The sequence below is a fragment of the Draconibacterium sp. genome, from assembly GCF_041583095.1.
GTDB lineage: Bacteria > Bacteroidota > Bacteroidia > Bacteroidales > Prolixibacteraceae > Draconibacterium.
Map to the genome: position 1 here is coordinate 1 of NZ_JBFHGM010000003.1, position 49030 is coordinate 49030.

Here is a 49030-nt window from a genome sequence, read left to right on the forward strand (position 1 = left end):
TACCATACCTGTAACTGTTAAAGCTACCGGTAAAACTGAAAAACATATTATGCTGGCTTACGACGATATTTTTTCCGTTGAATATTTCGGTAAGCGACTGGAAGGATATTGGAAAAAGAAATTCAAAAATATGGATCAACTTCTTATGACTGCAGAACTAGAGTACACTGCCATAAAAAAGCGTTGTGATGCATATGACCTGAAATTAAATGCTGAAGCTGAAAGTGTAGGCGGAAAAGAATACGCCACTATTTGTGCACTAGCTTATAGACAGAGTGTGGCAGCACATAAAGTTGTAAAAGATGAAAACGAAGAGCCATTATGTTTTTCAAAAGAGAATTTCAGTAACGGTTCAATGGGAACAGTTGATGTATTTTATCCGGCAGCCCCAATCTTCTTATACCTCAATCCTGATTTAATTAAGGCACAAACAACACCAATATTTGAATATGCTGAATCTGGACGCTGGCCCTGGCCATACGCCCCTCATGATATAGGTAAATACCCATTGGGTAACGGACAAAAATATGGTGGTGGCGAGAAAACTGAAGATCGTCAGATGCCTGTGGAGGAATGTGGTAATATGCTGATTTTAACAGCTGCTATTTCTAAAACAGAAAACGACGCAAGTTATGCAAAAAAATATTGGGATACCATTACCAAGTGGGCCGAATACCTCAGTGAGAAAGGATTCGACCCGGATAATCAGCTTTGTACAGATGATTTCGCCGGTCATCTGGCACATAATGCGAATCTTTCGGTTAAAGCTATTATGGGACTCGCATCCTATTCTTTGCTTTGTGAAATGCAGGGAATGAAAATTGAGGCTGACAATTATATGAAACAAGCACAGGAAATGGTTCAGAAATGGATGAAAGCAGCCGATGATGGAGATCACTACCGTTTGGCATTTGATGCAGAAGGAAGTTGGTCGCAAAAATATAATATGGTGTGGGACGATATGCTGGGGTTTCACATTTTTCCTGAGGAAGTAGAAAACAAAGAGATTGCCTATTATCTTAAAGTTCAGAACCGTTATGGATTACCCCTTGATAACCGCGATAGTTACACCAAACTTGACTGGATATTGTGGACTGCCTCACTGGCTAATTCTCAAGAAGAATTCAAACAACTGGTGAAACCGGTTTATCGTTTTCTGAACGAAACTCCCGAACGGGTCCCCATGACTGATTGGTACTATACCAAAACCGGTGAATGGCGTGGTTTTATTGCCAGATCAGTAGTGGGAGGAGTATATATGGAATTACTGAAAGAGAAATTGAAATAAGTGGATGCTTTGTCTTAATTGATTAATTGTCAACTAATAAGGAAGCATATAACCTATTAAAAATTGTAAAAATATGAATAATGTAAGAAAAGCTCTAACCATTTTTCTGTTGATTGCAGTTTGGGGCTGCAACAAACCTAAGCAAACTTTCGAATACCAAAATCCCATTTCAAATGGAATTGACGAAAATGGATTGCGAGATTGCCAGGTGATACGCGATGGGGAATGGTGGTATTTAACCGGAACATCGTATCCACACTGGAGTCGCCAGGAAATAGATGGTAACCTAAACAAAGGTGTGGTTCTGTATAAATCGAGAGACCTGTTAAACTGGCAGTTTGTTGATTATGTGGTAAAACGCCCTGAAATAGACAAGTGGTATCACCGCCGATTCTGGGCACCTGAGATTCAGAAAATTGGTGGAAAATATTTTGCTCTGTTCAATTGCATAAATGATTCTTTGGGTTACATTGGCCAGCACCCTGGGTACGCGGTGGCCGATAATATTGAAGGACCGTATTCTGTGGTAACCAAAGAAAAGCCACTTTGCAATGGCAACGATCTTACTTTTTTTGAAGATGACGATGGCAAAGTTTGGGCATTCTGGAACCGTGGCCGCGAATTTGGAATTGGCTTTGCCCAAATCGATTTGGAAAAAGCAACTTTTTTAACCGAACCACAATCGGCGATTCAACCGGCTAAAGTTGATTACGAATACGATGATAATGGAGAAGTAGTAAAAACTCCAGGGTACGATGGGCGACCGATACCCAAAGTTGCAAAATATCACGACTGGGATGCTATTGGAATTGAGGGGGCTTATGTAATTAAGAACAATAAAACCTATTACCTTTTCTATTCAAGCTGGACTCGTGGTTACGAAATTGGATACGCCACTGCACCACAAATTACCGGGCCATGGACAAAACACCCCGGTAATCCGTTTTATGGAGCAATGAGTAAGCAGGCATGCAAAAAGAATGGTTTTGAATGGGAGGGAAATCCTGACAATCCGTTTAACCAGGTTGGGCATAACGAAATATTTAAGGGACCTGACGGTCGTTATTGGCTCTCGTGCCATGGAATTGGAGAAGATGGAATTCCTAAGTTGGTAATTGATCCGTTAGAGTTTGATATGGATGGTAACATATTCTCTAACGGACCAACTTACACTAAACAGGTGATATCTTATTAGTGCGAAAATAAGGGATGAGGATATTTTGATTATATTTTTTTAGTTCGAATATCCTGTGTTCAAGATAAACTTAAATAAAATGAACTAAGATGAAAGAATTCTCAAGAAGAAGATTTATTCAAAGCTCTTTGGTTGGAGTAGCAGGATTGACACTTCAACCATGGAGTAAAGCATTGGCTATGGGAGCCAACGATACTATTCGAATTGGATTTATTGGGCTTGGTCAACAAGCAATGAATCTGCTAAACGGTTTCAGTAAAATTCGAGGGGTTGAAATTGTTGCAGGTGCCGATGTATACGGAATTAAAAGAGATCGTTTTGAATTAAAAGTCAACGAATTTTATAAATCGAGAAATGAAAAGGTTGATGTAAAAACGTATAAAGATTATCGGGAAATATTAGACCGTAAGGATATCGATGCGGTTGTAATTGCAACACCCGATCATTGGCATGCACTAATTGCAATAGATGCCTGTAATGCCGGTAAGGATATTTATCAGGAGAAACCAATTACATATACGATAAAAGAGAGTATTTTGGTGGCAGCAGCTGTTCGCCGAAACAATATTATTTTTGCTACAGGTAGTCAGCAACGTTCCGATAGCAATTATCAGCATGCTGTAAATATGGTTCACCGCGAGGAAATTGGAAAATTGAAGAAAGTGAATGCATTCGTTGGGCCGGGACCAGCTGTTTACGATTTGCCTGAAGAGCAAATTCCTGCCGATTTGGATTGGAAACAATGGTTGGGACCAATGCCTTACGTGCATTACAACTCAAAACTAAATCCTCCTATTACAATCAACCCTCCAACAAAGGAAACTTTCTGGGCGAGATGGCGATACTACAAAGGACTTGGTGGTGGTTTTACTTGTGACTGGGGAGCACACAATTTCGACATTGGCCAGTGGGGACTAAAGAAAGATCATAGTGGCCCTGTTGAAGTTATCCCTCCTGGATATAAAGACACAAAATTCCTTACGTATGTGTATGATAGGGGAATTACAATGACCAACGAAGCTTATGATGAAAAAAATACCAGGGGTGTAAAATTTTGGGGAGAAGATGGTTGGATCGAAGTTAGTCGCGGAAGTATAGCTGCCTCAGATCCTTCGTTATTACCAGAAAAAGATGAAGTAGAAGCCGGCCTGTATGAAAAAAGCTCAGGACACTTAGAAAATTTCATTAATGCTGTAAGGGCCAGAATTGATCCAATCGTTCCGGTGGAGGTTGGACAAAGAACTGCCGCCTGCAGTATTCTCGGAAATGTTGCTTATGAATTAAATCGGCCAGTTGCCTGGTCGCCTGAAGAACAGTATTTCATTAATGATTCGGAAGCCGAGAAATTCTATCATCGTGAGTATGAGAATGGATATAAATTATAGAATCTATTTTGATTCTTTGGAAACTCAACTTTATAACAACTAAATTTAATATAATGAAATCTTTGTCGAGAAGATATTTTGTAAAATCAACAATGGCAGCCGCAACTGGACTGTTGTTAATGCCTAATGAAGTTTTTGCAAGATCAAAAGAGTTGCTTACACCAAGTTTAAAAGGGAAAAAAGTACTTTATGTGTATGGTGGATGGAAAGGACATGAGCCTGCCCAATCGGTCGATTTATTTGTGCCCTGGCTAAAGTCGGAAGGTGCAGAAGTGACTGTTTCTGACACACTTGACTCATATTTGAATGAGGAGCTTATGAACTCACTCGATTTAATCATTCAAATATGGACGATGGGAACCATTACAAAAGAACAGGAAAAGGCATTGTTAGCTGCTGTTAAAAGAGGAGTTGGTTTAGCAGGCTGGCACGGTGGAATTGGAGATTCATTCCGAAATAATGTGGCATACCAGTTTATGGTTGGTGGGCAATGGGTAGCTCATCCCGGAGGTGTAATCGACTATTCGGTTCAGATCACAAATCATAAAGATCCGATTACTAAAGGGATGAAAGATTTTTCCATGCACTCCGAACAATATTATATGCATGTTGATCCAAATGTAAAAGTACTTGCCACTACTGAATTTACAGGCGAGCATGCATCCTGGATTGATAAATGTGTTATGCCGGTGGTTTGGAAAAAATATTATGGAGAAGGTCGTGTATTTTATTCATCATTAGGTCACGTAATGTCTGACTTTAAAGAAGAGCCACTGGCAATACAAAAACGAGGAATACGTTGGGCAGCAGAAAGTAAACATCATCCAAAAGAAGAGTGGAAAAGTCCTGTTTACAAATAGAATTGGGAACATCTATAATTTACGACCAAATAATATTATCGAAATTTTCTTGGGAGTCGAAATTTTCTTATAATATGGAGGTGGATTTTATAGGACTAGCGTAGCAATTGGATGTATAAAAGTGCCCCTTGCTCAATTTCCTGTTATTGAAAAGCAATTGAAATAAATTTGTAATTATAATTTGCTGATTGTACAATAAGAATAATCTTTTGTACAATCAGCAAAAGCTGTTTTTGATTTGGTCGGTACTTTTAAGTTGTAAAACTGAAACATTATGCGACTAAACCAATTAAGTTCATTAATTCTACTGTTGGTAACCCTGGTTTTTTATAAGGCAAGCGCACAGACTGATAACCGGACTCAGCAGGTATTTTCAGAAAAACAACCTATTGCCGATCAAGGCAACGGTTACTACCTTAATCCTATAATTCCAGGGAACTATGGCGATCCGTCATTGGTAAGGATCAAAGACGATTATTATTTGGCATTTAGTCGCGGAGATGGTTTTATTATTTGGCACTCGCGCGATATGGTAAACTGGGAACCGATTTGCAGACATACTCTTCCAAAAGGTTTTAATAGGGTTTGGGCAGTCGATCTGCAATATTTTGATGATCGGTTTCATTTGTACATGCCTGTTCAGAATTTTCCGGGAAAAGAAATAAGAGGCTTTGGTAATTTTGTAGTTAGTGCAGAAAATGCCGAAGGCCCCTGGAGCGAACCAATCGATATCGAAATTCCGGTACCTGACGATGAGGCCTGGAGTGGGATTGACCCCGGATTTATTCAAACACCTGAAGGTGAAAAGTATCTATATGTTAATCATGGTTATGTAGTGAAATTAAACGATGAAGGCAATAAAGCTGTTTCTTCTCCTGAACTTGTTTACGACGGATGGCAATATCCGGAAGACTGGAACGTAGAATGCATGTGCCTCGAAAGTCCGAAATTGTTTCGAAAGGACAAGTTTTACTATTTAGTATCAGCGGAAGGTGGAACATCTGGTCCATCGACGGCACATATGACAGTTGTCGCACGTTCAGAGTCACCTACCGGTCCTTGGGTAAATTCACCATACAATCCTTTGGTTCACACGTATAGACAAGATGAAAAGTGGTGGCACCAGGGACACGGGACAATTTTTGAAGCCACTGACGGCTCTTGGTGGACAGTTTATCATGGGCGATTAAATGGTTATACCGAGTTAGGTCGAAGTTGTTTGCTACTTCCCGTTGAATGGACAGACGATGGATGGCCTATGGTTAAAAATAGTTTGAATGCTGCCGATCTGCTTCCATTGCCTAAGGGCGAAAATGTTGGACATGGCTTGGCTTTATCAGACGATTTTAATTCTGAAATTCCGGGGATACAATGGAGTATTGGACATGATGTGGCTGAGCATTTACAATTTGGAAATGGAAAACTAATCATGAACGCAACCGGTAATTCAATTCGCGAAGGAACCTCAATTACAGTTGGGGCAGTCAATGCATCCTTCGAGGTAACCGTTGAAGTAGATGTGAACGATGAGAATACACTGGCAGGCATTGCTCTTGGCTACGATGGAATACAAACTGACGGAAGTCAATCTACTTTCTCAGAAGCACCCGAATGGCGAAAACGCGATGCTGAAATTCCAGTGAAAAATGATGGTCGGGTATTCATGAAAATCAAAAATTTTAGAAAAGATCTTTCTTTCTACGTTAGTGACGATGGTAAAAACTGGCAATCGTTTGGCAAAGGTTTGCGCCAGCACGAAAGTTACAACATACGTTTATTTGCATTTGGTAATGGAACCGTTGTTTTTCAAAATTTTACCTACCGCGGACTGGAAGATTAACCAATTAAATTAATAATTGATGAATTCATTATTTCGATTAGTACTTGCTGTATTTTTTATCGGACAAACATTCTGTTCCATTGGTCAGAATCATCATGAATGGGCACCAAAACCTCCTATGGGATGGAATAGTTACGATGCCTACCATGGTGCAATTACCGAAAAGCAATTTAAACAATGCGTTGATGTTCTGGCTGAAAAATACCTGCCAAAAGGTTACGATCATGCTATAATAGATTTTTGCTGGTTTAATCCCGGACCTGAAGGTTGGGATCCCGATAATTGGAAAACTTTTCTTATTTCTCAGGAATGGAACGAGGATGGCACTTATTCACCAGAACTGACAATGGATGAATACGGGCGTTTGCTTCCTTCTCCAAATCGATTTCCTTCTGCAAAAGAGAATGGATTTAGAGCTATTGCCGATTATGTGCATTCAAAAGGGATGAAATTTGGAATTCATATTATCAGAGGCATACCGCGGCAAGCCGTTGCAGAGAACACTTCAATAATGGGAACGAATTATCATGCCAGCGATATTATACATTATGCACCTCGCTCCTGGACAAATACGATGCACATGGTTGATATTAATAAACCCGGGGCACAGGAATATTACAATTCAATCTTTAAAATGTATGCAGAATGGGGTGTCGATTATATCAAGGCAGATGATATGATGAAGCCATTTTATCATGCCGGTGAAATTGAGATGATGCACAAAGCGATACTCAACAGTGGTCGCTCTATGGTATTGAGTTTATCCTGGGGAGAAGCACAGCTTTCCTATGTCGATCATTTGGTGGAGAATGCCAACCTTTGGCGCATTTCAAAGGATTTTTGGGATCGCTGGGAGGATATAGAACGCATGTTTGATCTTACCTCACATTGGGTGCCTTTTATTGGCGGTGGAACCTGGCCAGATGCTGACATGCTTCCGATTGGTAATCTATGCTTGTCTGGCTACCCGAATGGAAACAAACCGGAACATTTGACCAACTTAACAGATCACGAAATCCGTTTGATGATGACGCTTTGGAGCATTGCACGTTCTCCACTGATGTGGGGTGGAGATCCGGTTTCGACACCAAAAGAATACGAGAAATTCCTGTTAAACGAAGAAATATTGGAAGTGAATCAAAACAGTGAAAACAATCACCAGGTTTTCATCGGAAAAGAATCGCGCGTATGGATCGCTGATGTACCAGGAACCAAAAACAAATATTTGGCATTATTTAATCTTAGTGCAGAAGAACAGGAGGTTGTGTTCGATTTCTTTTGGGAAAAATTGCAGGGAGAATATCAGCGAAGAGATTTATGGCTTAAAGAAGATATTGACAAGGTGAGCAATAAAATTACTCAACTATTGCCTCCACATAGTGCAAAAATTTATCGTTTAACTAAAATTGATTAATCTGAACTCAATGAAGTACTTATATTTTACGGTAATATTTCTTTTATACTTGAGCTTAAATACCATAGCACAGGAACCAAAGTTACTAATGGTAGTACCGCCGGACAAGTTTCATGATACCGAGTTTTCAGATCCAATGTTAGCTCTTGATTCGGCTCAAATTGATGTGATAATATCCAGTCTGAAAGTTGGTAATATTGGTGGTGTTATGGGAGACACCATTCAGGCTACTTTGTTATTAAATGAGGTGAAGGTCGACGAATTTGATGGAATTTGTATAATGGGAGGCAAAGGTACCGGGCAGTATCTTTGGGATAATGAATTAGTTAATAAACTCATTTATGAATTTGAGGAAAGAGACAAGCTTGTTACTGCAATTTGTGCAGGAGCAGTTTCACTGGCACGAGCTGGAGTTCTTAAAGGTGTAACCGCCACAACATACCCGGTAAAGGGCTTTGTTTGTCAGCTTGAAGAAAACGGTGCTATTTATTCTACCGACTCAGTTGTTGTTGACGAAAATATAATAACGGCAAACGGACCGGCCGGTGCACGTTCATTTGGTCGCGTTCTGGTATCGAAACTTAATAATGCGAAAATAGCGGGTTATTTATTTGCCCACATGACCAAAGAAGATTACGGCCATTTATATTATTCTATTTCGGAAGATGGTTTGAACTGGACTTTACTAAATGATGGGAAACGTATCGACGAGGCTTATCGCGGTCATCCGGATATTTGCAAGGGACACGATGGCCGGTACTATCAGATTGGTGTAGAAGAAAACACTGGTCGCCCTAAACTTTGGAGTTCGGATGATCTGCTGAAATGGAAAGAGGAGATGGATTTACCACGTGAGGTATTTGAGAAGAATCTTGGACACAAAGCTAATGCTTCATGGTATGGCGCCCCTAAAATGTTTTACGATGAAGCTTCATCAAAGTATATTATTACATGGCATTGTCCTAAAGAAGGAATTGCACGTGAAGATGCGGCAAATTACTGGTGCAGTATGCGAACTTTTTTTGTGACAACTTATGACTTCAAATCATTCAGCCCGGCAAAACGTCTGTTCGATTTCGAAATGGGGACGATTGATGTCATCATTCGAAAAGAGGGCGAATTGTATTATGCCATAATTAAAGATGAATGTGAAGCCACCGAGTTCTGGCCCACGGGCAAAAGTATCCGAATTTGTGTATCTGAAAAACTTGAAGGCCCTTATTCTTACCCGGGCGGAAAAGTATCGCCAAGTTACCGCGAAGCACCGACTGTAATTCACAAAAAGGATGGAGGTTGGCTGATGTATTTCGAGCAATACCCGGGCATACAATATGAAGCGGCGCAGGCACCTTCGCTGATGGGGCCGTGGTGCGATGTTTATACCATGAAAACTAAAATTCCGGTAGAGTGTCGGCATGGTTGTATGATTTCACTGGATAAAACACAGTTTGATGCAATTATGAAAAAATTTGTCATCCACACAAATATAAAATAGATCTTCTCTCTCAAAAAAGATCTATTGGTGCTTCTCTATAGGTTCCGATCATAAAATCGTAAAAGTACTGATTTCCAGAAAAGATGCATACCCAATTCTTTTTATGTATTCGGGAAGCTCCCTCAATATTATTCTTTCACGCTCGACGAATGAATCGGTATGTTACACAACATGATAATGTATAAAGTATATTGTATACAAAATATAGTATATTAGCAATCGTTATGATCTAATATCAATTCTAAAACGTAAACTTATGATGCAAAAGCTATTAACTTTATTAGGCTTTTTTGTACTGTTTGTTATGAGTGCTAATGCACAAAATCAAACGGTGAAAGGGATGGTGATGGGTGAAGACCAAATGCCACTCCCTGGGGTTTCTATAGTGATAGACGGTACAACAAAAGGGACTATTTCAAATGTGGATGGTAGTTACGAGCTCTCTGGTGTACAACCGGAAGACAAGTTGAAATTTACCTTTATTGGTATGTTATCTCAAACCATTCCGGTCGAAGGAAACAGTGTTCTCAACGTTACCTTAAAGCCGGATATTGTTGGTTTGGAAGAGGTGATGGTAGTGGGTTACGGCACCCAGAAGAAAGTTGATGTTACGGGATCGGTATCAACTGTAAAAACAGAGGAACTGACTACCGTGCCAACTCCAACTATTGCGCAATCAATTGCAGGAAGGGCGACTGGTGTTTTTGTGAAAACGAAAAATGCTCAACCTGGAGATTACAATGGGATTTCTTACAGTATTCGGGGCTTTGGAGATGCATTATTGATAATTGATGGTATGCCAGCTACGAATGAAGAATTTTTATTGCTCGATCCAAATGATATTGAAGAATTCAACGTTCTAAAGGATGCTGCCACTGCAGCTGTTTATGGTGCAAGGGCTGGTAACGGAGTAATCCTTGTAAAAACTAAGAGAGGTAAAATACAGGATGCTAAGTTTAGTTACACCGGCAACTATGGCGTGCAAAAACTTACCATGCTTCCACACGCCGTAAGTTCATGGGAAAATGCCCAGTTCGAAAATGTGGCTCGACAAAATGCAGGACTTGATCCTTTATGGACAATGGACGACATAAACAAATTTAAAGCAGGAAATGATCCTGCATATCCAAATACCGACTGGTGGGATCTGACATTAAGAAATTTTGCCCCACAAACACAACATAATATTAGTGTAAGAGGTGGCTCCGAAAAGGTGAAGTACTTTGTTTCCGGAGGTTATTACTATCAGGAGAGTCTTTATGAGTCGAATGATCTCAAAAACAAGAAATTAAATTTAAGATCGAATCTGGATATTTCACTGGCTAAAAATCTTGATTTGGGTATCGACATTGCGTTATTGGAAAACGATTATATTGGTCCCAGCTGGGATATGGAAAACCGGAATGGGCATCTGGGAATAATGATGTTACTATATAGGTCACGTCCTCAATATCCGGGAGAATATCCTGATCCAACCAAATACCCTGCAATGGGTAATGACGACCTCAACCCGGTTTCGGCTACAAAAATTGATCATGTTGGTTATTACAAATGGAACCAGTTAACGGCCGATACCAAATTTTCTCTTTCTTATAAGCTTCCATATGGTTTCTCCATTAAAGCCAATTATAATTACAAGAAATTATACCGTCGCGATAAACGAAAAGAAAATCTGGCACCTGCTTATTGGTTTGATTATGATGCAGAGGGTAATATCGTATATCATAATCACAGAAATTTCAATAAATACAATTGGTTGGATGAAAGAAGTACACAATCATCTGCTTTAAACCAGCAGTACATTCTAAATTGGAATAAGGAATTTGGTGATCATCGCATTAACGCTCTTGCTGTTTATGAACGTCTATCAAGCCAGGGTGATTGGTTTAATGCCAATAGAATTCGTTATGAATTTGATATTGATTACCTGTTCGCGGGGCCTGATTTGGATAAATCAAACGATGGCCGTGGATGGCAGGATGGCCGGATTGGTCAGATCTTTAGTTTAGATTACAGTTTAAAAGATAAATATCTGTTAGGATTTAATGTTCGTCGCGACGGTTCTCCTAAATTTCCTTCGGATACACGTTGGGGTATTTTCCCATCTGTTTCAGCAGGTTGGAGAATATCAGAAGAGGGATTCATAAAAGACAATATATCGGCACTTAGCAACTTAAAACTTCGTGCTTCGTGGGGTAAACTTGGTTACGACAATACGGGTAATTACCAATACCTGTCGACTTACTCAATCAAACCGGCCGAGGTTATGATCGGTGGTGTTGTTCGCTCCGGTATAAATGCTGATAATATCCCGAACTACAGTATTACCTGGGAGAAAATGACAACTTCAAATATTGGTATTGACTACGGATTTTTTGATAATCGACTGAGTGGTGCGATTGATGTATTTTACAGAAAAAGAACCGATGTACTGGGAGACAGACAAGTTTCTCTCCCCGATATTGTTGGTGCAACATTATCTCAGGAAAACATTGAGGAATACAGTGACCGCGGAATTGAGTTTTCTGCCGAGTACATTCAGAATTTTGGTGAATTGAAACTTACACTGGGTGGTAACATTTCCTATACCCGCGAGAAGGTTGAGTATGTCGACCAGCCGGTTTACGCTTCAGAAGAAGATTTTCGCAGAAATAACCGGATAGGTGAATGGTCCGACACCCGGTGGGGATATAAGGCTGATGGCGTATTTACTTCTCAGGAAGAGATTGACAACTGGGCTGTAATTGATGGCAGAAACAATGCTACAATAAATGTTGGTGATGTCAAGATTATCGATTACAACGAAGACGGTGTTATTAATTCGTACGACAACGTCATTATTGGTAGGGGAACTTCACCTGATATCATTTATGGTATCTACACAGCTGCGTCATGGAATGGCTTCGATTTTAATATGCTTTGGCAGGGAGCTGGTTTGTTTGATTTACACTACGGTGGAAGTAATGACCTTAGCCAACCTTTCAGAGGAGGAAACGCACCATTTAAAGAAATGTATGATGATTCCTATATACCCGAAAATGAGTGGGGAATGCCAAGCAATACCGTGTCAGACCCTATATTCCCTAATTTTTATTGGCCCGGTTACTCAACTCAAAATACCAATAAGAATACAAGTTTTTGGTATAAAAATGGATCATATATCCGCCTAAAATCTATCGAATTAGGATATAACCTGCCTAAGCCCTTATTGAGCAAGGTTGGTATTGATAACCTGAAAGTTTACGCATCCGGATACAACGTTTTGACTTTCTCAGCACTTGATTTCTTAGATCCGGAAACAGAAAAAAATAATGGGGGAGTAGATGCGGCATTAAATTATCCTTTAACGAAAACCTATAGTTTCGGTGTAATTCTGGACTTTTAATACTAAACGATACAACAATGAAAAATAAAATATTCAGAATATTAATTATAGTATTTGTACTCGGAGCATTTAGCTGCGAAGACGTGCTAGACCGCACTCCATTAGATAAAATTTCAGATAGTGACGTGTGGGAAGATGAGTCTTTAATGATGGGATATGTAATTGATTTATATAGCCGTTTCCCGTCTTTTGCCTATGTTGATTACTTCCAATATTGTGATGAAGCAACCGGAAGTAGCGGAAACAGCAATGCAATTACAAATGGTACAATGTCGAAAAGTAATGTGCCGAATGATTTGCAATACTGGGATTATGAATATATCAGAGACTTAAATGTATTTCTTGAAGAAGCACCGGCGTCACCAATCTCTGAGAATGCAAAACAGCAAATGCTGGGCGAGGTGACAGCCATGCGTGCTACCGCTTATTTTGAAATGGCCAAACGTTATGGCGGGGTTCCACTAATCACTGAGGTGATTGATCCCTACGGAGCTATCTCGGATGATCTTAAAAAAAGAAATACGGAAGAAGAGATCTACGATTTTGTCGATCAGGAATATACAAACGCTGTTAATTTGCTGGGAAATACAACAAGCCAGAATCCTACGGCAAGAATAAATAAATGGACCGCCCTGGCCTTGCAAGCTCGTGCTAATTTGTGGGCTGCATCAATTGCAAAATTTGGTTTGGTACAACTTGATGGTCTTGTAGGTGTTCCGGCCGGTAGAGCCAACGATTTTTATGGCAAAGCTTCAGCAGCTGCCACTCAGGTGATCAATTCAGAAGTATATTCGTTATACAAGGGCAAATCAGACAAAGCTCAAAATCATCAATACATTTTCCTGGATGAAGGCAATAGTGAAGTAATGTTTGCCAAAGAGTATAACGGAGTAGAAGTAAGCCAAAACTGGGATCACTGGAAAGCACCTGCCAGATTTGCAAGTGGCCAGGGATCAAGGTGTAATCCAACTCTTGACTTTATTCTAGCTTTTGAAAATGTAGATGGATCTCAAGTTGATTATACTCAGTTCTTTAATGAGAATTATCTTTACAATGACGGCTGGGATATCTTTAAAGACAAAGATCCTCGCTTGTATGCCACTGTTTTATTCCAGGGTGTACCATTTGTAAACGATGTTATGCAAACCTATGAGGGAATAGATGTAGGTGAGACACCAGATCCTGCTAATATTGTCAACAATCCTAGCTTAAGTTACAATGGCGTAAAACAAGTTGGTGTTGATTCCAGGTTAGTTGTTGGTGATGACAAAACAACTAACTCAGGATTCCTTGTACGCAAATGGTGTGATGAACCAAATCTTCCCGTGCCGGCCAACCAAAGCCAAGTGGATTGGACCATCATGCGCTTGGCAGAAATGTATCTGACCAAAGCGGAAGCAGAGTTCCAGCTAAATAATAAAGCGGCAGCTGCAACAGCACTAAATGCTACACGCGAAAGGGCAGGAATTAGTTTGGTTGATCAAAACTCTATTACCTGGGAAAAGATTAAAACGGAATGGATGGCAGAATTTGCGTTCGAAAACAAACGTTTCTGGGATTTAAGACGATGGAGAACAGCTGATCAGGTTCTTAATCACCAATTCAAGGGATTAAGAATAATATGGCACTACGACTCAAATAAATACTATTTTCTGCCACTTAATGCTGAACAGTTTAACAGGGTTTTTAGGCAAGAACATTATTATTTGCCAATAACCAATTCAATGCTTAATAATAATCCACTGTTGATTCAGAATCCTTTGTACTAATTGTAAAATCTGTAGATATGAAAATGAAAAATATAAAATTGTTAGTATTGGTCATGGTCACCTTTTTAATGATTAAGTGTGATTATGAGGTAACTGATTTCGGGCTAAACGGCGCGATCAAAGGAACCATTAAAGATGATAGTGGAACTCCTGTTTATGCTGATGCCAGCAGCAATAATTTGATAGTCAAATTGCTTGGTGAAGGAGATGCACAAGCCTTGGAAATTCGCGTAAATGGGGAAGGTGAATATCAGAATACAAAAGTATTTCCCAAAAAATATGAAGTATGGATGGAAGGTCCGATTGTTGAAAGTACACCCGTAACCATTGATTTTAGTAACGAGTCTGAAATAATGCAAGACTTTATAGTTTCTCCGTTTATTTCTCCAAAAATTAGTGGTGGTTCAGGAAGCGGTTCCAGTATTTCTGTAAATTATTCAATTGTACCAAATGCTGGAAATAGCATTAAAAAAATGGAAGTTTATTGCAGTACGGTTCCATATCCTACCGCAGCAATCGGATCTCGTACAAACGTGTATTTTACCAAGACTGTCGCGTTATCTATAGCTTCAGGAAGTATATCCATTGATGGATTGGAAACTGGTACTCATTACTACATTCGAATTGGTGCTCAGGCGGATGGAGCGTCCGTAATGAATTATAGCAATCAAATGGAGGTAGATCTTTAGTTAGTTTAGTTAACATCAATCTCTTCCGGGTTTTTACCCGGAGGAGGTTTTGTCTAATAAACATGTCCTTCCATCATGTTTCGGGAATGTGTTCTTTCAGTGAAATTTCAAGTTTGTTACAGCATGAATGTAATTTAAAATTGTAATTTTGATTTTTGTATACAAAAATTATTTTGAAAATGATAATAGAAACCAAAGACCTGAGTTACGAAGTTTATAAGAGACTGAAAGCAATGATTCTTGCTGATGAATTCAAACAAGGCGAGAAGTTGAAACAGGAAAAAATTGCCCAAATGTTTGGCGTAAGTCGAATGCCACTGCACAAGGCATTTCAGATGCTGGAGAATGAAATGTTGGTGGAGAGTCTTCCCCGGCGGGGCTTTTATGTTACCACAATTGATAAAGCAAAATTAATTGATGCGTTCGAATGCCGGGAAGCACTGGAAGGTGTCGCCGTTCGGAGAGCAACGGATAATGTGACCAAGGCTGACTTGAACTATTTGAGATCACTCTTTGAACCTTTTGTTGGACAGAATAATGTTGATGAAATGAAATACGTTGAATCCGATCACGAATTTCATCGTTTTATTCTGAAAGCCAGTGAGAATCAAATACTGGGTCGGATGGAAATCATAAATAACATCATCGCACAAACCCTTAGGAGTGGTTTGATTCGGGGACCCAAAGAGACACTCGACGAACACCTGGGGATTATCAAGGCAATGGAAAAACGCGATGGTATTGAAGCAGAACGACTGATGCGCGAACATTCACGTAAAAGTTGCGAAAAAGTTAAACAGTGGTTGAAAAAATAACTCATTTTACCTTTAAACTTATGAAAAAAACGCTGGTACCTCAACGATTTATTCTCGTTGCCTTTACCTTCCTTATTTCGGTTTTAATGTACGTCGATCGTGCTTGCATAGGTGCTGCCAAAGGTAGTGTAAGCGACGATTTTGGCCTTAGCAATATTCAGTGGGCTTGGGTAATGGCAGCCTTTACTTTAGGCTATGCACTCATGCAAACACCATCAGGAAAATTGGCTGATAAAAAGGGAGCTCGTATAGTAATGAGTGGAATTATAACGCTTTGGTCGATTTTAACAGCATTAACGGGGGCTGTCTGGAATTTTATATCAATGGTAGTTATTCGTTTCCTTTTTGGTGCTGGTGAAGCGGGTGCATTTCCAACGCTATCGAAAGTGGTTTATAAATGGTTTCCGGTAAAAGAGCGCGGTATTATTCAAGGGATTAACTTCTCAGGCTCGCGGATCGGTGGAGCTGTTGCTTATCCGATAGTTGTAGCTTTAATTGCTTTGCTGGGATGGAGAGGAAGCTTTTTTATTTTTGGTGCTGTAGGCCTCTTATTTGCTACTGCCTGGTGGTTTTATTTTCGAAACTCGCCCGAAGAATCAAGATTAGTTGGTGAAGAAGAAAAACAATATATTCTTAAAACCCGCCAACAAGATGAGTCGGTAAAAAAAGTGTCATTAAGCTTTGTTAAAACACTGCAATCGAAAAATATGTTGCTGGCCATGGTACAGTATATTGGCAGCAACTTCACTTTTTATTTTACGCTTACCTGGATGTTCCCTTATTTAAAGGAAGCCATGCAAAGTTCCGGCACTGCAGCCAGTTTCTGGGCAATGGCTCCTTTAATTGGTGGCGCAATCGGTAACTGGGTTTCAGGAATTTTGGTGGATAAGATTTACAAGTCGGGAAACCTGAAGCTATCGCGGAGATTACCTGCAATTATAGGTTTTGCGCTTGCCGCTATTGGCGTAATTTTGATGACAAATGCAACATCCGATATCTGTAAAGTGCTGTTTTTAACACTGGCGATTTTTGGCGCCGATATGACTTTAAGTCCGTCGTGGGCTTTCTGTATTGATATTGGTAAAGAAAATGCGGGTGCCGTATCAGGAACAATGAATATGGCCGGGAACCTTGGGGCTTTTACCTCGATTTTGGCATTTGGGTACCTGGCCGATGGATTGATCCGTTCGGGTGTCGATCCAAAAAATGCACTGGCGGGTAACGATATGTTTTTTTACATCTGTGCCGGTCTGAGCATACTTTCAATTATCGCATGGTTATTAATGAATCCGGAAAAAGAAATAGGAAATGAATAGAATTAATAAGTTCATAAAAATAACAATTGTTACTGCAATTGCATTCGTAACGGGTTGTACTCAAACACAAGAACAAGTTCATAAAACATCTGTATCCATTCAGGATAACATGTTTTTGATAAACGGTGAGCCTACCTATAAAGGTATTTACTGGAATGGGAATAAAATAGAAGGCCTTCTGATGAACTCCAGAATGGTGCAGGGAATTTTTGATGACGAAAACCCTGAAACCCGTTTGTTATGGAAATACCCTGATACGGAAGAGTGGAGCCCGGATAGAAATACCGACGAGTTTATAGCTGCCATGCCTGCCTGGAAAGAACATGGTTTGCTTGCCTTTACGCTAAACCTTCAGGGAGGAAGCCCGACGGGCTACGGTAATAAAGGATGGAAAAACACCGCATTCGATGAAAACGGAGAATTGAAACCTGCTTATTTTGCCCGACTCGAAAAAATTCTGAATAAAGCTGACGAACTTGGTATGGTGTGCATACTGGGTTACTTCTATTTTGGGCAAGACGAGTTTCTTAACGACGAAGCAGCTATAATTAATGCTACCAACCTGACAACCGACTGGCTCCTGGATAAGGGGTACAGAAATGTACTGGTAGAGGTAAATAATGAATGCAATATAAAAGCTTATGATCACGATATTCTAAAAGAAGATCGTATTCACGAATTGATAGATCTGGTAAAATCAAAAACAAAGAATGGTTTTAGCCTGCTGACCAGTACAAGTTATGGCGGAAATTACATACCACTATCCAACGTCGTTAAATCAGCCGATTTTATTCTTATTCATGGAAATGGGGTGGAGGATCCCGCACGAATAAGAGAGATGGTTCAGCAAACGAGGGAAGTTGAAGGTTACCGTGAAATGCCGGTTCTTTTTAATGAAGACGATCATTACGCATACGATGCTACCGATTACAATATGAAAGCTGCTGTTGAGTCTTATGCTTCGTGGGGATATTTTGACTTTAGGAGGAAGGATGAAACTGATATTTCAATTGGATATCAATCTGTTCCGGTCGATTGGAGAATTAACTCAGAACGTAAACTGCAGTTTTTTGAAAAGCTTAAAGAAATAACAACGGGTAATTAATAAATTAAATGAAATTAGCATTAAACACCCTCGTTTACGAGGTAGGAAACAAAGGTCCTGAAGAATCATTGCGTTCAGCAGCCAAATACGGTTTTAAGTATATCGAATACGCCGGAATCCGCAAGGGAAATCCGCAAACCATGACTGCTGAGCAAAAACGCGAAGCTATAAGAATAGTAAAAGATAACGACATTCACAGCACCCAAATGCTGCTGGTGGCTACAAAAGACAGTGCACACCCTGATTCCAAAAAACGCGATGCCGTTTTCGATTATATGAAAACCTGTGCCGAGTTTCAGATGGAATTGGGTGGTCGTCAGTTGCTGGTATGCTGGGGCGGTGGATTATACGAGTTAGGTGTAACTCCCGAACAATCATGGTTGTATATGCTCGAGAATGTAGGCCGATTTGCTGAATGGTGTTTAGATAAAAATCTGTTGGTTGGTATTGAGCTCGATCCGCATGTTTATTTTATATGTAACAATACCTACAAATTGGCAAAAGCAATTGAAGATATTGGTCTGCCAAATATGTATCCCAATATCGATGTTGGGCACCTCGTTATTACCCGTGAAGAACCGTCGCAACTTGAAAAACTGAAAAACCGAATGATTCATGTCCACCTTAGTGAAACAGAAAGCTTTGCTCATACCAACAGCATCCTAGGCACCGGAGCTGTTCCTTTCCGCCAGTACGTTGATAAATGCATTGAACTGGGAATTGAAGAAAACTGTGCAAAATTGGGAGAACCTTGTGTGGCAGGTATCGAAATGGGTAGTGAAGCAAGCGGAGGATTTGTTGAAAACCCGGATTACTGGGTAGAAGAAAGCCTTAAGTTTTTGGAAAAAGAACTACCTCACGTTACAAGGTAGGCTTAATTTTTTTTGCCATACATTGTATACAGTATGTCGTATGCATGTTGTGAGTATGAAATTCGAATAATAAAAAATACGGTCAGGAAACGGATATAAAGCAAAGTTTATAGGAGATTAAAGTAGTGTACGTTTCGTGAATTACCATTAAAACAAACAATTTTTGACGTATGAAAATTTGTATAGATTGCGACGATGCAGCAGTAAATCTAAAAAGAGTTCTTTTTGATTATCTTAAAGAGAAAGGGGTAGACATAACCGACCTGGATTATTCGGCAAGTAAAGAAAATTCACTTTATCCTGAAATTGGATACAATTTAGCCAAACAGATTCAGTTGGGAAACTTCGACCGAGGAATAAGCATTTGTGGTACAGGCCTTGGAATGGCAATGATTGCTAACAAAGTGGAAGGTGTATTTGCAGGAACATGTCACGATGTATTTTCTGCAGAACGCCTGCGAAAAAGTAACGATGCGCAGATTATTACTATGGGAGAACGGGTTATCGGTCCCGAATTGGCAAAAAAAATAATTGATGCTTGGTTAGGTTCCGAATTTGATGGCGGAGGATCCACTCCCAAAGTTGCTCAAATGCGCGATTTGGAGAAAGAATCATTTCATCCCAAAAATCAATAACATTATATAATCATGCAAAAATTTGTAAACGATCCGTCGAAAGTGGTAGACGAAATGCTGGAGGCCTATGTGAAGGTACATTCCGACCTGGTTGCCACAACCGATAACGAACGAGTAATAAAATATAAAGATGCACCCATACAAGGAAAAGTTGGCATTGTAACCGGAGGAGGCTCGGGGCATAAACCTGCCTTTGTGGGTTATGTTGGCCGAAATATGGTTGATGCAGTTGCCTGTGGCGAGATTTTCTCGTCGCCACCGGCACAAATGTTTTACGATGCCATAAAGGCCGCCGATGGTGGCAAGGGGGTGGCCATTTTGTATGGAAATTATGCCGGTGATAATATGAACGTTACCATGGCGATGGATGAAGCCGAAGACGATGACATCCTGGTAAAAAAAGTTGTGGCCAACGACGATGTTCCATCGGCACCCAAAGGGCAGGAAGAAAAACGCAGAGGCGTAGCCGGCGAAATTTTAATGTGGAAAGTGGGTGGAGCCAAAGCCGCCATGGGCGGATCGCTTGACGAAGTTATTGCCGTGGCACAAAAAGCCATTAACAATACCCGAAGCATGGGAATTGGTTTGGCACCTTGCGCCATTCCAGAGGTTGGTCACCCGAACTTTACCATTGAAGAGGGCAAAATGGAAGTTGGAATTGGTCACCACGGCGAACCAGGCATTGAGGTGTGCAATCTGGAACCTTCTGCAAAAGTGGCTCAGCGGTTTTGCGATGTAATTTTACCCGATTTGCCTTTTGCCAATGGCGACGAAGTGGTTGTATTGATCTCAGGTCTTGGATCAACTCCGGTAATGGAGCAATACATTGTTTACAACGATGTGGCCAAAATTCTGGAAGAAAAAGGAATTAAAGTTTACATTTCGTATGTGGGTAACTACTTTACATCGCTGGAAATGGCCGGAGTAACCTGTACATTAATGAAATTAGATGATGAGTTAAAGGCTTGCATGGATTACGAATGTGACTCAGTAGGTATGCGTCAGTTTCAACGATAAACTCAGAAAAAAAATGAAGACATTTTCAAATAAAGATGGGGCACTTATCATTGAGAACATGATTAAGGCTATTCACGAAAATAAGCAGTATTTAAGCGATATCGACGGTTTAATTGGCGACGGCGATCATGGAATTAACATGAACAAGGGGTTTCAGCTATGCAAAACGGAGCTCGAAAACAATCCGGGCGATCTGGCTCATTCAGCCAAAACGCTGTCAAAAATACTAATGATGAAAATTGGCGGCTCCATGGGGCCTTTGTACGGAAAGTTATACCGCGGTTTTGCCAAAGAATTAAGCGGAATCGAAGAAATTGGTATCAAAGAAATGGGTGCAGCACTGGAAGCAATGCTTTCTCAAATTCAAACCATTTCGCCGGCAAAACCAGGCGACAAAACCCTGCTCGATACGCTTGTGCCAGCCATTGAAGCCTATCAGAAATCGACTGCCGAAAACAACGACTTCGTTACAGCTTTGCAAGCCATGAAATCGGCTGCAAAGGTAGGTCGCGATTCAACAAAAAATATGGTGGCGCAATTGGGGAGGGCAAGCCGTTTGGGCGAACGTTCGCGCGGAGTACTGGATGCCGGAGCAACCTCATGCTGCCTGCTTCTGGAAACATTGGCAGATACATCAACACAATTGTTAAAATAAAGTATTAATCGAGGATTGGAGACAGATGAGGAAAAACATCTCATGGCTCCAACTACCAATTTAAAAAATATGTCAGAAATAAAACAAGGAGTTATAATCGGTTTTTTGGGAAAAACCCAGGACCGTTTCTCAGAATATCAGGCACCGGTTACAACCGAACAAAAATTAGAATTTGTATCGAAAATTGAAGGCTTTTCAGGAGTTGAAATGGTTTTTCCGTACGAAAATGAAGGACCAGAGGCAACCAAGGCATTAATGGATAAATACAAACTGGAATTTGCAGCCATTAACGTAAACATTAAAAAAGAAGCCGAGTGGGTGCCAGGAGCCCTTTCGCGCCCCGATAAAGGAATACGCGACCGCGCGGTGGCCATGATAAAAAAAGCCAAAGACTTTGCGAAAGCTGTGGGTGCGCCACATGTAACCTGTTGCCCATTAAGCGACGGATACGATGTGCTCTTCCAGATCAACTATAAAACAGCCTGGAACTTTATGGTGGAAACCTTTGCCGAAGCTGCCGATTATTTGCCTGAAGTGCCTCTCTTTCTCGAACCCAAATTCTCCGAAACACGTGTGCATTGTCAGATCGACTCAACTGCAAAAGGCTTACTGTTGTTAAAAGATGTACAATGCAAAAATACAGGCATTACGCTTGATATGGGACACTCGCTGCAAAGCCAGGAAAATCCTGCCCAGGCCCTGTCGCTTATCTACGAAAATGGTTTTGATGCATACATCCACACCAACGATAACGACACCAAAGCCGATTGGGATTTAATTGGTGCAAGCCGTCATTTTTTGCATTACGTTGAACTAATGTATTGGGCGCAGGAATACGGTTATAACAAGTATTTTACCACCGATGCATCTCCACGTATTTTTGATGTTCTGGAATTTTTCAACCGCCATTCAGAGGTAACAAAAGGTGCTTATGAATTGGCAAAAAAATTAAACCACCAGCAAATAACAGAAATGATGAAAGCTGAAGATTACAACGGTTTGATGAAAATGGTAAACAAGGAAATTTATCGGATATTAAATTTGAACCCATAACTAAATCGTAATTAATAGATCATGAAACAAATTCTAATCATTTTATTGGCAGGGCTGGTGCTTTTTTCGTGTTCGCCTACTCAACCAGAAATTACAGGCGAATTAAAAACCTGGCATAAAATTACTTTAACTTTTGACGGTCCTGAGTCGTCTGAAACGGCAACGCCAAACCCGTTTACTGACTACCGCCTTGAAGTTACTTTTTCGCAAAACGAACAGCAGTTTGTGGTTCCGGGTTATTTTGCCGCCGATGGTGAGGCGGCCTTTACCTCGGCCGATGCAGGAAACAAATGGCGCGTACATTTTTCGCCCAACAAAACCGGGCAGTGGAATTACGAGGTTTCGTTTAAAAAAGGTGCCGGAATTGCTATTAGCGAAGACGAAGGTGAAAGCGCCAAATTTATGGATGGCGCTAAAGGTTCGTTTACCGTTGAAAAAACAGACAAATCAGGAAGAGATTTGCGCGCACATGGCCGATTACAATATGTGGGAGAGCATTACCAGCAGTTTGCTGAAACCGGACAGTATTTTTTAAAATGTGGAGCCGATGCTCCTGAAAACTTTCTGGCTTACTACGAAATTGATAACACTCCCAATGTTGGCGATCGATTGAAGAAATGGGAAGCGCACGGCGTTGACTACGACACCGATGCCGATGCATTTTTATGGGGACCCGAAAAACAAAAAGGAAAAAATATTTTGGGTGCCATAAATTATCTGGCAGGAAAAGGAATGAACGCATTTTCGTTTTTAACTTTTAATACCGATGGCGACGACCGCAATGTTTACCCTTATTTGCTGAAAGTAAGCAACGAAGAATACGAGAAGGCTGCCAACGTTAAAAAGAATCCGAAACAGTGGGAAGAACTTACCATCCACGATCGTTTTGATGTGTCGAAAATGGACCAGTGGGAACAAATTTTTGCCTATGGCGAAATGAAAGGAATGTTTTTGCACTTTAAAACACAGGAAAACGAAAACGACCAGAAAATGGATGGTGGAGATGTTGGCCCTGAGCGAAAATTGTACTACCGCGAATTAATTGCAAGATACAGTCATCACCTGGCTTTAAATTGGAACCTGGGTGAAGAAATGACACAAACCGTTGAACAGGTGAAGGATATGGCCAGCTATTTTGAAGCCAATGATCCGTACAAAAGTCTGATTGTTTTGCATACTTATCCCGATCAACACGACAAATATTATGCGCCACTAATTGGTGAAAATTCAGCGCTTACCGGCTTGTCGGTTCAAACCAATAAAGTCGACTTTTCACTGGTACACAGTGCCGTTAATAAATGGGTGGAAGCATCGGCCGAAACAGGTAAAAAGTGGGTCGTTGCAGTTGACGAGCCCGGCGATGCCTCGCATGCCTTAATTACCGACGAAGAAGACCCTGAACATAACGACGCCCGAATTAACGGGGTGTGGGGAACTTTTATGGCAGGCGGTTGTGGCAACGAATGGTATTTCGGATACAAACACCCGCACTCCGATCTTACCTGCGAATCGTGGCGTTCGCGCGACCTGTTTTGGGACCAGTGTAAAATTGCGCTCGATTTCTTTAACGAAAACGAAATTCCGGTTGAAACCATGGTAAATGCCAACGAGCTTACCACAACCAAAAATGATTATGTGTTTGCAAAAACCGGCCAGGTGTACCTTGTTTACAGTAAAACCGGAGAGGATATTGACATTACTTTGCCTGATGTTGGCTACACCGCCACCTGGTTTAATCCAAGGAATGGAACAAGCATGCCAATAACCGAAAGTACAGCAAACGAAGAAATTAAGCTCCAATGCCCATCAGTACAGGATTGGCTGCTTTATTTGCAAAAGTAGCTTGATAAAAATTAGCTAACACGGCTAAATAAATACACTAAACAAAAACAAATGAAAGTTAAATTAGCACTCCTGCTGACATTTATTTGTTGGCAAGCTTTTCCGGCAAAAGCTCAAAATTTCACAAATCCAATTGTAGAAAACAATGTTGTTTTTGAAGAAGAAAAGGGCATGATGGCCGTTGAAGCTGAATATTATTTTAAGCAATCAAAAAATGATGTCAGACAATGGTACCGGACCTCGAAAAACGAACAGGCAAAAGTTGGCCGCGACGAGGATGCTTCGCACTGTAAAGATGCAGGTAATAATGCCTATGTTGAGATTTTGCCCGATACCCGTGTTACCCACGGCGATAAATTAACTGCCGGCGAGAATTTTAGTAACACAGCCGGCGAAATGGCAATTTTGCATTATAAAGTAAAAATTAATAACCCCGGGCGTTATTACGTGTGGGTGCGTGCCTATAGCTCGGGTAGCGAAGACAATGGGATTCATGTAGGAATAAACGGCACATGGCCCGAAACAGGCCAAAGGATGCAATGGTGCGAGGGGAAAAACAACTGGCGTTGGGAAAGTAAACAACGAACTGAAAAAAATCATTGCGGCGAGGCCTACAAAATTTACCTTGATATTGACGAAGCTGGTGAGCACGAAATAATGTTTAGCATGCGTGAGGATGGTTTTGAATTTGATCGCTTCTTGCTTACCAATGAAAAAGAATACATCCCTCAGGGTATTGGCCCATCTGTTAAAATTGCTGCCGGAAAACTACCGGAACCCTATCCGGAGGTAAGCGAAAACCCGGTTTCAAAAAAATCATTTTTATACGCGGTTGAAACAGCTGTTAAAGGAGTAAAACTTATTCGTGCATCAGCATTTCCACTTGAAGGAACTGATTTTTATTCCGACAAAAACGGACAATGGCTGGCTGTAAATCCCGAAGAACACAAGAAAGCATCGTCAACTATAAGGTACAACGGCCCCGAAGGAAATAGAGACATATTGTTTTTAGCCGTGGGCGAGAACGATGGTAACTCTACCTATACCATTCTTGTTAACGATAAAGAAGTAGGAAATTTTACTGCTCCGCCAAGTAAAAACTCGTTTGAAGAAGGAGCACGGTACATGGGCCTGTTTGGAAATATAGCCTTAAAAAAAGAAGATAAAATAACCGTTGTTGCAGAAGTTGGCAGTAACGATGGCCAGGAATTTAGTCGTGGCCGTTGGAGTGGTGTGGCTTTTGCTCCGGTAGGTCAGGGCGCGGCTGCAATGGTTGCCATTGGCGATGCCGGATCAATTGGCAATGCCGGGCCTATGGCAAACAAAAATAGTAAACTGCCCAATGTAACTCCTGAAATTACAGGCGAGTTGAAAAAATGGCACAAAGTAACGCTTACTTTTGATGGCCCTCAAACGGCGGAGGATGCCCAATTTAATCCTTTTGTGAACTATCGGTTTAATGTGCTTTTTACACATGCCGAATCAGGAGATGAATACAAGGTGCCGGGGTATTTTGCCGCCGACGGTAATGCTGCTGAAACTTCGGCAAAAGCAGGTAACAAATGGCGGGTGCATTTTGCACCTCCCAAAACCGGAAAATGGAGCTATAAAGTTGATTTCAGAAAAGGAAACTTTGCCGCTATTGCCTACAAAAAGGACAAAGGCCAAAGCGGTGGATTTATGGATACTTCGGAAGGAGAGTTCACCATTGCAGAGTCGGATAAAACCGGGAACGATAACCGTGCAAATGGCAGGTTGCAGTATGACGGAACCCGCTACCTGAAATATGCAGAAACAGGCAAACCAATGTTTAAAGTGGGGCCTGATGCCCCGGAAAACTTTCTGGCTTATGTTGATTTTGATGGCGATGCTGCAAGCGATGGCCATAAAGATAACCTCATGAAAACGTGGGACGCGCACGAAAAAGATTGGAAAGAGGGCGATCCCGTTTGGCAAGGCAACAAAGGAAAAGCAATAGTTGGGGCGGTAAATTACCTGGCATCAAAAGGATTAAATGTATTTTCGTTTTTAACCAACAACATTGCAGGCGACGATCAAAATGTATATCCTTATGTTGAATATGATACCTACGACCGTTTTGATTGCTCGAAGCTCGACCAGTGGGAACTGGTTTTTGAACATGCTGATAAACTGGGTATGTTTTTGCATTTCAAAACGCTTGAGTTTGAAAACCAGGGACTGTTGGACAATGGGGCAATTGGCGCCAATACCAAATTATACTACCGAGAGCTAATGGCACGTTTTGGGCATCATTTGGCACTTAACTGGAACATCGGTGAGGAAATTGGCGACTGGGCAAATCCTCCAACGCCACCAATGGAAACTGCGCAGCGCCTGGCGGCTGCAGAATATTTTTACGAGCACGATCCTTATCATCATCATGTGGTTATTCATAACGGTGTTCCGTTTTACGATATTTTAGGCAGCGAAAGTTATTATTCAGGAATTTCCTTACAAACCAACAAGGCCGATTTTAGCCGTGTGCACGCCCAGGTGCTGCATTGGTTAAACGAGTCGGAAAAGGCCGGAAAACAGTGGGCGGTTGCCTGCGACGAGCCCGGAGATGCACAACATTCGTTGGTGCCTGATGCTGAAGACCCAAGCCACGACAATGCACGCATTAACGGATTGTGGGGCACTTTTATGGCCGGAGGATGGGGAACCGAATGGTACTTTGGTTACAAACATGCCCATTCCGACTTAACATGTCAGGATTACCGTTCCCGCGATTTATTCTGGAATCAGTGCAAATACCTTCGCGATTTCTTCGAGGGAAATAACATACCGGTTGAAACAACCAAAAACCACGACGAACTGGTTGCCGGGGGAGATTACTGCCTGGCCAGCGAGGGCGAATTGTACATTGTTTTTCTTCGGAATGGAAAGGGAACATTAAACCTTGAAAACATAAGTGGCGAGTTTACGCTGCAATGGTTTAATCCCCGGAACGGAGGGCCACTTCAATATGGTAAAATCAAAAAAATTACGGCCGGAAGCAAACACGAATTAGCGGGTGCTCCTTCAGATGAAAATAAAGACTGGGTAATACTTCTGCGTAGGCATTAATGGTATAGTTTTAAGTAGTAAATGGTTGAGGGGTAGTTTAATAACTGCTCCTCTTTTTTTTGCTGCCCTGTACAGGTGTGTTAAACTTGCGTACCCACAGAAAAGTACAAAATCAGCAAATACCATAGTTTTGCTTCTAAATAAATAACTATTCGAACTAAAAACTATGAAGCAAAAACTGCTCTTTATTTTCATCCTTGGTTTGGGGGTAACTTGTACGTCTACTGCCCAGTTTTTAGTGCATCCCGATTACGATGCAAAACCAATTTTACCTTTAGTTGAAGGTTTAACGCATCCACATGTTTGTGTGGCTCCAAATGGTTGGTATTATTTAACCGGAACCGTTGGCGACCCTAAAAACAATTTTCAAAACGATGGTATTTACCTCTGGAGATCGAAAGATTTAAATAATTGGCAGGATTTGGGAAAAGTTTTTGATGTTTCTGAAATTACCTGGCAGAAAAGGGGAGAGCCGGTTTATGGAACGAATCACTCAAAACGCAGGTCAGGATGTCGTGGTGCAGAACTACATTTTGTAAAAGGAGAATATTACCTGGTTTATTCAACAGTTTATCAATCCATTGGTATTTTAAAAAGCAAAACAGGCGATGCAGAAGGGCCATACGAAGATTGGTCGAAATTATTACCCTGGGGCTATGATCCTTCGCTTTTTGAAGATGAAGATGGAAATGTTTATCTCACCTGGAACGGGGGGTATATTGCACGTTTATCTGATGATTTGAAAGCACTGGATGAAAGTCCGAAAGCTATTATTCCTGAAATCTTTCCTTCAAAAGGTTGGGGCGAATATCCTGTATTGGATAAAGTTGGAACAGCCGGTGCGCATATAATAAAGCTGAATGGTAAATACTGTTTGGTAGCCAGCGATCTGCAACATCGAATGGGAACCTGGTGCGATGATCAGTTCCTATCTGTTTCTGACGGAGATATCTATGGCCCATACCACCGTCGTGAGTTTGTCGTGCCACATGCTGCACACTCTACTATTTTTAAAGACAGAGAAGGGAACTGGTGGAGCACCTTTGCCGGTAACGTCGATGATTCTTATGCTATGTTCACAGGGGCAACAGGATTGATTCCCCTGGTGGAAGGAACAAGATACCATTTGAAACCTTCGCCGAAAGTTATTTTGGAAAAAGGAGTAATTGGCAGTATGCACCCGGTAAAATCGGTGAAAGATATTTTTATGCGCGATCCAAGCATTTGTGTTGGTCATGACGGTGCCTATTATTTAGTTTCCACCTTAGGTGAACCTTCTCAGCCTCCACATGGAGGATTGAAAATGTGGCGTTCCACCGATCTGGAAAACTGGGACGCCTTGGGGTATATCTGGAACTGGGATAAAAATGCGACCTGGCAAACCAATCGTAAACGCGACGAACCGAATCGAAAAGAAATGTTATGGGCTCCGGAAATTTCCTACATCAACGGAACTTACTGGATCTGTTTCAGCCACAGTTTAACACCTCGTGTAACTTCCTTGATAAAAAGTTCAACCGGCCTGCCTGAAGGACCTTTTATCGATCCCGTTGGAGGCCCTATAAGTGATGGCATCGACGGATTTCTATTTCAGGATGAAGATGGTGAAGTCTATTATTTATGGGGAGGCGGACAAATGGTAAAAATGAAAAAGGATATGAGTGGATTTGCCGAAGAACCGATAACCATATTAGCCGGAAGTTGGGAAAAAATGGGATACGAAGGCTGTTGTCTTATTAAATATAAAGGGAAATACATTCTCACTGCTTCCGACCACAGCGGTGATCATAATGGCACTTACGATTTAATGTACGCCATTTCCGATAATGTCGAAGGACCTTATTCTGAACGTCGGTTTGCAGCAGGACATGCAGGACATGCCACATTATTTCAGGGAACTGACAATAGGTTGTATTGTACGGTTTTCGGCAGCGATTCGTACTGTCCGGTTCATCAACAACTTGGTATTATTGAAGTTGATTTTGATGAGGATTTTAACTTTATCATCAAAAACACTAAGATCGGTTATTAAATCATGAAAGGAATTCTTGTAATAGTTTTTTTGTGCTTCAGCCAGATTTTGTGGAGCCAGCAAGTCAGTGAGTGGAAACTGAGCGATATACCCATTCGCGATCCTTATATTCTTCCAGTGGAAGAATTAGGGACTTATTATCTGTATAGTGCTACTAGAGGTGTATTGCGCGGGGCTGATAGTAGGCAAGGAGTTTGTGTATACAAGAGCAGTGATTTGAATATCTGGGAAGGGCCATTAATTGTTTTTGAGAATCCTGAAGGTTTCTGGGCCGATCCCGTTCACGGTATTTGGGCTCCCGAAGTGCATAGATACAAAGAAAAATATTATCTATTTGCCACATTTACCAATCCAGAAGATACAATTGAAATAAGGTCGGATGGAATTCCCGTAATGCTACGGGGAACACAAATACTTGTAGCCGATAGTCCCATGGGATCTTTTCAACCTCTTAATCTGGAAAAACCAACCACTCCCAAAATATGGTCGGCACTGGATGGAACCCTCTGGCTTGAGAATGGAAATCCATTTATGGTTTTTTGTCATGAATGGGTTCAAATCAACAACGGAACATTTGAAATGGTTGAACTTAAAAATGATTTATCCGGATTTGCAGGTAAGCCACAAACAATTTTTAAAGCCAACAACGCAACCTGGGTAAAACGTATGGATTTACTGGGGAAGAAATATAAAGGCCAATCGATCCCCGGTTTTGTATCTGATGGTCCTTTTATTTACCGGCTTCCTTCAGGAAAAATAATCTGTCTTACCTCCAGTTTTGGCGAAAAAGGGTATTCCCTTTCCTATGCAATTGCTGAATCCGGAAAATTGGCAGGGCCCTGGTTTCATCCTGAAAAACCGCTTTTAACCGGTGGACACGGACATGGTATGCTGTTCAAAACATTCGATGGAAAGTTGATGTTGACATGCCATTATCCCAATACCAGTCCGTCAAAAGCAGTGATTTATGAGGTTGAAGAATTGAATAGCGGATTAACAATAAAGGGTAAAAACAAATGAGACAACTGATATTTATAGTATTAACACTCTTTGTGGCTGTGGCATCAGCCCAACAAAAACCAAACGTATTATTTCTGATCGTTGACGACATGAACGACTATGGTTTTTACGGAACTGTTCCTCAAATTAAGATGCCGTATCTTGATAAATTTAAGGAAACTGCAGTTGTTTTCGAAAATGCCAATTGTGGATCACCGGTATGTACTCCTTCGCGCGCTGCTGTTTTTAGTGGATTATTCCCACACAATACCGGCGCGTATTTCAACGGTTGCGATCCCTGGAACAAATCAAAAAAGTTAATTAACCAGGAAACGCTTCCTGAAATGTTTAAACGTAATGGCTACGAAACTTTCGGCCGAGGAAAGCTGTATCATGCTAAACTTGCCCCGGGCCGCATTGAGAATAACTTTGATAACAGGCCTCTTTATGGCGGAGGTTTTGGCCCTTTTCCGGATGAAGAGCATCAGATAAAAGGTAAATTTTGGGGAATACAATCATTTCCTGATTCCATTTTTCCGGATGTAAAAAATGCGGATGCCGCCGTTGATTTTCTAAACCAAAATCATGAAAAACCATTTTTTCTGGCTTTAGGTTTGTGGCGACCTCATACACCTTTTACCTGTCCCCAACGATTTTATGACATGTACAACATTGACGATGTTGAACTTCCTATAGGGTACAATGAGAACGACCTTTCAGATATTCCGGAAATTGCCAAAGAATTGCTGGATCCGTTCGGACGTTTTAATCCCGGAAATACTCAGGAATGGAAAGAACTGATTCGGGCTTACTATGCCTGTACGTCTTTTGCCGACTGGAGTATTGGCCGGGTTATCGAAGCTCTGGATAAAAGTAAATATGCTGAAAATACTATTGTTGTATTTTGGTCGGACAATGGATATCATTGTGGCGAGAAAAACCATTGGGAAAAGAATACGCTTTGGGAACAGGCAGCAAGAACACCAATGGCAGTTCGTGTCCCAAAAGCAAGAGGAAATGGTAAATATTGTTATGCCCCGGTTAGCTCGGTTGATTTGTATCCAACATTAACAGAGCTGTGTGGTTTAGATCAAAAAAATAAAACAGACGGTAACAGCTTGAAACGTTTGTTGGACGATGTGGAACTCGATTGGCAGCCCGCTCTTACAACTTTTGGCGAAGGTTTTTCATCAGTAAGAGACAAACGTTACAGATATATTCGTTATTCGGATGGTAGTGAGGAGTTATATGACCATCTGTATGATCCCTATGAACTCAATAATATTGAAGGAGAGCCAGAATTAAAAAAAGTAAAAGAACGTTTAAGAAAATATATCCCAAAGGAATTCTCGAAAGAATTAGCGGGGAGAAGAAGCTAGCTCTTAAACGAGAATTTGGGTAAAATTCCTTAATTAAGAATTATGCAGTGATGCATTTTATATATTTGATAAAGATATTTTTACAGAATTAATAGGAGGAAGAGTATGAAGCGGTGGATTATTTTTAGTGTAATTATGTTGTTAACCCAAGTATTATGCACTGCACAAAACAATAAACGGTTTCGTCATTTAGACGTTAACCGAGGCCTCGTGCATACCGATGCAACCGCCATAACAGAAGATGCAAAGGCTTTAATTTGGATTGGCACAAACGCCGGAATACAACAATTTGATGGCCAACAAACGAAGTTGTTTTTTAATACAACATCTAAAAATAACCAGGTTTACAATAATCGCATCCTGGATTTGTATGCTCAAGAGAAAATACTTTGGGTGGCAAGCGAAGGAGGTTTACACCTCTTCGACTTAGAAAAAGAAAAACACATTCCTTTGAGTTACTCAGGGCTGAATTTTAATGCCTCTCCTCAACAGGTTTCAAAAATTATTGGTTTACAAAACGATGTATGGTTGGTTAGCCAGGGGAATCTGTACCGAGCTCGTTTAAATGAGGGCAAGCAAGAGCTGGATATTCAGAAGATATCGGACCTGACAAACGTTCCCGAGGCATTCAAAACCTGTGAGATAGTTTCATTAGAAACAAACCAAAAAGATGTATTATGGGTAGGAACCAGTGCAGGGGTAGCTACTTTGTTATCGAAAAATGATACTATCGAATTTCTTGAATTTACAAATAATAACAAACAGACTTTAGGATTTGTGCAGGCAAGAATAAATCATCTTCGGTTTCATAACAACCAATTATGGTTTGTAACGCCTAATTATTTACAAGTATTTTCACTCGAAAACAACAATTACCGTTTACGAAGTTTGTTAAAAACCATCTCTCTTGATGAAGCTTTCATAGGCACGGAATGGGAGCATGAGGTCAGAAGTTTGAATGATTTTTTGGTCGATGGGGAGAATAATTTTTGGTGTGGAACCAGCGCAGGTTTGCTCTTTATTAACGAACCTTTAAGCCAAAGTCCCCAGTCGCAAATATTTAATCATTCGCAGTATAACCCATTTTCCATTTCTTCAAATAATATATCGAAATTATTGCTCGACCACTCCAACTGTTTGTGGGCTTCAACTTGGGCTGGTGGAGTGTCATTCCTCGATTTAGAACAAAAGCAATTTAGTCTACTGGTGAAAGACCCTAGCCGCGAGGGATATTCACTTACCGACCCCTTTGTGAGGGCAATTACCCAGGATAATTTGGGCCGGGTGTGGGTGGCCGGACAAAATGAGGGTATTGATTTTTACAATCCTAAAACAGGAAGATGTGTGCCCTTTAAAATTGGAAACGTACAAAACGAATCGCTTACCAGTACACGGGTAAGATCGTTAAAATATCACAAAAATAAAGTATACATTGGAACTACCGAAGGGCTTGATATTATAGATTTGGCAACAAACAGTATTTATAATTATCCCGGAATTTTCGGGCAATCGAATCCTGCCTATTCTATGGATTTTGATAATTATAATAATCTCTGGGTAGGTACCTGGCGTGGAGGTTTGTTTCAGTTTAGAATAGAGAATAATACACCTATTAAGATTTCAGAGATTAATGAAAACAAAACAAATCGTTTGTTCTTAAGTTCAAATCAGGTAAACTATGTGTTTGTTGATAAGACTAAAAATGAGGTGCTTGCTGGCACTAAAAAAGGATTGAACCGGTTGTTGCTCGGAAATTATGGATGGGTGAATAACATCATTTACTACCGCAGTAACGAAACCGATTTATCTTTGAGCAGCGAGTACATTTGGCCAATCCAGAAAGAAAGCGATACTGTATATTGGGTAGGAACACTCGGAGGTGGTCTAAATCGTTTTGTAATGCTTGATGGCTGGGACGAAAACCATAACGGTAATTATAAGGCCAGTTCTTTTTCTGTTGAAGAAGGGGCTCCCGCAAATGATATTGAATCGTTACTAACCGATGATGACGGTAACATCTGGATTGGTTCGAAAGGCCTGTCGATGTTTAATCCTAAAAATTATGAGTTTTGGAATTTTGATGTAAATGACGGGCTGCAAAGCAATGGTTTTAAAATTGGCTCAGCTTACAAAAATGATGATGGGATTTTGTTCTTTGGAGGCATAAAAGGAATGAACCATTTTGATCCTCGCGATATTAAGCGTAATGAAATAAAACCTACCATTATTTTAAATGGCTTGCGTATTCGTAATACTGAAATTTTACCGGGGCAAGAAGTGAACGGGCGAATTTTATTGGAATCAGGTTTAGCATACAAAAAGGAATTAGAATTAAATTATAAAGAAAATGAGTTTTCGTTATCGTTTGCTTCATTGCACTACGCCAATCCTGAAAAGTGTCATTATAAATACCAGCTGGTAGATTATGATTCCGATTGGAATTTTATTTCAGGGCAATATCCGGTGGCTAATTATTCGAACCTTAAATATGGTAACTACATTTTTAAGGTCGACGCCACCAACGGTGATGGTTTGTGGAGCGAAAATCCAATTGAATTGGAAATACATATTAGTCCGCCGTGGTGGTTTAGCGGTTGGGCATACATCGCATATTTTGTGTTGTTTGTAAGCATGTCGGGAGGCGTATTCTATTATACCAACCGTTGGATGAAATTACGAAACGAGTTAAAATTGGTTGAATCCGAAGAACAGAAAAAGGAGGAGTTACACCAAATGAAACTACAGTTTTTTATGAATATATCGCATGAGTTTAAAACACCTCTAACCCTAATTCAGACTCCAATTGAGAAACTGAAAATGGGGAAGCTGCAAGTTGACGAACAAAATAAAATGTTGAATTTGATATCGGAAAATGCCAATCGTTTATTAAAATTGGTTAGCGAACTTATGGATTTCCGAAAGGCAGAAGTGGGACGATTGGAACTACATGCAGGAAAAGGTGATATAAAAGAATTTGCTGAAAAAGTGTATCAGCAATTTGTGCCGCTTTGCCAGAACAGTTCAATTGATTATTCGTATTCGTGCGAGGTTGTTCCTGAAGTTTGGTTCGAACCCGAAAAAATGTCGACAATTTTGTACAATCTGCTTGCAAATGCTATTAATTACACTGAAGAAGGCGGTTCGGTAAAAATGAACGTTTTTCAGAAGGAACGAAAAGGATTACAGGTGTTTTATGACCATAGTATTGAAGTTGGTGAAGCCCATGCAAACAACAATTATATTTATATTCAGGTAATTGATACAGGCATTGGAATTTCTAAAAAGTCTATTGGTCAGATTTTCGACCGCTTCTACCACATGAATACTTCGAAAACCAAACACCTTGGCACGGGAATTGGGTTGGCCTTGTTGAAAAACCTGGTTCTGCTACATCATGGTCATGTTATTGTAAGTAGCCAGAGAAATGTGGGAACCGAATTTTTGGTGGGTTTACCTATTGGTGATGATCATTTACAAGCGGAAGAAAAATTATTGGAAATGTCCGATGCTATGCAAATAGAACTGGAAGAAGTGGCAATTCATAATGTTGAAAATACCCCGGATTTGCCGAATCACGTTCTGGATGAATTAAATGCCATGCCCATATTACTTTTGGTTGAAGATAACAAAGAACTGCGGGATGTATTACACGAACATTTTGCCCATGACTTTAAAGTTATTGAAGCGGAGAACGGAAAAGATGCTTTGGCAAAAATGGAAAATAAAACGATCAACCTGGTGGTGAGTGATATTATGATGCCCGAAATGGATGGTTTGGAGTTGGTTAAAACTTTGCGAGAAGATATTCAAACCAGTCACATTCCTATTGCTTTGTTAACTGCAAAATCATCGATTGAAGACCAGATTGCCGGAACCGAAGCTGGTGCCGATTTGTATTTTCCCAAACCGTTTAATCTGAAACTGATGGATTTAAAAATTAGGCAATTACTTGACTCTCATCAGAAACTGAAAGATAAATATGCCTCCAATGTTTTTGCAGAAAGTCGCGAACTGGCACGCACCCAAAAAGACAAAGAGTTTCTGGAACATTTTATGGAACTGGTAGATGAGAATATTGATAATAACGATTTTTCCATCAACCATATTTGCAGGGAAATGAGCATCGGACGTACCAATTTGTATAAGAAAATACGTTCATTAACCGGGCAATCAATGGGCGAATTTATTCGTGGATTGCGACTAAAAAAAGCGGCAAAAATTCTCATTTCCGAAGATGTTTCTATTTCCGAAGTACTGTATCGGGTAGGAATTAACAGCAATTCGTATTTCACAAAATCTTTTAAAGCTCAGTTTGGAATGACGCCGACAGAGTTTATTCAGCAGAATGTAGGGAATTGCAATTAACCTAATATGAACCTATTTACCAATATGTTGAACAAAATTGCTAATGGGTATTAATTCTTCGGATTAGTTTTGTTTTGTAAAAATCAATAAAGATGAAACTTTTACATAGCTAATTGGAGCTCTAAAAGGAAACGAATATGTAAAATATTCACATTTGGGAAGATATTTGTTACAAATAGGTGTTCCATACATTGCATATTATATAATCTTAGTCATATGAAAATTAAAAATATTTTACTTTTAGCATTGATTGTTTCAGTGTTTATAGGATGCAATCAGAAATCACAAAATAAGCAAACACAAGAAGACTCGGCATCTAAACCAAATATTGTTGTTATTTATCTCGATGATCTGGGTTATGGAGATGTAAGTGCCTATGGTGCTACAGAAATTCAAACACCAAACATTGATCGTTTGGCAAACGAAGGCGTAATGTTTACTGATGGACATGCATCATCGGCAACTTGTACACCGAGTCGTTATGCCCTGTTAACCGGAGTTTATCCGTGGCGAAATATGGATGCCAAAATTTTGCCGGGCACTGCACCGCTGATTATTGATACCGCACAGGTAACCATTCCTAAAATGTTAAAAGAGCAGGGGTATTATACCGGAGTGGTTGGAAAATGGCACCTTGGCTTAGGTAGCGGTTATGTAAACTGGAACGAACATGTTTCGCCAGGGCCAAATGAAGTGGGTTTCGACTACTCGTATATTATGGCAGCCACACAAGACCGCGTACCAACAGTTTATCTTAAAGATGGCTTGGTGGAAGGCCTCGATCCAGACGATCCGATAGAAGTGGACTACAGTAAGAATCTTGAAGGCGAGCCAACCGGTAAGGACAATCCTGAATTGCTGACCATGAAATGGCACCACGGGCATAACAATTCAATCGTTAATGGCATTCCGCGAATCGGCTTTATGAAGGGTGGTGAGAAAGCTAAATGGAGCGATGTGGATATGGCCGACCATTTTCTTGTTAAAGCACAGAACTACGTAAAGCAGCATAAAAACGAGCCCTTCTTTTTGTATTATGCCTTGCAGCAACCTCATGTTCCGCGTACACCACATCCTCGATTTGTTGGCAGTACCGACCTTGGACCGCGTGGCGATGTGATTGTGGAGGCTGACTGGTGTGTTGGCGAGTTTATGAGAACACTTGAAGAAGAGGGGATTCTCGAAAATACGCTGATTATTTTCTCAAGCGATAACGGGCCGGTACTTAACGACGGCTATTTTGATGATGCTGTAGAGCGAATTGGCGATCATGATCAAAATGGAGGGTTACGAGGTGGTAAATACAGTTTATTTGAAGCTGGTACACGTGTCCCGTTCATCACTTATTGGAAGGGAAAGATTGAACCTAAAAAATCGAATGCTTTGATTTGTCAGCTTGATATACTGGCATCATTGGCAGAACTAACCGGGGCAGATGTAAAAGATACTGACAGCAAGGAATTGTTGTCTGTTCTTTTGGGAAAGTCGGATAAAGGAAGAGATGAACTTGTATTGGAGGCATCTTCCCGCACAGCACTGCGAAATGATAATTGGTTGATGATTCCGCCCTACAAAGGACCGGCAGTTTCAAGTCAGGTAAATATCGAATTAGGAAACTCGGAAGAATTTCAGCTTTATGATTTGAGTCGCGACCTTAGCCAGCAACAAAATCTTGCAAAAACAAATCCCAATCAACTTGAAATAATGATCGAGCAATATAAATCTGTTGTTGGAGAAATCAATTCCGATGTGGAAGCTTTGGAACTGAAATAATTTTCTTTATCTATGCATTGCTCTATGTGAATAAATCGCATGGTTGATTGATGAGCATTTGCATTTTCTTTCTGCGGATTTTAGGCTTAACTCAGGACAGACGCTGGTATGCCAGTAAAGGAAATGTTTAGCTCGAAAAAAGTGGTTAAAACATCATTGTTAAAAAACAAAATCAATTAAAAAATGAATAAACTTAGATTGGTAGCAACAATCATGATTCTCAGTATTTCTATTTTGTCGTGTGGAACTAAGGCTGGAAATGAATCAAAAAAGGGTGAATCAAATAATGAATCCACGTCATCTGAAAATGAAAAAACAGATTTTGACACATCATTAATTTTTCAGGCCTCACTTGAAGGAAATATACAAATTGTACAAGATGCACTCAACGAGGGTTTTGATCCTAATTCCGTTGATGAAAATATAAGAACAGCTTTAATGTTAGCTGCATATAACGGAAATAACGAGATTGTAAAACTTCTGATTAATAAGGGAGCGAATGTAAATTCAATAGATGAGATTGATCGGACAGCATTAATGTATGCTTCTACCGGCCCGTTTGTAAATACCGTTATAACCTTATTAGAGGCTGGAGCAAAGCCTAATTTGATAGAAAAAGAAGAGAATTGGACTGCTGCTATGATGGCTGCAGCAGAAGGGCAGCTCGAAGTTTTAAAAACACTTGTTAGCTATGGTGCCGATCTTAATATGGTGGATGTCGACGGAGAATCTTCATTGGATTTTGCCAGTTCAAACGGACATTCGGCTGTAGGTGAATATATTAAATCCATTCAGTGAAAGTGAACTATTACCACAGTTTATACTATAAAGTCTGATGCAAAATAGTTTTTGGCAAGTTAGATGCTATTTTTTTGTTATAAATAAACTCTGTCAGGCATGGAAGAACAGATATTAGAAGTTCCTGTTAAAATTTATTATCTAAAGATGAGTATGAAGCCAGAGGTTGAGTTTGACAGATCTGATGCGCCTGATTTTACATTTCAAAGATTAGCAACCCCTATTTCAACCGAAGATTACTTATATTTCTACCGCACTGTTGGAGAAGCATATAATTGGCTTGATCGACTATTATTGGAAAAAAGCAAGCTCTATGACGAGATTAATTCACCCAAAACTGAACTTTTTATTTACTCTGTGTTTCAAAAATTTGCTGGATTTGCCGAATTTGTCAGGGAAAGTGAATATACAGAAATTCTTTACTTTGGATTATTCCCAGATTATATTGGAAAGGGATATGGCAAATCATTTATGCAGACTGTCATTAATGAAGCATGGCATAAAGGTTCGAAATGGATACAACTCAATACTTGTGAATTGGACCATCCCAATGCTTTGCCCACATACCTGAAATCAGGGTTTGAATTAGATAAAGTAGTTGTCGAAAATCGAAAAGTAAAACAGCTAGGTGAATTTTAAATCAGATTTTATCCGATATCTTTTCACATCGGAAGAACTAATTCTGCTTTAGAAATACTTATCCCCAATCAACCGTTGTTTCGTTTGATCTTTTCGTTGATTAAAGGTGAATGACGCCCCGATTTCCACAATCTGTCCTTCATAATCGTACACCCAGTCGCGTTGAAATACATCCATGCCATTGGCCGTAGCACCGGTATATCCGCCTGCCTGGTTGGTGCCAATAATATCGAGCATTTTGGCATAGAAATTCCAACCTTGCAGTTTTGCTGGAGTAAAATTCAGTGAAGCGTTCATCATCTGAAACTTCAGATCTTCGCCCTGTGGAGTAACCGTCCCCGATTTATAGGAATAATCGATGGTAAATTTCAACGGCGCAAGAATCGTCCAGCTCAGGTTCGATTTTGCATCCCAGTTTACACTGTTGCTACTGCTTTGGTCGCCAAAAAGTGTTTCATTCGATTCTACCGAAAACTGGTAAAGTGAGCCACCAAGGAATAGTTTCACTTTGCTCGAAATATCAAGATTTAATCCTAGTTCACCACCTGTGGCCAACTGTGTTCCTGCATTGGTAAAACTACGAAGTAAAACACCTCCTTTATTGGCAAGGTTATAATCCAAACGGTTAACCCGGTATATGGCATCTGTGGTTGAACGTACAAAACCGGTAAGCGACAGGCTGTGTTTGCCCAGTAAACGATTATAGTTCAGGTCGGCATTCCAGCTGTATTCAGGTTCCAACAGTGGGTCACCCATTTCGAAAATCTCCTGGTGTCGACGATATAAGAAAGGAGCCATGTCTTTTGCCGGCGGACGGTTAACACGGTGACTTGCCGCCAGCGAAATTACATCAGCATCGGTGGCCTGATACCTTAAATGAAGCGTTGGAAAAATATCAAATTGGTTTTGTTTGAATTCAGTTTCGTTAAAATCACGTCCAATTTCGCCAAACACATCGTAAACCTCTTCAAAGTACCTGGTGCTGCTTACATTCATTTGCTGATCGAGATATTCAAAACGCACGCCCCAAATATATTGCAACTTATTTGCGGTTCCTGAATATTCAATAAAAGCAGCATAAATATCGCGGTTTAAATCAATGGTATTATTGAAGTAGTCATAGCCTGCAAAATCATTCGTGCTTATATTTACCGTATCGTATTCATAAATACCATCCAAGCGTACCAACTCTGATACAACCCCCAGATTAAGCGAATTTCCGTTATCAAAATCTTTCTGATAATTCATTTCAAAACGATAAGCATCCAACGGCGTTTCGTCGCGCTGATACGAGTGAAATACCGGATTACCATCGTTGTTGGAATTATAGTCGTAATATTGCTGATCACCTGTATATGCAAACTCTTTATTATCGATGGTTTGCTCCAGGTTCGAGTCTTCGTATAGGAACGAGATATTTAAGGCTGAGTTGTTGTTACTCTCCCAAAAATAGTCAACCCCAATATTTTGGAAATCACCTCTCCTGTGGATTTCGTTCGGGTTATACAATTCGTACAGCGTTCCGTCAATGGGAGCACCGGTTGTAGTATTGCTGAAAAACGTTTCATATTTATAGTGTGCGGCACGTCCGGTATGTCGTTTTGAATAAAGATAATTGGCCGATATTTGCGAATTGCGACCCAGCTTATAATCCATTCCAATATTGGTATACAGGTTTTCATCCCACTTGGGGCGTGCTCCCATTCCGTCGAGAATGTAATAGCTGCCTTGATAGGGTTGCGTCTCATTCTGGTATATGTAGGTGTAAATATCGCCAATTCCTTTGTTGTGCCGGTTGGTATAATTCACTGCTCCGTGCAGGCTAAGCCTATCCATATTATAATTCAGGCTAAGTCCACCGTTTACCCGGTTGTTGTTTATATCGTGATTACTGAACACGTCGGTTGCATTTTTCCAGGGTGTTCCTCCCAGCATTCCGGTGGCCACAACAGTAAGGCCGCTGTTGGTGTTACGCTTGGTGGTGATGTTAATAATACCACCCTTTCCCTGTGCGTTATACCTTGAGGAAGGCACTGTAATAATGTCGATGTCCTGAATATTTTCGCTTGGTATTTGCCCCAGTAGTACAGAAGCACTGGTATTGGTAGGTTTCCCATTTAGGTATACCACAAAATCAGACGATCCGCGCACCGAAATCTCGTTCTCACTGCTCACAGATACCGAGGGAAGCTTACTCAGCACGTCGATAGCTGTACCTCCTCTTGCGGTTTCAAAATCAGAAGCCTGGTAGGTTTTCCGGTCTATTTTGTTTGTCGATGTTCTCGATGCCGCAGCCACTTCCACGGTCTCAATACCAATAAGGTCAGGTTCAAGAGCAATTGTTCCCATATCAACATTCTTGTTATTGGATGAAAGGGTAATATCCTGTAATTCCTGCGACTTGTAGCCGATAAAAGATACCGACAGCTTGTAAGACCCGTATGGAATATCTTCAATGATAAAATTTCCGTTCTCGGTTGAAACACTTCCTGCATATGCATTTTCCTCACCTGCTTTAACAAGAGCAACGGTGGCAAATGGTATATTTTCGTTTGTTGCTTTATCGCTTATCACACCGCTGAGCGATCCCTTTTGGGCAAATCCAGTTGACGTTACCAATAAGAAAGTGCATAGAAGTAATACTGTTTTTTTCATAAAAGTTCGTTGATAATTTATATAGAAGACATGCGTGTCTTTAATTGGTGGCAAAAATAGTAAAATATCGTTAGGAGAGTGGGAATTGTTAAGGTTTATGGACAATTTTAACTACTACTGATTTAACTCTACGATTTGTAGTAAATCGATCTGAGTGAATCAGTAGATTTATAAAATGTAAAAAGCACCCAACCCAAAGGAAAGATGCTTTTGTTCTCCACAAATCAAATACATTATACAGCTTCGTCCGAAGCAGGAGGAAGCGGTATTTCTTCCTCTGGCTCACTATCAGAGCGTCCCTGATTTACGTAGCTTCAATCAGTATTGTAAAGCTGCATTGTTATCGAAAACCTGGTCTTTTGATGAATGGCAATGGTTGACAACATTACTGCACAGTTATTTTAAACTGCGATTTTAAAGCAACAATAGAAAATTTTAGCTTGCAAAATGAATGTTGATATTTCAGATAGCTATCTCATTTACATATCCAGAAGTTATACGTTGTGACTAAATTCAGCTTTACAATGGATAAATTAAGGTTTGGCAAAACGGGTTAATGGTCTATTTTACAGTCAATAAAACCGTTCCATATGAAAAGCGTCCGCTTTCAGGTACCAGTAGCAAAACCTTATCATCTGCTTTAAGCATTTCTGTTTTACATAGATCATCCAATGCAGCAAAAATGGAAGCAGAGGCGATATTCCCAATTTCAGTGAGATTGGTGAACCACTTGTTCGTCCCAAGGTCCAAACCTCTTGCTTCGATCCCCTCAGCAAGCTTCCCATAAAAGAACATAGAGGAAACATGAGGGATCACATAGTCGACCTCTTTCGGATCAAGGTTATATTTGTTCAGACAATATTCCAGGTGGTCTACCCAGTAACGAATTATATTAGGTTTAAGCAAGCGGATGTCCTGCTTAACGGTCATTACCGAACGATTGATAAGTTCGCGGCTTTCAAACTCCTTCCAGCTGGTGAGTTCGCCATCTTCACGAGGTTCAGCTCCCATAAACATGCAGGTAGGGAGTTCATTGGCATACGAAGTCATTTCCACCCATTCAACTTTGAATGAAATCCCATTATCGCTCTTTTTGTCAGAGAGTAATACCGAACTGGCCCCATCACTCAGCATAAAGCGCAGAAAATCTTTTTCAAAAGCCATGTATGGATCTTTTCCCACTTGCGAGCAATGCTCATACTCTTCTTCATAGTTTTTCGACAGCAGGGTAGGAGAAGCAAGTTCTGAAGTAGAACAAATCGCTTTTGATGAAATCCCGGACAAAACAGACAGATAAGCCGTTTTAAAAGCCTGCAGGCAGGTAAGGCATACTCCTGAAGCGGAATACAGTTCCATGGGCCTGTTTTTCATTAGCCCGTGAACCATTGATGCATGGGAAGGCAATAACTGATCAGGATTACCAGTGGCACATGCCAGTACATCAATATCCTCAGGAATTTTTTCATTCGGGAATAATTTCTGTATGGAACGGAATGCCAGCTCTGCATTGGTATGGGTAATTTTTTGCTTTTTATCCAAAGCATAGTACCTGGATTTTATTCCGTTTTGTTTTAATACTATACGCCTTACCCTTGACGGTTTTTCATTGATTAAACCCAGATATTGTTCCATATCTTCGTTTTCAACGGGTGAATTGGGCAAAAATTTGCTGACGGATGAGATGTAAACATTTTTATTCATAACAATAAATTATAATGGTTGGTATGTAAAAGTAAGTAAAAATTTACATGCAATTGTTATGAATGACTTAGGATTTTAATTTTATTTGCTGGTAAATGGTTTGATAAAGTGTGAACAGTTCCTCTGTATTGAGCCCGTACAAAAGGCATCTGTCGAATGCAAGCCCCAGAAAACAACTTCGAAAAAGCGTTGCATAATGTTTGGTATCTATTTGCTTTATTTCTTTATTCTCAATTGCCCTTGATATGACTTTTTCCCACAGGTTGATCTCCTCAATTGAGTTGCGTGTCATAATCTCAGAGAAGTTGGGATAGATTTTAGACGCCTGGAGATATAAGGAAAAATACTGCTTGTAAATATTGACAACAGAGATGGATAACATCCTGGACATTGTTGTGTTTATTCCGCTGATATATAGTTTTATAAACTGCTCTAGTGAAGTGTTACTGTCGAATTTAAATTTCACAGAAGGATCCTGCGTTTTGATCATGTAGGTGTCTATCACCTCGTTAAATATTTCTTCCTTGTTCTTAAAAAAATAGAATATTGCTCCCCTTGTTTTACCAACCGCTGCCTCTATATCAGAAATACTAACTTTTTCATAATTGTTATTCAGGAATAATTTAAAAGCTTCTTCAGTGATTCGTTCTTTAGTTGTCATGATATTGATGATCTATTACTAACAAACTTACTCAAAAAGGTTGATAAATCCAGCAAAACAATCATCTTTTATGGTATAAATTATCATCTGTTGGAGATACTCATTTTTTTGTTTATATAATTTTTCTATATATTTACATACCGTATGTTAGGTATAAATATACACCTTTTACCTACTTTATTTGTGCTAAGTGACCTGCCTTTGGCATGCAATTTAACCGCAAATGACCTTAAAATAATTTGATGGTTCTCGATTTACGCGAATCGTCAATTTGTTGAAGCAGGGCTGGGATAAAGTGAAAAATAGTCAGCCTGAAAGATCATCTAAACTCTTGAATAAAATCATATAAAAAGAAACAAAAGAACCTCCATTAAAAGACGAGATTAACAGGCGCTATCTCCTTGCCTGTAATGATTGTTCCTGAGAGAGATATAATAAAACTAACCATAAAACACTAAGCAATGGCAAACAGAATTAGTAATAATAAAGGTGAAGGATTACAGTTGCATCAAGAACAGTATAGTTTTGTGAAAAGAGCCTGGCATGTTTTTTACCTTCGCCCACGCAATGAAAGAATTGCAACACAGATACTCGCTAGTCATGGATATGACGTGTTCTGTCCTGCAATTCCCAAAACGAAACTGTGGAAAAACAGACAACAAAAAAAGATCTGGTACCCGTTATTTCCCAATTATTTATTTGTCTTTACATATCACCATGAAATATATACCATTCGAAGAATATCTCAGGTTGTAAACTATGTCTCGTTTGCAGGAAAACCATCCACAATAACAGAAAAGGAGGTAGATGGAATACGGAAAATGCTGGAAATGGGGAAGGTGATTACAGTAGAAAATCAATTTTCCAGTGGAGAACATGTGCGAATCGTTTCAGGTCCATTAAAAGGGCATGAAGGAATTCTGGTAAAACGACGAAATAAAAGCCGGTTTGGTATTCGCCTGAAAGCCATCAGCCACTCCGTATTTATCGACATATCCCAATCAGATCTTGAAAAACTTTAATATGCGTCATTTCTTAAACTTTGAGGCTCCTGACTTAAGCGACGTCGTTGAAGTCTTAGAAATTATAATTACTCCTTTTAGTGGAGACTTCAAACCTTATTATTTTCACCCGAACTCCTTAATCGTTAACTATGGAAAAACACAGCTTGTATGATGTTATTTTTAAAATGAGGCCCTTGCCTAAAAAGCTTACAGAACGGTCATATGTGGATGCACTTATAGCAGCAATTAACGAGCGGCTGACTATAACCAAACACAGGTATCGCTCATTGTTGCTTAACGCCGGGCACACATCAGATTATATGTATTTTGTGGAAAAGGGGCTTGCCCGTTGTTTCTACTTTGATGATCGTTCCGGCAGAGACCTGACCTCGATACTCTGGAAGGAGCAGAGTATAGTGTGTGATCCCGTGAGTTTTTTCCAGCGTAAGATCTCAGATGTTAATATTGAAGTGATGTCAGGAAGTTTGTTACTTTCCATATCCTACCGTCAGCTTCAGGAAATTTATAAGGCTTTCCCGGAAGCGGGTGTTTTTGAACGTTGTGTTTCGTTGCAATATGTGTATTATTTTGCGCAGAGATCCCGGCAATTAGCCATGAACTCGCCCTGGGAGAGATACCTGAATTTATTGACAACACACCCGGGTATCGAATTAAAAGTATCAAAAGAAATTATCGCATCATATTTGAATATAGCCCCGCAGACCTTGAGTAAAATGCTTCGGGAGAAAGGACATCCCTGATTGTTAGGTAGTTTTAATTTCATGTAATAAGATGATCAATTGCAATAATTCTCTTTTCGTACTCTGGTTTTTACAATGGTTACTTATCGTAGCCTTAAGAATTTTCTTAACCTGGATTCTACCACTTCTTAATTTAGGTTTAGAGGATTGGCCCGGCACACCCGTACCTTTGAAAATGCGTTCATGCCCAAAAGTGGCCTTTACTATTTACCGTAAAAGCAAGAATGCATTCGCAACAAAGTAGTCAACTGCTTTTCGGATAATGTTCTCCATCAGACTGACCTTTAAAACAAACAAATTTTCTGCTATGAAAAAGCTCCAGACAGTACGTTTCTCAATTCTTATTCCTTTAAGCTCGTATCTGTATGTTCTGCTTTTTGTGTATTCAGGAATCAGTAAATTGCTGGACTATGAGACATTTACTGTGCAGCTAGCCCAGTCTCCGTTACTCAGTGCCTATGCCGGCATAATTGCCCCGGCTGTAATAGGAATAGAACTGGTATTGTCTCTCTTGTTGGTTCAAAAGAACTTCCGACTTCCGGGCTTGTATGGCTCTTTTTTTCTAATGATTGCCTTTACCGTCTATATCTACCTGATTTTGAATTACAGTGATTTTATTCCCTGTTCCTGTGGAGGTTTCATTGAGAAAATGAACTGGACCCAACATCTGATTTTTAATATAGTCTTTGCGTTATTGGCACTTCTTGCGATTGCACTTTCAGAAGAAGAGAAGCTTGCTAAAAAACGAATTGTGATTCTAAAACTGGTATTTCCGTCATTGCTTGCGGTTGGAGTTGTAGTGGGGCTTTTTTTATCATCTGAGCATATCATAAAAAAAGAAAACAATTTTATTCGCCGGTTTGGTCTGCACCCGATCCGTGATGAAAAGGCATTTGATCTGGGGGTAAACTCCTACTATTTTGCCGGCATAGCCGAAGGGAAAATTTATCTGGGAAATCTAACAGCACCTTTAGTGCTTACCAGTATTGATACTGCCTTGAGACGAATGGAGAGCGTAAAAATAGAACTGGATAATGATAAGTACCCATTTCGTTTCATCCAGGTACAGGTTAAGCCTCCTCATTTCTACCTTTTTGATGGTACAGTTCCGGTTATCTATCAGGGACAACTGGGCGATTCGCTGGCTTATACCATCAGTGCTGCTGATTGTTATTTTTCACAGCTACAGGTGATTGATTCCGTTCGGTTTGCCTTTCGTGCGCAAAGCAGCCAGACAAAATCGTGGGTGCTTGGCACGCTGAATCTTCAGGATAGTCCCAGAATACAACTCAATCATAGCTTACTCAAAAAACAGGTTGATGGGATATTCGACACCGACGGACAATTGCTTTGGGATGATGCGGGCAAGGAACTCATCTATATTTATTCTTATCGTAATCAGTACCTGGTGATGGACCAGGAATTAAACCTGCTGCATGAGTTGAATACGATTGATACAACATCCAGAGCAAAAGTGCAGGTGCGCATACTTTCTAATGGAAGTTATAAAATGGATGCGCCGCCATTGCTTGTCAATAAAACATCAGTGGTTCATGGAAGATTGCTGTTTAATATCTCCATGCTTCGGGGAAAATTTGAATCCAGAGAGCAGTGGAGACAAGCAGTGGTAGTCGATATGTATAAATCAAGTGTTCAGGAATACCTGGGTAGTTTTTATGTCTATAACAGGGGAGAAGAAAGAATGTCCCGGCTATTTGCAACGGACAAATACTTATTCATTTTGTCCGGCAATGAAATAGTGCGTTACAGTTTTGCGCAGGCTGTGACACTCAATTATCAAATGGGGGAAGCCGAAAACCATGAAGAGAGTAGGCATTAAATTTAAATTCTATAAACATGAAAAAGTTAAAAAGAATGTTTCTGCCAGTTGCGATTGTACTTTTTGCAGTTGGTGCAGCACTTGCCAGTCATGCGGCAAAAAGTTTGGATTCATCAGAACCCGGCTATTATTTTGATAGCTCAACCAGTCAGTGTGTTTCCGCAGGTGTAGATTGTAGTACCATCCCTGGACAGGCCTGTACCTGGACGGATGAGAGTAATATTACGCACAACCTGAGCCGTGAAGGTGAAACCATGTGCGGTGCCCCACTGTACAAACTGAATTAAAAGAAAAGGATGCTCTACTGAGCATCCTTTTTGTTCATCCCCTCACTTATCCATTCACATTCAACACTGTTCTTTAAAAAGTAATTAAACCAATCCATAATTCTGTTTGTCAGGTCATTTTGTGTTTGTTGTTGAAACAATACATGCCCTTCATTTTTATAAAACAGAGCAATGACATCTTTTTCATTTCTGCATAAGGCGTTGTAGAAAGCCATGGTGTGATCCGGCGTCACATTTTTATCCTCTGTCCCTGTCCAAAGCAATACCGGAGCATTCACTTTTTCCGCGTGATAGATGGGATTGTTTTTAAAGTAGAGACCTTTGTCTGCCGAAAAAGGAAAACCCATTTTATACATATTAGCTTCAATCCTGACATAATCAGGTATCTGAAAACCGTAATTAAAAGAATGGCTATCCCA

At 40.2% G+C, this 49030-nt stretch carries 35 protein-coding genes; 31 read left to right on the plus strand and 4 right to left on the minus strand.

The window, feature by feature from the left end; all coding sequences use genetic code 11:
• From ABZB17_RS00360 to ABZB17_RS00490, 27 genes are all read left to right on the plus strand, one after another.
• Nucleotides 1-1288: glutaminase domain-containing protein (locus tag ABZB17_RS00360; RefSeq protein WP_372647318.1), on the plus strand; the 1288-nt coding region annotated here is incomplete at its 5' end.
• 73 nt (nucleotides 1289-1361) lie between these two features.
• Nucleotides 1362-2483 (plus strand): glycoside hydrolase family 43 protein, encoded by a 1122-nt coding sequence (locus ABZB17_RS00365; RefSeq protein WP_372647319.1) that lies wholly within the window; start codon nucleotides 1362-1364, stop codon nucleotides 2481-2483.
• An 89-nt stretch (nucleotides 2484-2572) separates the two neighbouring features.
• On the plus strand, nucleotides 2573-3868 hold the full coding sequence (locus tag ABZB17_RS00370; protein ID WP_372647320.1) for a Gfo/Idh/MocA family protein: 1296 nt from the start codon (nucleotides 2573-2575) through the stop codon (nucleotides 3866-3868).
• A gap of 53 nt (nucleotides 3869-3921) precedes the next feature.
• Nucleotides 3922-4728 (plus strand): ThuA domain-containing protein, encoded by an 807-nt coding sequence (locus tag ABZB17_RS00375; protein ID WP_372647321.1) that lies wholly within the window; start codon nucleotides 3922-3924, stop codon nucleotides 4726-4728.
• Between the two features lie 274 nt (nucleotides 4729-5002).
• Complete coding sequence (locus ABZB17_RS00380; protein WP_372647322.1) at nucleotides 5003-6568, plus strand: family 43 glycosylhydrolase; 1566 nt, start codon at nucleotides 5003-5005, stop codon at nucleotides 6566-6568.
• Nucleotides 6569-6587: 19 nt separating this feature from the next.
• Complete coding sequence (locus ABZB17_RS00385) at nucleotides 6588-7982, plus strand: glycoside hydrolase family 27 protein (protein WP_372647323.1); 1395 nt, start codon at nucleotides 6588-6590, stop codon at nucleotides 7980-7982.
• A gap of 10 nt (nucleotides 7983-7992) precedes the next feature.
• Entirely contained in the window at nucleotides 7993-9477 is a 1485-nt protein-coding gene (locus ABZB17_RS00390) for a DJ-1/PfpI family protein (RefSeq protein WP_372647324.1), read from the plus strand.
• 256 nt (nucleotides 9478-9733) lie between these two features.
• Complete coding sequence (locus ABZB17_RS00395; protein ID WP_372647325.1) at nucleotides 9734-12862, plus strand: SusC/RagA family TonB-linked outer membrane protein; 3129 nt, start codon at nucleotides 9734-9736, stop codon at nucleotides 12860-12862.
• A 17-nt stretch (nucleotides 12863-12879) separates the two neighbouring features.
• Complete coding sequence (locus ABZB17_RS00400) at nucleotides 12880-14631, plus strand: RagB/SusD family nutrient uptake outer membrane protein (RefSeq protein ID WP_372647326.1); 1752 nt, start codon at nucleotides 12880-12882, stop codon at nucleotides 14629-14631.
• Between the two features lie 17 nt (nucleotides 14632-14648).
• A complete protein-coding gene (locus ABZB17_RS00405) occupies nucleotides 14649-15320 on the plus strand; it encodes a DUF3823 domain-containing protein (protein WP_372647327.1) in 672 nt (223 codons plus the stop codon).
• 179 nt (nucleotides 15321-15499) lie between these two features.
• A complete protein-coding gene (locus ABZB17_RS00410) occupies nucleotides 15500-16135 on the plus strand; it encodes a GntR family transcriptional regulator (protein WP_372647328.1) in 636 nt (211 codons plus the stop codon).
• A 20-nt stretch (nucleotides 16136-16155) separates the two neighbouring features.
• Nucleotides 16156-17451 (plus strand): MFS transporter, encoded by a 1296-nt coding sequence (locus ABZB17_RS00415; protein WP_372647329.1) that lies wholly within the window; start codon nucleotides 16156-16158, stop codon nucleotides 17449-17451.
• On the plus strand, nucleotides 17444-18556 hold the full coding sequence (locus ABZB17_RS00420) for a hypothetical protein (protein ID WP_372647330.1): 1113 nt from the start codon (nucleotides 17444-17446) through the stop codon (nucleotides 18554-18556). The genes ABZB17_RS00415 and ABZB17_RS00420 overlap by 8 nt, the downstream gene beginning before the upstream one ends.
• Nucleotides 18557-18564: 8 nt before the next feature.
• Entirely contained in the window at nucleotides 18565-19428 is an 864-nt protein-coding gene (locus tag ABZB17_RS00425) for a sugar phosphate isomerase/epimerase family protein (RefSeq protein WP_372647331.1), read from the plus strand.
• A gap of 170 nt (nucleotides 19429-19598) precedes the next feature.
• Nucleotides 19599-20063 carry an RpiB/LacA/LacB family sugar-phosphate isomerase gene (locus ABZB17_RS00430; protein ID WP_372647332.1) on the plus strand — a complete coding sequence of 155 codons (465 nt, stop codon included), beginning with the start codon at nucleotides 19599-19601 and terminating at the stop codon, nucleotides 20061-20063.
• Between the two features lie 12 nt (nucleotides 20064-20075).
• Complete coding sequence (locus tag ABZB17_RS00435) at nucleotides 20076-21080, plus strand: dihydroxyacetone kinase subunit DhaK (RefSeq protein ID WP_372647333.1); 1005 nt, start codon at nucleotides 20076-20078, stop codon at nucleotides 21078-21080.
• A gap of 13 nt (nucleotides 21081-21093) precedes the next feature.
• Complete coding sequence (dhaL, locus tag ABZB17_RS00440; protein ID WP_372647334.1) at nucleotides 21094-21735, plus strand: dihydroxyacetone kinase subunit DhaL; 642 nt, start codon at nucleotides 21094-21096, stop codon at nucleotides 21733-21735.
• A 69-nt stretch (nucleotides 21736-21804) separates the two neighbouring features.
• The gene (locus ABZB17_RS00445) at nucleotides 21805-22788 is read left to right on the plus strand and encodes a sugar phosphate isomerase/epimerase family protein (protein ID WP_372647335.1); all 984 of its coding nucleotides are present in this window, start codon (nucleotides 21805-21807) and stop codon (nucleotides 22786-22788) included.
• A 21-nt stretch (nucleotides 22789-22809) separates the two neighbouring features.
• Nucleotides 22810-24630 carry a DUF5060 domain-containing protein gene (locus tag ABZB17_RS00450; RefSeq protein ID WP_372647336.1) on the plus strand — a complete coding sequence of 607 codons (1821 nt, stop codon included), beginning with the start codon at nucleotides 22810-22812 and terminating at the stop codon, nucleotides 24628-24630.
• 51 nt (nucleotides 24631-24681) lie between these two features.
• The gene (locus ABZB17_RS00455) at nucleotides 24682-27717 is read left to right on the plus strand and encodes a DUF5060 domain-containing protein (protein ID WP_372647337.1); all 3036 of its coding nucleotides are present in this window, start codon (nucleotides 24682-24684) and stop codon (nucleotides 27715-27717) included.
• A 166-nt stretch (nucleotides 27718-27883) separates the two neighbouring features.
• Nucleotides 27884-29749: a family 43 glycosylhydrolase gene (locus ABZB17_RS00460; protein ID WP_372647338.1), complete on the plus strand. Its 1866-nt coding sequence runs from the start codon at nucleotides 27884-27886 to the stop codon at nucleotides 29747-29749.
• Between the two features lie 3 nt (nucleotides 29750-29752).
• A complete protein-coding gene (locus ABZB17_RS00465; RefSeq protein ID WP_372647339.1) occupies nucleotides 29753-30769 on the plus strand; it encodes a glycoside hydrolase family 43 protein in 1017 nt (338 codons plus the stop codon).
• Nucleotides 30766-32127 (plus strand): sulfatase, encoded by a 1362-nt coding sequence (locus ABZB17_RS00470; RefSeq protein WP_372647340.1) that lies wholly within the window; start codon nucleotides 30766-30768, stop codon nucleotides 32125-32127. The genes ABZB17_RS00465 and ABZB17_RS00470 overlap by 4 nt, the downstream gene beginning before the upstream one ends.
• 105 nt (nucleotides 32128-32232) lie before the next feature.
• Nucleotides 32233-36492, plus strand: a complete 4260-nt coding sequence (locus ABZB17_RS00475; protein ID WP_372647341.1) for a response regulator — start codon at nucleotides 32233-32235, stop codon at nucleotides 36490-36492.
• 216 nt (nucleotides 36493-36708) lie between these two features.
• The gene (locus tag ABZB17_RS00480; RefSeq protein ID WP_372647342.1) at nucleotides 36709-38265 is read left to right on the plus strand and encodes an arylsulfatase; all 1557 of its coding nucleotides are present in this window, start codon (nucleotides 36709-36711) and stop codon (nucleotides 38263-38265) included.
• Between the two features lie 183 nt (nucleotides 38266-38448).
• On the plus strand, nucleotides 38449-39063 hold the full coding sequence (locus ABZB17_RS00485; RefSeq protein ID WP_372647343.1) for an ankyrin repeat domain-containing protein: 615 nt from the start codon (nucleotides 38449-38451) through the stop codon (nucleotides 39061-39063).
• A gap of 99 nt (nucleotides 39064-39162) precedes the next feature.
• Entirely contained in the window at nucleotides 39163-39702 is a 540-nt protein-coding gene (locus ABZB17_RS00490) for a GNAT family N-acetyltransferase (protein ID WP_372647344.1), read from the plus strand.
• A gap of 48 nt (nucleotides 39703-39750) precedes the next feature.
• Here the strand turns inward: ABZB17_RS00490 and ABZB17_RS00495 are convergent, their stop codons facing one another.
• From ABZB17_RS00495 to ABZB17_RS00505, 3 genes are all read right to left on the minus strand, one after another.
• Nucleotides 39751-42357 (minus strand): TonB-dependent receptor, encoded by a 2607-nt coding sequence (locus tag ABZB17_RS00495; RefSeq protein ID WP_372647345.1) that lies wholly within the window; start codon nucleotides 42355-42357, stop codon nucleotides 39751-39753.
• Between the two features lie 561 nt (nucleotides 42358-42918).
• Nucleotides 42919-44058 carry a beta-ketoacyl-ACP synthase III gene (locus tag ABZB17_RS00500; RefSeq protein WP_372647346.1) on the minus strand — a complete coding sequence of 380 codons (1140 nt, stop codon included), beginning with the start codon at nucleotides 44056-44058 and terminating at the stop codon, nucleotides 42919-42921.
• Nucleotides 44059-44125: 67 nt separating this feature from the next.
• Nucleotides 44126-44719: a TetR/AcrR family transcriptional regulator gene (locus tag ABZB17_RS00505; protein WP_372647347.1), complete on the minus strand. Its 594-nt coding sequence runs from the start codon at nucleotides 44717-44719 to the stop codon at nucleotides 44126-44128.
• A 461-nt stretch (nucleotides 44720-45180) separates the two neighbouring features.
• Between ABZB17_RS00505 and ABZB17_RS00510 the strand changes: the two genes are divergently transcribed.
• The 4 genes from ABZB17_RS00510 (at nucleotide 45181) to ABZB17_RS00525 (ending at nucleotide 48611) form a co-directional block, all read left to right on the plus strand.
• A complete protein-coding gene (locus tag ABZB17_RS00510; RefSeq protein WP_372647348.1) occupies nucleotides 45181-45741 on the plus strand; it encodes a UpxY family transcription antiterminator in 561 nt (186 codons plus the stop codon).
• A gap of 131 nt (nucleotides 45742-45872) precedes the next feature.
• Nucleotides 45873-46484 (plus strand): Crp/Fnr family transcriptional regulator, encoded by a 612-nt coding sequence (locus ABZB17_RS00515; RefSeq protein ID WP_372647349.1) that lies wholly within the window; start codon nucleotides 45873-45875, stop codon nucleotides 46482-46484.
• A 307-nt stretch (nucleotides 46485-46791) separates the two neighbouring features.
• Complete coding sequence (locus ABZB17_RS00520; RefSeq protein WP_372647350.1) at nucleotides 46792-48324, plus strand: DoxX family protein; 1533 nt, start codon at nucleotides 46792-46794, stop codon at nucleotides 48322-48324.
• Nucleotides 48325-48341: 17 nt separating this feature from the next.
• Entirely contained in the window at nucleotides 48342-48611 is a 270-nt protein-coding gene (locus ABZB17_RS00525) for a DUF6520 family protein (RefSeq protein WP_372647351.1), read from the plus strand.
• Nucleotides 48612-48625: 14 nt separating this feature from the next.
• Here ABZB17_RS00525 and ABZB17_RS00530 read toward each other — a convergent pair.
• A partial coding sequence (locus ABZB17_RS00530) for an alpha/beta hydrolase family protein (protein ID WP_372647352.1) occupies nucleotides 48626-49030 on the minus strand: 405 nt, incomplete at its 5' end.

Bases quoted from the DNA above. Each gene is read 5' to 3' on its own strand.
- ABZB17_RS00510 (WP_372647348.1), top strand. From the start codon at position 45,181: ATGGCAAACAGAATTAGTAATAATAAAGGTGAAGGATTACAGTTGCAT.
- ABZB17_RS00460 (WP_372647338.1), top strand. From the start codon at position 27,884: ATGAAGCAAAAACTGCTCTTTATTTTCATCCTTGGTTTGGGGGTAACT.
- ABZB17_RS00420 (WP_372647330.1), top strand. From the start codon at position 17,444: ATGAATAGAATTAATAAGTTCATAAAAATAACAATTGTTACTGCAATT.
- ABZB17_RS00410 (WP_372647328.1), top strand. From the start codon at position 15,500: ATGATAATAGAAACCAAAGACCTGAGTTACGAAGTTTATAAGAGACTG.
- dhaL (WP_372647334.1), top strand. From the start codon at position 21,094: ATGAAGACATTTTCAAATAAAGATGGGGCACTTATCATTGAGAACATG.
- ABZB17_RS00520 (WP_372647350.1), top strand. From the start codon at position 46,792: ATGAAAAAGCTCCAGACAGTACGTTTCTCAATTCTTATTCCTTTAAGC.
- ABZB17_RS00390 (WP_372647324.1), top strand. From the start codon at position 7,993: ATGAAGTACTTATATTTTACGGTAATATTTCTTTTATACTTGAGCTTA.
- ABZB17_RS00500 (WP_372647346.1), bottom strand. From the start codon at position 44,058: ATGAATAAAAATGTTTACATCTCATCCGTCAGCAAATTTTTGCCCAAT.
- ABZB17_RS00375 (WP_372647321.1), top strand. From the start codon at position 3,922: ATGAAATCTTTGTCGAGAAGATATTTTGTAAAATCAACAATGGCAGCC.
- ABZB17_RS00450 (WP_372647336.1), top strand. From the start codon at position 22,810: ATGAAACAAATTCTAATCATTTTATTGGCAGGGCTGGTGCTTTTTTCG.
- ABZB17_RS00480 (WP_372647342.1), top strand. From the start codon at position 36,709: ATGAAAATTAAAAATATTTTACTTTTAGCATTGATTGTTTCAGTGTTT.
- ABZB17_RS00435 (WP_372647333.1), top strand. From the start codon at position 20,076: ATGCAAAAATTTGTAAACGATCCGTCGAAAGTGGTAGACGAAATGCTG.
- ABZB17_RS00405 (WP_372647327.1), top strand. From the start codon at position 14,649: ATGAAAATGAAAAATATAAAATTGTTAGTATTGGTCATGGTCACCTTT.
- ABZB17_RS00365 (WP_372647319.1), top strand. From the start codon at position 1,362: ATGAATAATGTAAGAAAAGCTCTAACCATTTTTCTGTTGATTGCAGTT.
- ABZB17_RS00475 (WP_372647341.1), top strand. From the start codon at position 32,233: ATGAAGCGGTGGATTATTTTTAGTGTAATTATGTTGTTAACCCAAGTA.
- ABZB17_RS00400 (WP_372647326.1), top strand. From the start codon at position 12,880: ATGAAAAATAAAATATTCAGAATATTAATTATAGTATTTGTACTCGGA.
- ABZB17_RS00465 (WP_372647339.1), top strand. From the start codon at position 29,753: ATGAAAGGAATTCTTGTAATAGTTTTTTTGTGCTTCAGCCAGATTTTG.
- ABZB17_RS00445 (WP_372647335.1), top strand. From the start codon at position 21,805: ATGTCAGAAATAAAACAAGGAGTTATAATCGGTTTTTTGGGAAAAACC.
- ABZB17_RS00385 (WP_372647323.1), top strand. From the start codon at position 6,588: ATGAATTCATTATTTCGATTAGTACTTGCTGTATTTTTTATCGGACAA.
- ABZB17_RS00485 (WP_372647343.1), top strand. From the start codon at position 38,449: ATGAATAAACTTAGATTGGTAGCAACAATCATGATTCTCAGTATTTCT.
- ABZB17_RS00380 (WP_372647322.1), top strand. From the start codon at position 5,003: ATGCGACTAAACCAATTAAGTTCATTAATTCTACTGTTGGTAACCCTG.
- ABZB17_RS00425 (WP_372647331.1), top strand. From the start codon at position 18,565: ATGAAATTAGCATTAAACACCCTCGTTTACGAGGTAGGAAACAAAGGT.
- ABZB17_RS00430 (WP_372647332.1), top strand. From the start codon at position 19,599: ATGAAAATTTGTATAGATTGCGACGATGCAGCAGTAAATCTAAAAAGA.
- ABZB17_RS00370 (WP_372647320.1), top strand. From the start codon at position 2,573: ATGAAAGAATTCTCAAGAAGAAGATTTATTCAAAGCTCTTTGGTTGGA.
- ABZB17_RS00455 (WP_372647337.1), top strand. From the start codon at position 24,682: ATGAAAGTTAAATTAGCACTCCTGCTGACATTTATTTGTTGGCAAGCT.
- ABZB17_RS00505 (WP_372647347.1), bottom strand. From the start codon at position 44,719: ATGACAACTAAAGAACGAATCACTGAAGAAGCTTTTAAATTATTCCTG.
- ABZB17_RS00395 (WP_372647325.1), top strand. From the start codon at position 9,734: ATGATGCAAAAGCTATTAACTTTATTAGGCTTTTTTGTACTGTTTGTT.
- ABZB17_RS00415 (WP_372647329.1), top strand. From the start codon at position 16,156: ATGAAAAAAACGCTGGTACCTCAACGATTTATTCTCGTTGCCTTTACC.
- ABZB17_RS00470 (WP_372647340.1), top strand. From the start codon at position 30,766: ATGAGACAACTGATATTTATAGTATTAACACTCTTTGTGGCTGTGGCA.
- ABZB17_RS00525 (WP_372647351.1), top strand. From the start codon at position 48,342: ATGAAAAAGTTAAAAAGAATGTTTCTGCCAGTTGCGATTGTACTTTTT.
- ABZB17_RS00490 (WP_372647344.1), top strand. From the start codon at position 39,163: ATGGAAGAACAGATATTAGAAGTTCCTGTTAAAATTTATTATCTAAAG.
- ABZB17_RS00495 (WP_372647345.1), bottom strand. From the start codon at position 42,357: ATGAAAAAAACAGTATTACTTCTATGCACTTTCTTATTGGTAACGTCA.
- ABZB17_RS00515 (WP_372647349.1), top strand. From the start codon at position 45,873: ATGGAAAAACACAGCTTGTATGATGTTATTTTTAAAATGAGGCCCTTG.